This window comes from Leptolyngbya sp. FACHB-671 (genome assembly GCF_014695745.1).
Classification (GTDB): Bacteria; Cyanobacteriota; Cyanobacteriia; order Elainellales; family Elainellaceae; genus JAAUTN01.
This window is the reverse complement of record NZ_JACJOV010000107.1, coordinates 1-40,480: the sequence shown is the minus strand read 5'-3', so window position 1 is coordinate 40,480 and position 40,480 is coordinate 1. Positions and strand designations below refer to the sequence as shown.

The window sequence follows — 40,480 nt, the reverse complement described above, 5'->3', positions numbered from 1 at the left end:
ACTCAAGAGCAGACTGTTATCCCACTATTTGATTGGGCAACTCAAATCACCCACTCTTGCTATGAAATTGGGCTAAGCTGACCACCACATTTAGTACATCTGCGTAAGTCCTGTCACAGTTTAAATTCAAGGTTAAGGAGGTTCTTAAGAGATTCAAAGGAATGGAACTTGATAGTTTGCTGCAGCATCTACACAACATGAAGGATGCATTCAGTATGAGAATTGCGCTTTTATATACTCAGGGTCTAATTCTTAAATTAGTTAGTTTAATTGGGTGCTTGAGCGATCGCCTTTAACGCCGCAACGGGTAGTGTTGCCGCGATAAGAACTGTCAGCGATCGCACCAAATTAGGGGTTGCACAGTCTAAATTGGAAGGATATCGATCCCGTACTACACGAGGGTCATTTTTGCATTTTGAAGCAAGTAGCAGTCACCAAGCTAAATTGGAAACTAGGTAAAACAGGTCATGCGGCGTGAAAGTTTCACTTTTGTTGTTTTGGGCTTAGCACTGGCGGGGTTAGGCTACGGAATTGCTTATGATCTGGCTACTGCACAGCAATCCACCTCAATCTTCCGATCGTCCGAGCGTTCAGAGGCGATCGCCCGCATCGTTGATGTTAACAACGGTCGAGTGGCCCGCAAAAGAGTTAATGCTCAGGATTACCAACTCGTTGATGTCAACACAGACCTCTTTGCAGGCGACCTGATTTTGCCCGAAGGCAATGCTGTTGTTCTGGTTCAGTGCAACGAGTCTGGAACGGTCTGGCGAGTCCCAACAGGCAGCCCCTCCGGAGTAAGCAGCGGTTGTGCATCTCCCGATCGCTTCAACTTCGGTCCCAGATAACCCTAAAATAAATTTTTCTTTAGAATAATTTTTCTCAATAGCTCTCCCTTACTAGCCTTTGATACCCAACTCCTAGCCGCACTTCCTCCTATCTGACCAAATTGGGCGATGAGGAAATCGCTCTAAAGAGTTAGACTCTTGGGTTAGAGGATTCACCTGCCAGAACAGAGCAACACGGGAGATGAGCGATGCAGCAAACGGCTCTGCTTTGCCTGATTTTTGTTAGCCTGATCGTTACTGGATGTAGAGGGACACTACCGCCGATCGCCAGTCCAACCTGCTACGAAACCACCAACCTAGCGGATGAAAGTGGGCTCTATCCCGTTCGCCAAAACAACCAGGTCGGTTTTATCAATCGCAGCGGGTACACCGTCATTGAGCCTCAGTTTGACGAAGCCTGTGGATTTTCTGAAGGATTATCTCTGGCTGCTGCAAATGGCAAATGGGGCTACATTGACCGCACCGGGGAATTTGTCATCCAGCCTCAATACGATTACGCAGAGCATTTTGTTGGCGGCATCGCGTTTGTTGAAAAAGACGGTCAGTTTACCTACATTGACGCATCAGGGCAGCTAGTGGCTGAGGTCGCCGGACAGGTTTCTTACGAGGATGGCAGCCGCAACGCCACCTGGAAAGTACCCAGCACCTTTGTCGATCGCCGTTCTGGTAGAGAAGTTCGCAATCCGCAGCGAGAAGCAGAAGCGCGCGAAAGAGATTTTGTCCCCGCACCGCAGGTTGAGATTGACCAGTATGAGGGGTACAGCTACGCCTCTGAAGGGTTTATGGCAGTGCAGGTGAATGGTAAGTGGGGCTATATCGACCAGAGCGGAAAATTTATCATCGAGCCACAGTTCAGCAACTTTAGACCTTTTTCTGAGGGGCTGGTGGCCGTGCAGGTCGGCGACAAATGGGGATACATGAATCAGCAGGGAGAATTTGTGATTCAGCCTCAGTTTTCCGGTGTCAAAGATTTTTCTGAAGGGTTAGCAGCGGTGAGCTTGGATCCTAAACAGTCTGAGTGGGGATATATCAACCGTTCAGGAGACTTTGCGATCGCCCCCCAGTTTGACGGCTTTGCAGAAAACTTTGATGGCGGGCTAGCCCTAGTAAACCATGACAGCGTCGATTACTATATCGATCCTCATGGGCGCATCGTTTGGCAATCGACCAAAAGCTGGCTCGTGACCGCAATCCATTTTGTTCAAGATTTTTGGGCAATTCGGGCAGGGTAAGCAGGTGAAGGATAGATGGAATTCCAGGAATCTTTGAAAATTAACCTCCATTTCTCACTCCCAACCCTCAATTTCCACTCTCCAAACCTTAATCTCTAATCCTCAATTCCTAATACACCATTAAGATTGGAGTATGTGTGATTTAAATGTGAATTATGACTGCCAACGTTGAAATTTACACTTGGGCTTCTTGTCCTTTCTGCATTCGAGCTAAAGCACTGCTGAATAAGAAGGGAATTGAGTTTACCGAATACCCCATTGATGGTGATGAACAGGCGCGAGCAGTAATGGCTGAACGGGCTCACGGTAGACGTTCCTTGCCCCAAATCTTTATCAACGATCAGCACATTGGCGGCTGCGATGACCTGTATGCACTCAACTCTCGTGGCAAGCTAGATGATCTGCTAGCCGCATAAGAACTTGGACATAGCTGCTTTGGACATAGCTGCTTTGCGGTTTAATGTAGAGTTGCCCAAGTGCATCGCTGGAGAGTGGCTGCGTGAAATTTGCGTTTATTATTGACCCGATTCAAAAGCTTGATCCTGGTCACGACACCAGCGTGGCGCTCATGGAGGCAGCACAAACGCTGGGTCATGAGGTTTGGGTGACGGAGGCAAGATTGCTCAGCGTGACGGGTGGCAAGGCCTGGGCTGAGCTACAGCAAGTGCAGATCACTCCGGCGCAGTTGGTCGATGGACACTGGGTAGTGGAGTCAAACTGGTATCAGCTTGGCGATCGCACCCTCCTCTGCCTAGAGGAAATGGACGCCGTGTTCATGCGAACTGACCCGCCCGTGAATGTGCCCTACCTCTACGCCACCTACATTCTGGACTATGTGAATCCGGCAAAAACGCTGGTGGTTAATTCGCCTGCTGGACTGCGCCTGGCGAATGAAAAAATGTATGCGCTTCAGTTTGCTGATGTGATCCCTAAGACGATCGTGAGTCAAGATAAGCGGGTGATCCGGCAGTTTATTGAGCAACAGGGTGCGGCGGTAATTAAACCGCTGGGTGGTAAAGGCGGCGAGGGAATTTTGCTGATCGAACCAGGCGATCGCAACTTCAATTCTCTGGTCGAAATCAGCACCCAAAACCAGTACCCGATCATGGTGCAAACGTTTTTGCCAGAAGCCAAAGACGGTGACAAACGGGTGATTCTGCTAAACGGTGAGCCCATTGGTGCCGTGAATCGGATTCCGACGGGCAGTGAGTTTCGCGGCAACATGGCAGTGGGCGGACGGGTGGCTGCGGCAGAGGTTACTGAGCGCGATCGCCAAATTTGTAGCCTCTTAGCCCCTACGTTGCGGCGAGATGGCTTAATCTTTGTGGGAATTGATGTGATTGGGGGCTACCTAACTGAAGTAAATGTCACTAGCCCAACCGGAATCCGCGAAGTCGATCGGCTCAACAATGTGCGACTGGGTGAACAGGTGATTCGTTGGGTGGAACAGCAACCTGCAATCCGTTCAGTCTGAGAAGCGTTTGGGCGATCGCCCGTATCTGAAAGACCCGTATCTAAAAATACAGTTTCCCTCTGGTCTGTTTGTTTTAGTAGCTTCAGAGCGAGGGATCTCATTTCCAACTCAAAGGAGACTTGCATGAGCCGACTGCGCTATCCAAAGCCTGGAATTTATGGGATCAACCGGGGGATCAACCGGCGTAAATTTATTCAATATGGAGCAATGGCAGTGGGGGCAGGCGTGGTTGCTTCCTGTACTGGCAATCAGCCCGCCGCTGAAGAGGAGGAAGCAGCAGAATCTTCCGCCGCTGCCAGCCCTTCTCCTAGCGGTGAATTGACGTCCGTCACCTACGGCACCAACTGGTATGCTCAGGCAGAGCACGGCGGCTTCTATCAGGCGGTTGCTGCGGGCATTTATGAGGAGCATGGTCTGGATGTGACCATTCAAATGGGCGGTCCCCAAGTCAACGGCACGCAGCTATTGATGGGCGGTGCAGTCGATTTCTTCATGGGCTATACGGCAGATGCGATCAAGGCGATCGAGGAAGACATCCCCAAGGTCACGGTAGCGGCGATGTTCCAAAAAGACCCGCAAATCCTGATTGCTCACCCCGCCACGGGAGCCGAATCGCTAGAAGATTTAAAGGGCAGACCTGTCTTTGTTTCGGCAGCAGCAAACACCACCTACTGGCCGTTCCTGGTTGCACGCTACGGCTTCACCGAAGACCAAAAGCGTCCCTATAACTTCAACCCCGGTCCATTCTTAGCAGACAAGCAAGCGGCTCAGCAGGGTTACCTCAGTTCTGAACCGCTGGCGATCTCAAAGGAGGGCGGCTTTGAGCCAGTCGTATTCCTACTAGCAGATTACGGCTACGATCCTTATTCCACCACGATCGAAACGCGGCGAGAATTGGTTGAATCTGACCCAGATCTAGTGCAGCGATTTGTTGATGCGTCGATCAAGGGCTGGTATAGCTACTTTGAAGATCCGGCTCCGGGAAATGAGCTAATCAAGCAAGCTAACCCTGAAATGACCGACGAACAAATTGCCTACGGCATCGAAAAAATGCAGGAATACGGCATTGCCATTTCTGGTGAGGCAGAAACGCAAGGCATTGGCGCAATGACCGATGGGCGCTGGAAGTCTTTCTTTGACACGATGGCAGAGGCAGGCGTGTTTGACCCTAATACGGATTACAAGCAGGCTTACACACTGGACTTTGTCAACAAAGGCGCAGAAGCTTATCAGGCTTAAGGCTATTTGGGTTGGTACACGCACACTGCACTTTATTTGCATAAACGCTAATGACTCATCCTGCCATTACGCTCAGCGACATCACCAAGGTCTATTCCAATGGCACGGTGGCGCTACAGCACCTCAATTTGGCGATTGAGGAAGGACAGTTTATCAGCCTGGTTGGACCGTCTGGCTGCGGTAAAAGTACTGTACTGCGAATGATTGCAGGTTTAGGCAAGATGAGTTCGGGACAGATCGAATGGAGTAGTGGTCATTCCCAGCGCCAGCTTGCGTTTGTGTTTCAGGAAGCTGCTCTAATGCCCTGGGCAACGGTGCAAGACAATGTGCGATTGCCCTTGAAACTGGCGGGGGTTTCCTATTCTGCATCTAGGACGGCTGTAGCTGAAGCGCTGGAATTGGTTGACCTAACTGGCTTTGAGAAGTGTTACCCGCGTGAACTGTCAGGTGGGATGAAGATGCGGGTATCGATCGCCCGTGCCCTGGTGACAAAGCCAGAAGTATTGCTGATGGATGAGCCGTTTGGGGCGCTGGATGAGATGACTCGCAGCAGGCTCAACAGTGACTTGCTCGCTCTGTGGAGCCAAAAGCAATGGACGGTGATATTTGTCACCCACAACATTTATGAGGCAGTTTACCTGTCGAATCGGGTAATCGTGATGGCAGCACGTCCAGGGCGAGTTGTGGCAGATGTGCCGATCGCCGCTCCCTATCCCCGCACCGAAGAGTTTCGCCTCTCCCCCCTCTACGGTGAATACTGCCGCCAGATTTCTTCTGCCCTTTCCCAGGCTGCGAGTGGGCAAGATGTGGCGATCGCCAACCCTGACCGACGAGCTGCAGAATATGTCTAGTGGTAGATAGTAGACCGCAAGCAGGAAGACTGTCTTAACCCCTTACCTGCTAACTATCCTTCATCCTTCTTCCGTCCCCCTTTCTCCTTCCTCCATGCTGCTGCGCCAACTGACTGCCCTAATTCTGGAACTGCAAAATTTGTTGATGGGCCGCATCAACTTCACGGCAGGGAGCGATCGCCCCAATGGATCGATCCCTGCCCTTGCGGCTAAACCGATTGGCAAACTGGGAACTGCGGGGTTGTCAGGGATGCGGCAATTGCTTTCGCCCGATTTGCTGGCTCCGGTAGGGGTGGGCTTTTTGGTGCTGGCATTCTGGGAAATTGCGGTGCGAATGAGTGGCGTTCAGCCTTACCTGCTCCCAGGCCCACTGCTGGTGCTGCAAACGCTAATTAGCGAATGGGGAACGCTGTTTCCGTCGTTAGTGATCACGTTTCAAATTACCTTGGCTGCTTTCGTTGTAGCGGTGATTTCTGGACTGTTGGTGTCAGTTCTGTTTACCCAGAGCAAGTGGATTGAGCGCAGCTTCTTTCCCTACGCGGTGATTTTGCAAACGACCCCGGTGGTGGCGATCGCCCCACTGATCATTATTTGGGTCAGGCAGGTTGTACCGGGAGACAACAGCACCTTTGTGGCACTGGTAATTTGCGCTTGGATTGTGGCGCTGTTCCCCATCATCGCCAATACGACCCTGGGGTTGAATAGCGCTGACCACAACCTGATCAACCTGTTCCAGCTTTACAAAGCTTCCCGCTGGCAGACGTTGCTGCATCTGCGCTTGCCCAGCGCTATGCCCTACTTTTTGGGTGGATTGCGAATCAGCGGCGGGCTGGCTCTGATCGGCGCAGTGGTGGCAGAATTCGTTGCCGGAACGGGCGGTACCAAATCGGGGATCGCCTACCAAATCCTGATTTCCAGCTACAATCTACAGATTCCCCGGATGTTTGCTGCCCTACTGATGACTACTGGGTTGGGCGTGCTCATCTTTGTGCTGCTGACGCTGCTTTCTGACTTTTTGCTTGGCAAGTGGCACGAAAGCGCTGTTCGACGAGAAAATTGAGCATCTACCTGCGATGAAGATTCCTGGAGCGTCCCATTACTGGCTGAAGAATGCCCATGTTCCATCTACCCTGATTCAGCTAGCCGATGGGGAAACGCTTGGCGAATCGGAATTACTGAATCCAATTGAGCCGCTGCTGCTGCTAGATATTGAGATTCGGGACGGAATAATTCATTCGTTACAACAATCTGCAACCGTTCCAGATGAAATTCCCTCAGTCGATTTGCAGCGAGGAATGGTCTGGCCCTGCTTTGTGGATTTGCACACGCATTTGGATAAAGGCCATACCTGGGGGCGATCGCCCAACCTGGCAGGCACGTTTGATAGCGCCTTAGCTCTAGTAAGTAGCGATCGCGAGAAACACTGGGATGCCGAGGATGTCTATCGCCGTATGGAGTTTGGGCTAAAGTGCAGCTATGCTCACGGCACTCGTGCCCTGCGGACTCACATCGACTCTGCTAATGGACAGGCGAAAATCAGTCTGGAGGTCTTCAAAGCACTAAAAGCGGAATGGCAAGGTCGGCTAGAACTTCAGGCTGTTTCCCTGGTGCCGTTGGACTATTTCATGGGCGCAGAGGGAGAAGTATTGGCTGACCAGATCGCTGAAGCGGGAGGCTGTTTGGGCGGTTTGCCGCTGATGAACGAAGATTTAGAGCGGCAGATCGATCGGGTTTTTGAGTTAGCGGGCGATCGCCAGCTCAACCTCGACTTTCACACCGATGAAAGCGGCAACCCCGCCGACATTACCCTGCGCCACATTGCAGCGGCAACCCTGCGCCACGAATTCACCGGGCAGGTAGTTTGTGGTCACTGTTGTAGCCTCTCGGTGCAACCTGCCAAGGAAGTTCAGAAAACGATTGATCTAGTCAAGCAGGCGCGAATCGGAATCGTTAGCTTGCCGATGTGTAACCTTTACCTGCAAGACCGCAACCAGCAAACTTCTCAGCATTTCCTGTATGCCCCGCTAGAGCAGCAGCTTGCATTTAACTCCAAGTTTCCCAGTCGTACTCCACGCTGGCGAGGGGTAACGCTACTGCATGAGCTAAAGCACTCTGGCGTACCCACAGCGGTTGCCAGTGATAACTGCCGCGACCCATTTCACGCTTTTGGGGATCACGATGTGCTGGAGGTGTTTACCCAGTCTGCCAAGATTGCTCATTTTAATGCAGCCTATGGAGACTGGTGTACAGCGGTAACGACCACACCCGCAGACCTAATGGGTTTTCCAACCATTGGGCGGATCGGAACTGGGTTGCCCGCCGATTTGATTTTCTTTAGAGGGCGTTACTTTAGTGAATTGCTGTCGCGATCGCAGCATGATCGAGTCGTGTTACGACAGGGAAAGGCGATCGATACCGCTCTTCCTGACTACGCCGAACTGGATGACTTGCTGGTGAAATGACGGGACACTTAATTTAACTTGACTTTGTATACAGGAGGCTAGCGAGATGACTGCAACGGCTGCAACAGGGCGATCGCTTGATTGGGATGCATTAACCAGTGCCCTCAGCGGCATTGAAATAATTCGAGAACCGACTCAAGTAGCCAAACTCTCGCAAGACTACTACAGCTTTAGCCCAGTGTTGCAGGCGCAGTTGACGGGTAAAGTTGCCGACCTAGTGGTTCGCCCTGTTAACGAAGCCGAAGTGCTGCGCGTGGCGGAGGTTTGCGTGAAATTCAAACTACCGTTGACGGTTCGTGGAGCAGGCACCGGAAACTATGGGCAGTGCGTCCCCTTAGAAGGCGGCGTAATTCTTGATCTGAGCCGAATGCAGGCGGTTCGCTGGCTAAAACCTGGACTCGCCTGCGTTGAACCTGGCGTAAAACTAGCCGCACTTGACAAACAGGCACGGGAAACCGGCTGGGAAATTCGTATGACCCCTTCCACTTATCGGACTGCGACAATTGGGGGCTTTATTGGGGGTGGTAGTGGTGGCATCGGCTCGATCACCTATGGGCAACTGCGCGATCGCGGCAACCTGCACGCCGTTCGGGTCGTAACAATGGAAGACCAGCCTCGTGTGATCGAGCTACGCGGCGACGATGTACAGAAAGTGAACCATGCCTATGGTACCAACGGCATTATTACCGAGCTAGAAATTCCCCTTGGTCCGGCTTATCCCTGGGCAGAATACATCGTCAGCTTCTCCGATTTTATGAGCGCGGCCCGATTCGGTCAGGCGCTAGGCGACTCAGACGGCATCATTAAAAAATTAATCTGCATTTGTGCTGCCCCAATTCCTAACTACTTTGCTGCGCTGCGGAGCCATATTCCCGAAAATAGCCACTGTGCCCTGCTAGTCGTCTCAGAATCCTGCCGGGAACCCCTGACTGGACTAGTGCGGGAGTATGGTGGTGCATTCTGTTATGAGAAAGCCGCCAAGGATGCCAGCAAAGGGGTGACGCTGGTGGAATATTCCTGGAATCACACCACCCTCCACGCTCGTAGCGTTGACCCGTCTCTCACCTATTTGCAAACGCTGTTTCCGCCAGATAAGCAGCTCAAACTGGTAGAGCAGATGTATCACCACTTTGGCGACGAAGCAATGATGCATCTAGAATTCATCCGGGTGAATGGCTCCGTGCTTCCGGCGGCACTGCAAATTATTCGCTATTCCACTGCTGAACGGCTTCAAGAAATTATTCAATATCACGAGGAGCAGGGTGCGTTTATTGCCAATCCGCATACCTACGTTTTGGAGGATGGTGGCAGGAAAACCATTGATCCAGTGCAGCTTAAGTTTAAGGAAATGGTCGATCCCTACGGTTTGCTGAATCCGGGCAAAATGCGGGCATGGTTAGAGCGGTAGGGGTTGCTGGTAATGGGCTTCAATCAAAGGCAGATTGAATGTACTGCTGGAGGATAAGTCGATAGCCTGATACAACCAGGGGTTGTCCCAATTTGACAGGTCTGGAGATGATTGGACTGGTCTGCTGTGGAATTGTAATGGTTGAATCTTCAGCAGCAGTCGAGTTAGCTTGCTTGAAAATGGGAATGGGCGATCGCCCATAGCTCACCAGTGCCACATCAAATCGACAGGGCAACTCTGCCAACTCAGGTTGTTCTGCCAGAAATAGCTGGGCAGCCTGCCATAGTTTTGCCTGCTTTTTGGGCGTAATTGCTAACAACCCATTCGCATCCCAATTTCCCCGACCGCGAGCCTTAACTTCAACGAAGGCAAGCACCGGCTGAGATTGGAGAGGAGCGTTCTTAGATGTGGTTTTAGGAATTGGGGCGATCGCCCCTCTCGCCACTAGGTCTAACTCACCCCAGCGGCAGTGCCAGCGACGCTGCAAAATTTCCCAGCCTTGTCCAATCAGCCATTGCGCCACCAAGTCTTCTGCCAAAAAACCAATGGTTTGTGTAACTTTGCCGGGTTTGGCAGGTTGGGAAGCAGGATTGAGTGAAGAATTCACAAGGCAATTCAAAGAATGTAACGGTGACTGAAGTTTGCCCACTTCTACAACCCTGATCTGCAAATGGCACGACACATTCGGGTAGGATTGGGTTGAAATAAATCGACTTGAATTTTTATTCACGTTACCTTCAATTCGCATGATCAGGCTTTGTGATTTCTCCTGGACGCGATGCTGCCGATTTGCAGCGCGATGGTTTCCCAGTTTAGTAGGGTGGTGGGTACTGGTGGGGGCGATCGCCACCCTAAACCTTATATTTATTCCTCAAGCCCTAGCAGACAACTACAACAAAGAAAGCCTCATCGACGTTGACTTTTCTGGACGAGTCCTGACCGATTCCAGTTTTACCAAAGCCAACCTCCGCAGCAGCAACCTGAGCCACGCCGACCTGCGCGGCGTGAGCTTCTTTGGTGCAAATCTAGAAGACGTGAATCTGGAAGGAGCCAACCTGAGCTTTGCCACCCTCGACTCCGCCCGCCTAGTCGGCGCAAATTTAACAAACGCCATCTTAGAAGGCGCATTTGCCTTCAACGCCAAATTTGAGGGCGCAACCCTGGATGGAGCCGACTTTACCGACGTACTTTTGCGTCAAGACACCCAAGATAAACTCTGTGAAATGGCCACAGGCACTAACCCTGTAACCGGGCGAAATACCCGCGAGACACTGGATTGTTTCTAGGGGACAGGGGCTAGGGGCTGAGGCACAGGCAAGGAGTGCAACAACCCCTTGCTACCCACCGATGCGAAGCGCGTTATACCACTCATTCCCAATTCCTTGCAGAGGGGGTCTGGGGGACGTGCTTCGTCCCCCAGTAGGGGTTTGGGGGCAAAGCCCCTAAGAAGGTCTTGGCTAAAAACCGAAGACCTCGTGCATTGAAAGACATGGTTATAACAAAGGAATTTGGGAGAATCCGAGCCTTGGGGGTTTCCCCCAAACCCCCATTGGGGGACGCCCGCTTCCCCCAAACCCCCTCCGATTAGATTGGGATAGGGGGGCATAACGCGCTTCGCATCGGTAGGTAGCAAAGGGTTTGTTTGCTTGTAGTACAAAATTTAATTTGTGGCAGATTCCAGGGATTGGTAGAACTCTCCGACCCAGGGCACCTGGGCTAGATCTGCAAAGGTGGTTTGGCGTTCTTGCTGGTCAAGTTCTTCGATGCGCTGCTTTTCGGCGTAGATTTGCTGCTGGTAATACTGGCTGAGTTCACTTGCAACGGCACAGTCAGTTTTTTCCCATAGGCTGAGAAAATGGCGGCAGCGCTTTTCACAGATAACCCGCTCCATGCAGGCGGTTGCGGCTCGAACGACTAAAGGCGCACGTACAATGTCTCGCTGAGTTTTTTCATCCAAATGAAACAGCGGGTTGACCTGAGCTAAGCGATCGGGAAATTCGGTGAGGCGATCGCGCAATTGCCTAATCAAATCATCTGTAATGTCAGACTGCAGTTCCAAAATTTGCTGCCACAGAAACCGATGATGGGAAATGCTGAAATCAATATCGCGTTCTTCCAGGGCATCAATGATTAGAGCCCGGTAGTCGGGCAGATTCAGGTATAGCCGCAATAACTGCGCTTCTGATTCTTCTAGGAGAGTGCGATCGCCTGGAGTTTGCCACTTTTGCGATCGCCCATGCCACCGCTGCCCCCGCACCTGTGTTCGCAAATCTTCCTCTAGCCGCAGAGTGAGTCGCGCTTCCCCCCGACTCAGTAGTTCCGCACAGCGATGAATGTAATGGGTCCGCAGGGTTGCATTCGGCAAATTTCCTAGCAGCTTTACGATCGCCTGAGTGCTTTGCTGAAACTGATCTGCCTTACTTAAATCAGCATCCGCCAAGAGCTGCTGAATCTGCCAATCTAGCCATAGGGGTGACTCTGCCAACAGTGCTCGATAGTCATCGGCAGAATGGCTCTGAAGAAATTCGTCTGGATCTTTACCCTGAGGGATGTTCAATACCCGCAGTTGCACTTCCCCCTTATAGGCTAGGTCTGCAACTTCCCCGATCGCCCGCTCAGCCGCCTTCGCCCCCGCTGCATCTGCATCAAAGTTCAGCACCACCTGCTTTGACTCGGTGTAGCGCAACAGTAGCCGCACCTGCACCAAACTTAGAGCTGTTCCCAGAGAGGCCACCACATTGTTGATCCCTGCTGCGTGGAGGGCAATCACATCGAAATAGCCCTCCACCACCACAGCACAATCCTGCTTGGCGATCGTCCCTCGTGCCTTATCCAGCCCAAATAGCGTTTTGCCTTTGTCAAATAGCTCCGTTTCAGGAGAATTCAAGTATTTGGGCTGCTCATCGCTCAGCGTCCTGCCGCCAAACCCAATCACCCGTCCCTGAAGATCGTGAATCGGAATCATCAGGCGATCGCGAAACCGATCATAATATCCGCCCCCACCCTGCCGGGGAACGATCAGCCCCGCCTGCTCCACCAACTCCACCGGATAGTGCTTCTGCTCCACCAAATAGCCGTATAGCGTCTGCCAACCCGCCGGAGCATAGCCAAGCTGAAACTGTTGAATTGTTTCCTCGCTCAGCCGTCGTGCCTCCCGCAAATAGGTCAAGGCTGCTTCACCCTGAGCCTGATGCAGTGCATGTTCATAAAATCGGGCTGTCAGTGCCAAAATCTCGTAAAGCTGATCTCGCAGTGAAAGCTGCCGCTGTAGCTCCTGTCGTTGAGCAGGCTCCAGCGTTTGCACTGATACCTGATAGCGCCGCGCCAGATCCAGCACCACATCACTAAACGAGCGCTTCCCAAACTCCATCAAAAACTTAATCGCATTTCCCCCCGCCCCACAGCTAAAGCAGTAATAAAACTGTTTGCCAGGGCTGACGCTAAAGCTGGGTGACTTATCATCATGAAACGGACATAGTCCCGTAAAGTCCTTCCCCCGCTTTCGTAGCACCACATGCTCTGAGACAACATCGACAATGTCAACTCGTTGCTTGACCTGCTCAACCGTGTCGGGATGTAAACGGGGAACGTCCATTAGCACCAGAGCAAAAATGACTCCCTACATTGTCAGACCTAAAAGCCAAAGGGTAAAGAGCAAAATCAAACTCCTCACCCAACCCTCAATCCCCAGCTCCTAATCCCCAATCCCCAGTTTTAACTGGTATCTTGAGCCATTAAGCGCTTAAATAGGCACAGTCAAAGGACACTACTTAGCACATGGGACGAATTTTCATTTCAGCCGCTCACGGTGGGCTAGAAAATGGCTCGACCGACCCCGGCACCGTTGCAGGTGGCACCACAGAAGCCAGAGAAATGATCTTGACTCGCGACCTGATTGCCACTGAGTTGCGATCGCGCAATTTTGAAGTGTTGACCGTTCCTGACAACCTCAGTGCCACAGAAACAATCGCCTGGATCAATGCGCGAGGGCGAAGAGACGATGTCGCCTTAGAAATTGGCATGGACGGTTCTCCAAATCCCTCCTTGCGTGGAGCCAGTGCCTATCACATCGCCAACAACGACCAGCGCAAAGCCCATGCCGAACTGCTGCTGTTAGCGCTATTGCGGCGTGTCCCTCAATTGCCTAGTCGAGGAGCCCGACCCGACACCGCTACAGGATTGGGCAATCTACCCTTCTGTCGCCAGCTTGTTCCGCCTTCGCTGCTGCTAGAAGTCGGCTTCCTCACCAATCCAGACGATCGCCTGCTATTGCAAAACCGCCGTCGTGACTTCGCCATCGGCATTGCAGACGGTCTTGCCGCCTGGAGTCGTGCAGTGGCAGGTACCTCTCCATCCCCGTCTCCCTCCCCAACCTACACCTCCACCGATATCAACATCAATGGAGGCATCTATGATGAGCAAGGAGTCATCGTCAGCGGCAATGCCTACATCCCCATTGATCTAGTCGATCGGTTGAATATAGACCTGTCAAACTCACCAGGTATTAACCGTATCAGTTACCGTAATGTCGTCTACATTAAGGCAATTGATCTCCGCGAATTTAATATCTCTGTAAGTTGGGATAGTGCCTCTCGCACGGTCATCCTGCGGTCGTCAGCATCGGTTTGCCCAGGACTCGTCGATCGCATCATGGGACGTGGTTCCACGTCTGAAGTGCAGCTCATGATGTTTCTTAAGACCAACAACGAGAATGCTTTAACCCAGTTTCCCGACTTACCCAAGCTTTATCGTGAAGAAGCCAGTATTGAAGGCGTTAACTACGATGTAGCCTTCTCACAGATGTGTATTGAAACAGGGTTTTTACAGTTTGGTGGCGCTCTAAAACCGTCCCAAAACAACTTCGGTGGCTTAGGCAGTGCAATCGTGGAAGAGGAAACAGCCTCCTTTCCTAGCGCCAGAATTGGAGTTAGGGCCCACATTCAGCACCTCAAAGCCTATGCCAGCACAGAACCACTCGTGCAAGAACTAGTTGACCCAAGGTTCCGTTTTGTTAGGCGCGGCATTGCGCCCCTCGTCAATCAACTCAGCGGGCGCTGGTCAGCAGATGCTCAATATGGGGAGAAGATTGTGTCGATCGTCCGACGGCTATACGAGTCAGCAGGTCTACTCTAAAGGCGTCTAGTCTAATTCAGCATCGACAAGGCTATCTTGCATGGGAAGGGGTGCGGAGCAAGTCCACACCCCTTCCCATGCAAAATAATATTTCAGACAAAGCAAACAATTACATTCCGGGCAAGTTTAAGCCACCCGTTAGCTCTTCCATACGTTCGCGCATGGTTGCCGTAGATTTGTCGTAAGCATCTTTCATAGCCGCTGCTACGAGGTCAGAGAGCAAATCTGCACCTTCTTCTAGAGCTTGGGGTGAGATTTCGACCCGACGAGGCTCTTGGTTTCCGCTCAGCACAACTTTAACCAGCCCATTGCCAGAGGTGCCTTCAATTTCCATCTCTTCAAGTTCTTCTTGCAGCTTTCTTGCGCCTTCTTGAACCTGCTGAGCCTTCTTAAACGCTTCGGTTAGCTCTTTCATCTTGCCTAAACCGAAGCCAAATCCTTGACCTTTAGACATAACTTTCTAAATCTTGCTGTTGATGAACTCAGTGTAACCCTAACACCTAACCTTAACATTGGTGTTTATAGATCAAGCATTCCGATTTAATTTTTAAGCCACTGCAGCCCTAAAACTCACCTAACATCTTCACCTCTGGCTCTAACCAGAGTGACCACTGATCCGCGACCTGCTGCTGAACATAGCGAATCAACCGGAAAACGTCGTTTGCCGTTGCACCACCACAGTTAAGAATGAAATTGGCATGACGTTGAGCGACTTGGGCACCTCCAATTTGATGTCCTTTGAGCCCGGTTTGCTCGATCAGCCAACCAGCAGTGTATGGCCCAGGGTTACGGAAAACACTGCCGCAGTTAGGGAGGTGATAGGGCTGGGTTGTATGTCGTTGCTTCATGTGAGCGGTGGTGTCTGCAAGCACCTGTTTGGGGTCCGCTCCGGGCTGAAGTTGAAAGGTTGTCCGCGTAACCAGACGTGTGTCTCCCTGCAGCGAGGAGGTGCGATAACGATAGTTGAGATCTGGGGGGGTAAGAATGTTAACGCGACCATCTCGCGATAGAACCTGCGTATCCACCAAAATGTCAGCAGTACAGGCGGCATGAGCGCCCGCGTTCATCACGACAGCTCCGCCTACGGTGCCCGGAATGCCAACTGCCCACTCCAGACCTTGCCAGCCTCGCTCAGCAGCTTTCCAGGCAAGACGGGCGATTGGCTCACCTGCTCCGGCAGTGACTTGTCCCGTGTTGGAGTCAAATTCTGTATGGCGCAGGTGGCGAGTGCAGATGACTAAGCCTGGTAAACCGCGATCGCTCACGAGTAAATTGGTCCCTGCTCCTAATAGAGTGACGGGTAGACCTTCTGCTTCTGCCCAAGCAAAGCTAATTTGCAAGTCTTCCAAGGTTTGGGGCGCAATGTAGAGTTCTGCTGGGCCACCCACCCGAAAGGAGGTCAAACTAGACAATGGCACTTGAGGCTTGATCAAACAACTTGTTCCAGGTAAGTGAAGCGCTGTTGTAGAACGCGATTTAGCAAGCGAGGTTGGACTAGCCGCGGCAGTTGAAACAGTTTTAAACTCTTTGTTGAATGTTTCTTCGCTGGCAGGGTAATCGGATTTAGCACTTGCGATCCCTGAAGCGGGTTCACGGGCGCTGGGGGAGTCACAGGAGAGAGTCATAGCTTTTTGGGTTTTGAAGAAGCTTGAGGCTAAAGGGGCGCTCCAAGTTTTGAAAGATGAAGCAAGGTTGGGATGAACTGCAATCGTTGAGGAAACGACAGGTCAACCCGGGATTCGCTTAATGACACTGAGGCTGAACCTTAGGGTCAACCTGCTGATAGTATGCATTGAGCTGAGGAATCACCTGATTTAGGTTCCCTGCTCCCAGAAATAGAACAAGGTCGCCAGGAGCCAGCGTCTCAACCAAATAAGCGTAGACATCTGGCAGGGTTGGCTGATAGACCACCTTAGGATGGTGCATGGCGATCGCCTCTGCCAACTGCTGTCCGCTAACCTGCTCCAACTTTGGTTCACCCGCGCTATAAATTTCCGTGGTGATGACCAAGTCAGCGTTCCCAAAAGAACGGGCAAACTCTGGCAAGAAGGTTAATGTGCGGCTATAGCGATGGGGTTGAAATACGGCTACAACCCGTCGCGGTACAGGGTTAGAGGCTGCTGCCTGGAGCCGAGCAGCCATTAGCGTCGCTTGGATTTCGCTGGGGTGGTGAGCATAGTCATCAACCAGCAAAATATTATTGAACTCACCCCGTAGCTCAAAGCGTCGACGTGCACCCGTAAAAGTTGCCAGGATGGAGGTAATTACCTCAAACTTCAATCCTAGCAAACGCCCAATGGCTACAGCAGCTAAGGCATTACTGAGATTGTGCTGACCTAACAACTTCAAACTCAACGTGCCTAACAGTTCGCCGCGCTCCCAAACCTTTGCCTCTGTAATACTCGGATGGTAAACAATATCAGTCGCTGTATAATCTGCCTCAAGTTCGGGTTGTAGACTATAGCTGACGGCAGGTTTTAACTGATGCCGTACAGTCTCACAATCTAGACTTCCTACTAGGATTTGACAGTTTTGAGCAAACGTTTGGAACGTTTCAATTACCTCATCCAAACTGTTGTAGTGATCAGGATGGTCAAGCTCAATATTCGTAATTACGCCAATGTAGGCAGAAAACTTTACCAAAGAACCATCTGATTCATCGGATTCTGCAACTAAGTAAGGACCTTTCCCCAACCGAGCGTTTCCTTCCCAAGCAGCTACTTCACCACCCACAATAATGGTCGGATCTAAGCCTGCTTGCAGCAGCAAATAGCTAATCATGCTGCTGGTGGTTGTCTTGCCGTGAGTCCCAGCAACGGCAATGCTTTGATAATCACGCATTAACGCTGCTAACAAGTCAGAGCGGTGAAAAATTGGACAGCCTGATTCCAGCGCTGCTCGATATTCAGAATTATTTTTAGGATCAATCGCTGTTGAACAGATTACTTGAGGAAGGACAGCTTGTAAGTCAGTTGAATCCAACGAATTCAACTCTTGTTGCTTTAAGGTGCCATTCGCGCCGTTTCCGTTACCGTTACCATTTCTGCCAGCTTCCTGGGGTAATGATTCTGACGAGATCAACCTTTGGCTGGGTTGAAAAAATCTCAAATTCGCAGCGTCTTGACTCCAAAAAATATGGACGTTTTGCTCCTGCAAACGCTGCGTAATGTGGTTGAGACAAATATCTGACCCTGAAACTGGGAGTCCACGCTTAGCTAAAATATAGGCGAGAGCCGACATTCCAATCCCACCGATGCCGATGAAATGGAATGGTCTCCCGCTGAAATCGACAGAATTCAGCATTCTAGCTCCTCAAACACCACACCACACCAATAACACGCGATATCATAGCAAGAATTGCTTTTTCGCGATATAACCTCCTGAAGGATTAGGCTGTCTGCTCTCAGTTAACTTTTTAATTTTTGGCTAGTGCTTACTCAAGCTTTAAACAATTCGCAGGAGCAATGGCTTCACGATTCGCATTTCTGAATAAGCGTCTTAATTAAAAGCTGTTTTGAGTGCGATCGCGTCCTTTTCAAGAGATTTTGCTCGAAAACTAATGTTTAATCCTACTCGTTGGAGCTGTTGCTAATCCGGAAGTTTCTCAGGGCGATCACCATTCTTTTGCCATGCCAAAGTTAGCCATTCTGGGTGGCAGTTTTAATCCGATTCATCAAGGGCATTTACTAATGGCAGAGATGGCTCTCAAACAGGTAAATCTGGATCAAGTCATTTGGGTGCCTGCTCAATGCCCTCCTCACAAGCAATCAATTGAGCTAGCAGACTTTCAGCACCGAGTTGAGATGGTCAAGCGGGCGATCGCCTCCTATCCTGTCTTTTGCCTATCTACCGTTGACCAAAACCGTACTGGGACTTCTTACGCCATCAATACCTTGCTTGACCTGCAAACTTGCTATCCAAACAGCCAGTGGTATTGGATCGTCGGTTTAGATGCCTTTGCCTCCCTGCCCCGGTGGCATCGTCGCCAAGAATTGGCAGCCAACTGCAGTTGGCTGGTTGCGCCTCGATCGAGACAGCCCGCAGAGGTCATCGGTCATCAGGTTGTGCAACAACTGGCAGCACAGTCAATCAAAATCGATTGGCAAATTTTACAGATGCCTTCAGTCGAAATTTCGTCTAGCCTGGTTCGGCAATATTGTCGCGATCGCCGCTCTCTCCAGGATCTAGTGCCTGAATCGGTAGAAAACTACATTCTTGCTCACAGTTTATACCGATAACGAAGCATAGCTACAAAAAGCACTGGCTTGAGCTGTCTACCAGACCCAAGTGACCAGATCACAATTTTCTAACAACTAGTGCAAAACCCTGCATCGGTGGCTATTGAGAGGGGCACGGCTAACGTGTATGATCTGGTTCATTACTAGCAAGTATTTTAGTAGACAGAGGGCAAGACGCAGTGATTAGAGTAGCGATCAACGGGTTTGGGCGCATCGGGCGCAACTTTATGCGGTGCTGGCTGACTCGACAAGACAGCCAAATGGAAGTCGTTGCCATCAACGACACTTCTGACCCTAGAACCAACGCCCACCTGTTAACATACGACTCAATGTTGGGCAGGTTCAACGCTGACATCAGCGCTGACGACAACACCATCACCGCCAATGGCAAAACCATCAAATGCACCTCTGACCGCAACCCCCTTAACTTGCCCTGGGGAGACTGGGACATTGACCTGATCATCGAATCGACTGGCGTTTTCACCAGCAAAGAAGGAGCTTCCAAGCACCTCAGCGCAGGTGCTAAGAAAGTGCTGATTACAGCTCCTGGCAAAGGCGACGATGGCACTTTTGTCGTAGGGGTAAATGATCAAGACTATGACCATAACCAGCACACCGTCATCAGCAACGCAAGCTGCACCACAAACTGCCTTGCCCCAGTCGCCAAAGTCATTCACGAAAACTTTGGCATCATCAAAGGCACCATGACGACGACCCACAGCTACACAGGCGACCAGCGCTTGCTCGACGCAAGCCACCGGGATTTGCGCCGTGCCCGTGCTGCTGCACTCAACATCGTGCCTACGACCACAGGAGCTGCAAAAGCAGTTGCGCTAGTATTGCCTGAATTGAAGGGCAAGCTAAACGGTATTGCGCTACGAGTTCCTACGCCAAACGTCTCCGTCGTGGATCTAGTTGTTCAGGTTGAGAAGCCTACCATTGCTGAGCAGGTCAACGATGCCCTCAGAGCTGCTGCGGAGGGCCCACTCAAAGGGATTCTGGCTTACAGCGATTTACCGCTGGTCTCCTGCGATTATCGCGGTACTGATGAGTCCTCAATTGTTGACGCCGCACTAACGATGGTCATGGGTGGCGATATGGTTAAAGTCGTCGCTTGGTATGACAACGAATGGGGCTACAGCCAGCGGGTTGTGGATCTGGCTGAGCTAGTCGCTCAGAAGTGGACAAAGTAGGCGATCGCTCCCCATCCTAAATCGGTAGCAATATGAAAGAGAAGCGCACCTCCTGGGAGGTGCGCTTCTCTTTGAGGTGTTTTTCTGTTTAACGGGAAAGTCAGGTGCTTGACCTACTGAGCGACAGCACCCTCCTGACCTACCCCAGGAGCCTCAAACTTATAGCCAACCCCGCGCACCGTTTGAATTAATGCGGGCTGAGTTGTATCAATCTCAATCTTCTTGCGAATCTGCCCAATATGAACATCAACAACCCGCTGGTCGCCTACATACTCATAATCCCAAACTTTTTGGATTAGCTCAGCCCGCCGCCAAACTCGTCCAGGATGGCTTGCCAAAAAGTGCAGCAGGTCAAATTCCAGCGCCGTTAGGGGCACAATGTCATTGTTGAGCGTGACTTCTCGCCGTACCGGATCGATCGCCAATCCATTAAAAGTTAGACACTGTTGCTCAGCCGTTGTCACTGGGCGCTGACGTTTTAGGATTGCCCCCACCCGAACTTCTAACTCCCCTAAACTAAAGGGTTTTGTCAAATAGTCGTCTGCACCCTTCTTGAACCCGGTGATCCGGTCAACCTCGTCTGTGCGACTAGTTAGCATCAGCACAAATACCCCAGTTCGGCTTTGCATCTCTTGGCAAAGCGTATAGCCAGTAGAATCTGGCAGGTTGACATCCAGAATCACCAAGTCTGGATTAAATTGCTCGAAGATAGCCAAAGCAGTCTTGCCGTCTTCGGCAGATTCCATCTGATAATTCTGTTTCGACAGAAATCGATGGATCAAAGTGCGAATGGAGGGGTCGTCATCAACTACGAGAATCTTGGCTGGAGCCATGACCATAACCTTACATTGAGGAGTGGATGAGCATCGGTAAACGTAAGCAGAAGCTGATGCAATGGCAGATGAAACAATAGCCTATGCGAGGGTAGCTGCGTCAATAGATTTCACTAGAGATTTCACTAGACTTCTTTAGAGAATAGGCTGTAGAAATGGATACCTGTTATATTAAGCGCTTAATAAAACAATTATCCGCACTAGAAATCGGCAATGCAAACACCTGCCTGAGCAAATCTAGCTAAATTTGAGCTTATATGCACTACCTGAACTAAACTTTTGCATCCTTAGTTTGCGAAAAGAGGGTAGACAGTTACACTATGGCTAGCAGCAGATGGCTAGCAGTAGACGGTCAGCAGCTTAAGCTGGGCAGAGATGCTAACAGACTGCGGGCTTCCTGATTTTCTTATTGCCAATCATAATCGAATATATTGGGGGTCTTTTGGAGGTTGTAGATGAGTGACCAGAATCACTACTTAAAGCTTGGGGTAGATGAAAACGCTTCGTTTGAAGAAATTCAGGATGCTCGTAATCGTCTCGTGCAGGAACACAGCGGCGATCGCAAGCTGGTAGAGTCCATTGAGGCAGCTTATGACGCGATCCTGATGGATCGGCTACGGCTGCGACAAGAAGGCAAAATTAAAGTGCCCGACCGGATTCGCTTTCCAGAGCGGCTGGTTGAAGTACCCCCTGAATTCACTCCAATCCCAACCAAGCAAACTCCGGATTGGTTACAGCGTTTTATTGATACACCCAGTCGAGCCGACATTCTTTGGCCCGCTGCGCTGTTTGCTGGAACGGCTTTTCTCAGCCTGAGTTCAGCCCCGGTGGGGTTAGCCTTGGGAGTCGGCTTTAGCCTCTACTTCTTAAATCGTAAAGAACACAAATTTGGTCGATCTTTTCTGCTGACTTTGGTAGGACTGATTTTAGGCGTAGTGTTGGGGTTACAGGCAGCTAGCCTGCTGCAACCCCAACTCGCTGACCTAAGAATTGAAGCAGACACTTTTGCAGCCTGGGTGACGTTCCTAGTCCTCTGGTTGATCGACAGCTTTTTGCGATAAAGTCACCGGCGATCAAGCATTCACCCACCTATAATGCTGCCGATCAGCCACTTAGGAGATGGCTGCTCCTACAGCGTTGGCTGGCACAACGTTGGACTCTTTAAAGATCAAATCTACTGCTTCGCCGAAATTGTTCACAATTCGGTCGGGGCGCTGCTGCATCAGTTGGGTGCGATCGCGAATGCCACACAGCACGGCGATCGCTTTGATACCGTGAGTTTTAGCCGATACAATATCAGCCTCCGTATCGCCAACCATCCAAATTTCCTCAGCCGCTGGAAGCTGGGCTAGTGCTTGCTGCATTAGCAGAGGCTTGTCTTTCACATCAGCCGTTTTGACGTAGTCATTGCTGAGGCAAAACCGTCTGTCCAGTGGAAAGAATTGTGCGAGGTCATAGCGATCAAACGCATCATCCAATTCCCGCACCCGTCTCATCGTCATTACAGCTAGATCGACCTTTGCTTGCCGAAGTCGCTTGAGCGTGTCGATCGCCCCTGGCACTGGCGTGTCATAAACCAGATAAGGCATCGAGTGGACGGTGCGTTTCCGCACTTGGTAAAACTTTTCTGCCTGGGTCGCATCTAGCCCCGAGAGCCGTGCAATCTGGCGCTCAGGCATTTGCGATCGCTTCAAAGCCCAAAACTCTTCCTTAGAGAGTGGATTAACTGGCCGGTCAGGATATCGAACTTCTCTCAAACAAAATAGGTAGGCCCGATAGTACCGTTCAGAAACGTTCATGATAGGGCCATCAAAATCAGTAATAATTCTTAGCATCTCAAAGCACCAACCTAAAAACGAGTATTAACTTTTATTAAAACATACTAACTTTCAAGCGCCAAAATTACACTCTGTTGAAAGTCTCAAAGTTTGAAGCAATTTTGTAGTTAAATCTGCGACTAAAGAAACTTAAAAACGACAGAAAACAAGTCCGCGTGAGCAGACTTTTCGTGCAGCCTTGGATGAAGTACTCAGGACAAGCTCCCCTCTAGGAAACACTTACTTCCAGAACAAGAAGCTGCGGAGATTAGCAAGATGATGAATTGCTGTTCAATACTTCTTAAATAAGCAGCGGTTTTAGAGCCTATTAGAAACAGCAATGAAACGGCAATTCATTAGATTTATGCAAAGGAAAACTTTGTAACAGGAAGCGTTCTACCTCGGCCGTTCTAGCCTTCTAATTAGCTTTATCTCTTTAAACAGATTGTCCTGTCACAATGCCCCAAAGGAAGCGTTCAAACGGACCTTCGTTAACATCGACGTGCATCTTTTTTGCCCAGGTGAATACGTCAAAGCTGACATGTCCGCTGTCGTGTTGACCGAAAGTGCCCTTTTGAATTGCAACATTGCCGACTAACGCAATCCAGTGGTTGGGCAGAGCAACAGGCAGGTCATCCTTGCCGGGTGTAGCTTGCCCCAGCAAGCCATCAGCCGTTACCAGCAGGAACGCTACGCCACTCGCCTCAATCACCCGAGCTGCATTTTGCAGGGCTCCGATGTCGCCCAAGAGGTAGGTGTGGTTGTACTTCACTTGCTCGTAGCCCAAAATTTCTCTAACCCAGCCTTTCATTTCCCAGGATTTAGTCATGCCGCTGAGGTTACGCATCATTTCAGGCGCATCGGGATCAACGGGAAACAGTAAATTTTCTGCATCGCGTAGCGTTGCTAGCACCAACCAGTCTGCCTGCCCCATTTGCAGATCGCCTTTGCTTTCCTGACGCAGCCGAGTAGAGGTATTGATCTGCTTTGTCTTCGCTTGGAAATTGCCCTGTTCAAACAAACTCCTACAAATCTGGACGTAACGCAGCGGCTGCTTACGGATTAGCTCAAACAAGATCGAAGCTGGACCACAAAAAGGTTGCTTACCCTGATTGACTTTAAAGGGGTCATTCACCCGCGATCGCATCTCTGCCATAATCTTTTGCTTATCCAGATGCGGCCACAGGCTGGGTGCAGCAGATTGCTCAAAGTCGGCGATCGCTGCCAGTGCTTCCTGCTTGAGAACCGAATTGGATGGCTGAGTATTTGTAGTCACGTCTTCCTCTGGCTGGCGCTAAACCCCGTATCCAGCTTTGTAGATCAACAGCCGTGAATCGTAGAATTACGCAAATCTGATAGAGCGTTTGCTAATCTGACAGAGGTGTAACCGCTCCCCCTCCCTTTAGAAATTCTTCTTCAAACCCAATTTTCCTGTGACTTCAACCCTGCCCACGATTAAATTCCTTCAGCAACCTACCTCAACTCAATGGGTAGAGCAGGCGATCGCCAATCTTGACACTATTTTGCTTGACCATTCTCACTGTGAACGGAAAGCGGCGGGTGTAGCCCTCAATCTAATTTTTCGTTATCCTTCCAGCGCTAAACTAGTGCGAACCTTGACGGCGATCGCCCAGGAAGAGCTAGAGCATTTCGAGCAGGTGAATCAGTGGCTCGATCGGCGTGACATTCCCCTGGCACCACTGTCTGCACCACCTTATGCTGCTGGACTCAAGGCTGAAATTCGCCGTCATGAACCCGACCGAATGCTCGACCTGCTGCTCGTCTCTGGGCTAATCGAAGCCCGTAGCCACGAACGGTTGGGGCTGTTAGCTGCTCATTGCCCTGAAGTAGAACTAGCGCAGTTTTATCGAGGCTTAATGGCATCGGAAGCGCGTCACTATGGCATTTACTGGACACTAGCAACTACTTATTTTGAGCGCGCAGTTGTGATGGAGCGGCTAGAATCGCTTGCGGCTGTGGAGAGCCAGCTTTTGTCAACCCTTTACCCTGAGCCAAGGATTCATAGTTAGTGAATAGCCATTACCGCGAGTTTTGGATTCGAGATTGGCAACCAGGCGATCGCACAGTCGCAGCAGAGTTGATTCGCTCTGTGCTGAGTGAATATGGGCTTGAGTGTGAACCAGACGGTGCCGACCGAGATGTCTTGTCTGTTGAGGAGTCTTACTGGAACAAAGGTGGCGAATTTTGGGTGGTCGAACGACAGCAGCGCCTAGTAGGCACAGCCGCTTACTATCCGGTTGCGAAAGGGACGAATGCAGTAGAAATTCGCAAGATGTACCTTTTGCCCGAAGCGAGAGGGCAAGGATTGGGGCGCTATTTGTTACAAAACTTAGAAGAGGCGATCGCCAAACGGGGCTATCAACAGATTTGGTTAGAAACGGCGAGCGTGCTTTTTGAAGCGGTCAAGCTTTACGAGAGTAGCGGTTATCAACCAGCAACTGGGGTTGAAACCAAGCGATGCGATCGCCTTTACACCAAGCTTTTAGAACGTTCTTCTAACTTAGAGCAGCAGCTTTCAGAGAAAAGCGAAGGCGTTTAATCACACACCTCTTCTTTGTCCGTAACTTAACCGAGCTGTGTCATAAGCTTCATGTCTCTGACACATCAACTCAACATTGGCTTGTCAGGGTGACTCCTAAATCCTGCGGACTCTGCCGAGGATTTAAGCAAAAATCCACTCGGACGTAAAACCAGTTTGCATCCGTCGAAAGCCAAGACGGCAAACACTGGATTGCAGTGGAGTAAACACCTTAAGGTTTAAGGAGAAACTTGAAATGCTGAAGCAAATTTTGGCAGGCAGTACCTTTTTGCTGCTGGTAGTCTTTGGGAGCCTACCCGCTCGATCTCAAACATCAGCTCCTCCTACAGCTGAGCCAACTGAGCCTTCAGCCCAACAGCTAGACCCTGCAGCCCAGCCTGCTCCTCCTACTGAAGCTCAGTCCACGCCCCCTACTCAGGCTCAACCCCAGTCCGCTGCTGAGGTAAGTTCAGAGGACATCGAAAAATTTGCCAGGGCGATCGCGCAACTCCAAACGATTCAGCAGGAAACTCAAACTGAGCTACTTCAAATTGTTGAAGGTCAAGGATTAACCCCAGATCGTTTCAATGAAATTGCTGAAGCCCAGCAAAACCCTCAAGCAGGAGCCGATGTAGAGATTTCTGATGAGGAATTGCAGAGCTTTGAGCAAGCCGCAAACGAGATCACGACCGTCCGTCAGCAGACCCAAGCTAGATTCCAGGAAGCGGTTCAAGCTGAAGGGTTAGAAGTTGAGCAGTTTAACCAGATTCTTGCTGCTGTGCAGCAAGATCCTGCTTTGCAGCAGGAAGTTGAGCAAATTCTTCGAGCTGAACCTGCCTCAGGTCAAGAATTGCCTCAGTAGGGAAACTCGATTTGCCTTCGTGAGCGCGTCTATACCCTTCTGTTAAGGTACCGATTTGTGGCGTTGCGCATGACGAACGACTCCGTAGGGGCACGGCAATGCTGTGCTCCTATAGTGGGCGATCGTCATATTAGAAACTTCCTCCTATTCTCAAGTTGAGCAATGGCTTTTGTGTTTCTAAGCACTACCTAACGTCGCCTGAAATTAGCTCTTAAGTTAGACCGGGATTCAGCAGATCTTCCTACGGGAGGAGGTTTTCGAGAAATCGAATTATTCCTTACGGAGCATAGGCTGGTCTCGCTTTTTCTGACAAATTGAGTGTAGGGACGGATGATAAAAAATCAGGAGATATCGCAATGAAATTAAAGTTTCTCGCTCTACCTTTGTTACTTGGAATGACGCTAGCTGTTGGCGCTTGCGCTCCTGCTGGTACCGATGATGCAGAAACTGCACCCACTGAAGACCCCGCTGTAGCACCTGCTGAAGATCCGGCGGTTGCTCCTACCGAAGAGCCAGCAGAGGCTCCTACCGCTCCTGGAACTGAGGCTCCTCCCCAGTAGACTGCTACGAGCGATCGCTCAATAAACATTCTGATTCCACCTTTAAAACCGCTGTTGAAAGGTTGCACTCTCTAGGTGCAGCCTTTCGATGTTTCTAACGGTAATCAAGATGCGCTAAGGCTGCCCAACTGGCAAATAGCCTTCTATTAAATAATCCGCATCAAGCGATCGCCACTTCACCCGCTCCAGTACTAGCGCCTCTGACATCAACGACAAGCCCAGCTCACCAACTGGGGAAGGAGCCGTTGCCCCACCAATAATTTTGGGGGCAATAAATGCCCAAACTTTTTGAATAGCCCGATCGGCGATCGCCTCAGCTGCCAATCGTCCTCCACATTCCCACAAAACACTCAAGCAGCCCCGTTCATACAAACAGTCCATTGCTTGAGCAGGAGCCAGAGATAACATCTCAGCCACTTCAACTCCCCGCTTCCTCAAAGCAGTTTGAAATTCGGGTCTGCTGCCAGCTTCAGTCAAGACTAGCGTTGGAGCTTCCGCGATGTTCCATAATTTGGCATCGTCGGGTAAATCCAAACTGCGGCTCATCACCACCCTGAGCGGGTTATGCTGGGCAACCTGATGGTTGGTCAGCAGCGGATTGTCACGCCGAACCGTGTTTCCACCTACAACCACTGCATCACAGGTAGCGCGTAACTGGTGAACTGCTGCTCGTGCAGTTTTTCCTGTAACCCAGGCACTATGTCCGGTGCTAGCAGCAATTTTGCCATCTAGGGTCATCGCATATTTCAAAATGCCAAACGGTCGGCGATGAAGCACTCGATGCACAAATGCTTCATTCAATTCCTGACAGGCTGCCTCTTCGATACCAAGGCTGACCCCTATCCCAGCCGCTTGCAGTCTGGCAACGCCACCCCCAGACACGCGCGGATCGGGATCAACCATTCCTGCAACGACCCTGGCAACCCCCGCCTGGATTAGGGCTTCTGTGCAAGGTGGAGTTCTACCGTGGTGATTGCAAGGCTCCAAATTGACATAAACGGTAGCTCCCTGTGCTTGCTCAGCCGCTGCCCTCAATGCAAAAACCTCAGCATGAGGTTGCCCCGCCTTGGGGTGAAATCCTTCGCCAACGATCTGACCGTTTTGCACCACAACGGCTCCCACTAATGGGTTTGGGGCTGTTTGACCTGCTGCCTGACGCGCTAGCTCCAGACAACGTTGCATCATGGTTCGGTCAAAATCAGCGTTCATAAAGAAGAATTGAGTTCATTCAAGGGAGATATGAGCTTGCGATCGCCGCTAGATCTGCTTTGGGGGCGATCGCCCTATAGAAATATTGCAGGACTGTCGAGAATTGCAAGTCATTCAGCAATTTCAGTAGAGTTACGGTGTAGTGTGCCCTTCGAGCCAACTCATTCCTCCCCCTAATCCCCAACCCCCGCTTCCTGCAACCTCTTCTCAAGATTCTCTTGCTCAAGCTGTTCCAGTAGCCAATCAATCTCAAACCGCAAGTTGGCTAGATGCCGTCGCCACGCTGTTGACTCATAGCGATCGGTGCTGCTAGTCATATCTTCCCGCTCTAGATCCTGTAGCCGCAGACGGCAAACCAGCAATCGTTGCTCTAGCAGCTTAATTCGCTCTATGGGAAGAAGGTGGCTAAAGAAGAAATATTTGATGATGAAACGGGACCGACTGTTGACCCAGCTTTCATGCGGATATTCCAGCATTTTGCGTCGCCAGCGATCGCGCCCCGCCTCAGTGATGCAATACACTTTGCGGCTCGAACCCGATTCTCCAGCTTCCTCCTCCAGCGTCACGATATCTCCTCTTGCCTCCAGCCGTTTGAGCAAAGGATAAATCGCCCCATAGTTGACGCTGATGCAGCCACTCATAAATAGCTCTAGCTGCTGCTTTAGACGGTAGCCGTGCAAAGGTTGCTTTTGTAAAAATCCAAGTGTTGCTAATTCCAACATTATTTCAACGTATTTCTATATCAGGTTGATATTCCTACTCCAAATTGATATACCTGTTAAGGATACAGCGTTTACAAAATGCAATAAACTCTGTTGCATTTTTAAGCAAGCGCTTGATCAGCTAAGGCAAGAAATTTTCCAAATAATTGGCAAGAAATTTATGTTGCAGGTCGCTCCTTCCGTGCCCCTGGCTGTTGCGCGTAAACCTGTGTCAATCGCCAGCCGCCTAATTTTGACTCTCAGTTTATTATTTGTGTCAGCCGGATGCGAACTGTTTCCTCGTAGCGAGGCTCAACCTGAGCCTCCTGGTGCAGAGCAAGGCGGTCCACCATCTGTTGATGTGATGGTTGCTGAAACTGCCCCTTTGGAGTCAGCAGAGGAATTCACTGGCACAACCCGACCTTTCCGAGAAGTTTCACTGCGATCGCAAGCTGAAGGGCAACTATTAGATGTAACGGTCGATATGGGCGATCCAGTAGAGCGGGGGCAGGTATTGGCGCGGCTCGATAATAGGTTGCTGACCGCAACTGTGATTGAGGCGCAGGCAGAGGAAGCAGCCCGTCAGTCTGAAGTGGCCAGCCTGCAAGCAGAAGTCAGCGATGCACTGACCCTAGTAGAACAAGCGCGGCTAGAGTTGGCTCAGGCGCAGTCAGATGCCGCACGACAACAGCAATTATTTAACGAGGGGGCGATCGCAGAGCAACAGGTAGAACTTGCCCAAACTACCGTTGGCACAGCAGAGCAAGCACTCAGATCGGCGCAAGAGCAGGTTCGCACCCGTCAGCAGGCGGTGAGAGCAGCCGAACGGCGAGTTGTCGCTCAGCAAGCGTTGGTTGCCCAAGAACAAGAGCGGCAATCTTACAGTACGCTCGTTTCTCCGGTATCTGGCGCAGTCTTGTCACGGGCAGCGGAACCCGGTGATCTCGCCCAGCCAGGAAGTGAAGTACTACGCCTGGGAGACTTCAGCCAAATAAAAGTAGAAGTTCAAATTTCAGAACTCGAACTGGCAGGTATTCAAGTAGGTCAACCCGTCCAGGTTCGCCTGGATGCACTTCCTAACCAAACCTTTTCGGGCGAGGTAACGCTCATTTCTCCTGCGGCTGACCCCACTGCTCGTCTAATCCCAATTGAGGTGACAATACCGAACCCAGATGAACGCATCGGCAGTGGACTGCTAGCACGGGTTAGCTTCTCTCAACAGGCTGCTGAACGAGTGGTTGTTCCGTTGACGGCGATCGAAATCGGAGGAGAGGCAGACGCAGGAAGCTCAGACGCAGAATCACCGCAGGCAGAAGTTTCGGCATCAGAGCAATCAGATGAGCAGTCAGGCGAAACAGCCACGATTTTTGTCTTAGAAGGTTCTCAAGAGGAGCCGACTGTGGTGGCTCGAACGGTAAGGTTGGGCGATCGCGCTGATGCTCAGGTTGAAATTCTCTCTGGCCTGGAGCCAGGGGAGCAGTTTATCGTTCGCAGCAGTGACAGCTTAAAAAATGGTGATGCAGTTCGCCTCAGCTTTATCTCAGAAACGTCCTCCTGAACTTCTCACCTATCAGTGCAATGCAGACCCCAAAATCTTCTGGCTTCAGCCCCAGCGAAATCTCAATTCGCCAGCACATCGGAACGCTGATTCTAACCCTGGCAGTCATTGTCGTTGGCATATTTTATACGTCTAACCTTCAGACTGACCTGCTGCCCTCAATTACCTACCCGCGCATTGGGGTAAGGCTAGATGCACCAGGAATTTCACCTGAGGTAGCGATAGACGAAGTTACCCGTCCCCTCGAAGAAGCGCTTTCTGCAACGGAAGGTGTTGTTCAGGTTTACTCCCAAACTCGGGAAGGGCAAGTCAGCGTAGACCTGTACTTTGAACCGGGTGGAAATATTGATCAAGCGCTCAATGATGCAACTGCTGCTTTCAATCGGGCCCGAGGAAACCTGCCAGACACCATCGAAGAACCTCGGCTGTTCAAAGCTGACCCGTCACAGTTGCCTGTTTATGAATTGGCGTTGACTTCCCCCTCGTTAGAATCTGTTGATTTGAGGGTGTTTGCAGACGAGGAGCTAGCTCGTGAATTAGGAGTAATCCCTGGGGTCGCGGCGGTAGATGTATCAGGCGGCGAAGCTGAAGAAGTTCGCGTCAATGTCGATTTAAGTCGAATGCAGTCCCTGGGGATAGCTCTGTCAGACGTGTTGGATGAGCTGGAGCAAACTAACCAGGATGTTTCTGGCGGTCGTATTCTAGGTGAAAACTCTGAACCGCTAACCCGAACTGTTGGACGGTTTCAGGATGCTGAGGAGATTAACAACCTCTCCTTTATTGTTGACGGTAATGAAGAGACAGAGAGTAGCGACGATTCTACCTCTGCATCAACGGGCTCAACTGCCAGTGCTCCTCGTCGCGTTTATCTGCGCGATTTTGCAGAAGTAATCGACAACACAGAAGAGCAACGGGTCTTTGTCTCCCTAAACGGGCAGCCCGCGGTAAAAGTTAGCATTCAGAAACAGCCAGACGCAAACTCAATTGAAGTTGTAGATGGGGTAAAACGCCGCTTAGAAGAACTCAGGCAAGCGGGTGTCATCGCCAAAGACATGGAGTTCATTCCAACACTGGATGAATCTATCTTTATTCGCAACTCTATTTCCAACGTAACGAGTTCAGGTATAACTGGGGCAGGTTTGGCGGCGATCGCCGTCCTCCTCTTCCTGGGCTCTATCCGCCAGACAATCATCATTGTTCTTGCCATTCCTTTGACGACACTGGCAGCCATGATTTTGATGGGGATGTTTGGCTTATCGCTCAACATATTTAGCTTGGGTGGCCTAGCGCTAGGCGTAGGTAACGTCATTGACAGCTCTATTGTCATGCTCGAAACCATCGCTGAATCAGCGGGTATGACTCCTGGACAGGATGCTCAATCAAACTTGAGTTCTGAAGAGCTAATTGAAAGCTCAATTCAAAGTAGCCAAACTGTAGAGTCTGCCCTGATTGCCTCTACCACCACAAACATGATCGCAGTGGTACCCTTCCTGTTAATCGGAGGGTTTATCGCACTTCTATTTAACGAATTAATCCTGACCATTATCTTCGCTGTTGCGGCCTCTCTCCTCGTTGCGGTCACTGTGATTCCAGTGCTTGCCTCTCGTTTGTTAGGAATTCAGTGGTCAAGCGGAGTTTCAAGGTTTTGGCTGCTGCGAGAATTCACCCGTCGCTTTGACGCCTCGACTCGCAGCTATGCCTCGCTGTTAGATCGGGTGCTAAAACACCGGGTCATAGTTCTTTTAGTCACGTTTCTCATATTGGGTGGGGGCGGTTTGGCTGTAGCAGGTAGAATTCCTCAAGAAATCCTGCCTCGCATCAGTACTGGGCAGGCTAACTTGAATGCCCAATTTCCACCGGGTACGCCTCTAGAAGTCAATCGCAAAGTGATGACCGCGGTGGATGACATTCTACAGGCACAGCCCGAAACAGAATACGTTTTTACAACTTCGGGTGGTTCTCTATTTGGCAGCTCGACCAACGAAAACCCTCTAAGGGGTACTAGTACAATCACCCTTAAACGGGGGACTGATGTTGAAGCCTTTGTCAGTCGCGTTACTCAAGAAGTCAACAAGCTGAATTTGGTGGATACTCGCATTCGCCTGCGACCAGGGGAAGTCCGGGGTTTGGTCTTAAATAACTCTCCAGTGCGAGGGGCAGAAGTTGACATCGTGCTTCAGGGGACAGATACACAAACGCTAAATGAAGCCGGAAACCAGGTTCTGGATGCGTTGGAACAGCAAGCAACGCTGGCAACTTTCCGCGCCGATGCCGACGAAAGCCAGCCCGAAATTCAAATTCGTCCCGACTTAGAGCGAATTTCTGCTTTAGGGCTGAATACCCAAGACATTGGCGATGTCGTGACAACAGCCGTTGAGGGAACGGTTCCAACCCAACTTCAGCGAGGTAATCGTTTAGTCGATGTACGAGTACAGCTTGATCGCGACTCTATACGAGAACCTTCGCAGCTAGAAGCGTTGCCTCTATTTACTGAAGATAATCAACTGATTCGTCTGGGAGATGTCGCGCAATTAGAAGAAGGCACGTCTCCAAGTGAAATTCAACGCATTAACCAACGTCAAGTATTTATCGCAGCGGGTAACTTGAATGAGGGCGCTAGCTTGAGTCAAGCTCTGGCTGAGGTCGATGCAATTATCCAAAATTTAGATTTACCTGAAGGGGTTAGTCGGCTTCCCAGTGCGGCAGCTCAAAGTAATCAAGAAATCCAGTCTGCTCTACCTGTGTTGGGTGGACTGGCAGCCTTCCTGGTATTTGTGGTGATGGCAGTGCAATATAACTCGCTCATCGATCCGCTGGTCATCATGTTTACCGTTCCGCTAGCGCTGGTTGGTGGCATGTTGGGGCTATTTATTACCCAAACGGCAATTGGAGCAACGGTAATTATAGGAGCTGTGCTGCTGGTAGGCATCGTCGTCAACAACGCCATCATTATGGTGGAATTAGCAAATCAGATCCGTGAGCAAGAAAAGGTCGATCGCCGCACTGCCATTCTTAAAGCAGCTCCTCAACGGCTTCGTCCTATCTTGATGACTACTATTACGACAGTATTAGGCATGTTTCCCCTAGCCTTAGGATTGGGTGAAGGGGGAGAGTTTTTGCAACCACTCGGAATTGTTGTTTTCTCCGGGTTGTCTCTGGGTACATTGCTGACTTTGTTCATCATTCCCTGCTTTTACCTGCTGCTCCATAATCCCCGTTGGACAGACGGGATGAAGCGAATGTCCCGTCGTGGGCGGGTCGCTCTAGCGTTAGATAGGGTCGATCGCCAGTCTCGACAACCCTCCAAACGAAAAGTAGTCAGGCGATTTCTGAAGGAATAACGTTCTCCTGGTAGAGGACTGGCTCTCCTGGTTTGATTTACGCTATTGTGGCGATCGCAACTTCTGTCGCGATCGCCACAAATGCTTTAGCCCGTTGATTCTGATCTGATGGCGATCGCCCAGCAAAAATTCCTGGCATTATTTGGAGCATCCTAGATGTCACAGCCTCCTCCCAAGCGGGTCCCATCGGTTGTAAACAGACACACCTCGCTTCAACGTCTGCGCCAACTCAGCCATGTCTTAGACAACGCCATTCCAATTCCTGGTACAGGTTATCGAATTGGACTTGATCCACTTCTGGGGTTACTGCCCGGTGCTGGAGATACGGTTGCAGGAGCGCTATCAGCCTACATTGTCGTTGAAGCAGCACGAATGGGCGTGCCTCGTGAAACCCTGTTGCGAATGGCATCCAACATTGTTTTAGAAGTTGTGCTGGGATCGGTGCCCATGCTAGGCGATGTGTTTGACGCGACCTGGAAGGCAAATGCTCGAAATATTGCCTTGCTTGAAACTCATGTCGATATGCCCCAATCCAACCGAGGGAGCGATCGCAAATTTCTAATTCTGCTCATCCTCGGCTTAGCAGTGGTTATTATAGGTTTTGCTACTTTTTCTGTACTGCTGGTTCGCCTGCTAATTGGCGCTATCAGTGGCGGCTAACTCAATTCTTAGCGCTACATTTGGCGTGATCTCCAAGGGAGGATTATGCAATAATGATGCACTGTCTTCCAGAGTCTTCTCATGGTTCAAGCGCCTCCACTTCCCACTGATTTGAACAACTTTAGTTTTGAGCAAAACCCTGATCTCAGCCTTCAGCTTCCTGATCCAGAGGATGATCTGATTCCCGAAGCAGAATTTTTGAGTCAGGTCGAGACAGCCTGGCAGGTGTGCGATCGCTTTGACCTGCAAACCGAGATTTGGCGCGGACGCATCCTCAGAGCAGTGCGCGATCGCGAAAAGCGGGGCGGTGACGGTCGAGGTGCTGGATTTCTTAACTGGCTCAAAGATCGCGAAATCAGCAAAACTCAGGCTTATTCGCTAATCGAACTGGCAAATAGCGCCGATGCGCTACTGGAAGAGGGTTACCTAGAGCCGGAAGATGTTAACCAGTTCAGCAAACGCGCCTTTGTCGAAACGGCTCAGTCGTCCCCGGAAGTTCAGCAAATGGTCGGTGATGCAGCGCGAAAGGGCGATCGCATCACTCGCCGAGAAGTCCGCCAGCTTTCCGACGAATGGACAGCAATGACTTCAGACCTGATTCCTGAAGTCGTGAAGGAAAAAGCTGCTAACAGCACAATTCCTACCCGCTATTTGGCTCCACTGGTGCGAGAAATGGAAAAGTTGCCAGAAGCGCATCAGGTTTCCCTCCAGGCAGAGGTGGCAGGAAATCCTGACGTGGATACGCTGAAGCAAGTTACTGCCGAAGCTCGCTATTTGGCGAAGTATCTCAATGCTGCAACCAACGTGCAGGCCTTGGATAACGAAGCGCTTGACCTGGAATCTGCTTTAGAAGAAGCGTTGCGGGTCGGTTGCCTTAGTTCTACGGCTGACTTAGTAAATCAGGCTTCGCAGTTAGAGCAAGCGATCGTCAAACTCTACACCACTTGGAAACGGCTCAACACGCTTTCAGAGCGGGTTTATCTGGACAGCGGCGCGAGTACACCTCACTTGCGATCGCTCCTTGCTCACCTTAGTCCCCTTTCAGGTGAAGTGCTGGAAGTCCAACTGGGTGATCCAGATGGAGGTAGTTTCTCTCGCACTATTCGCCTCAAAATTTTGCCTGAAACAGATGCTTAAGAGGCAAGTATGAAACGAGTCTGCGTATTTTGCGGCTCAAATCAGGGAGCAAACCCTGCTTACGGGTTTGCAGCCGAGCAGCTAGGTAAACTGCTGGCACAGCAAAACATCGGGCTAGTGTACGGCGGCGGCAAAGTTGGGCTCATGGGAACCGTCGCCGATGCCGCCCTTGCCGCAGGGGGTGAAGTCATCGGCGTAATCCCCCAAGCGCTAGCCGATCGCGAAATTGCTCACACAGGTCTCTCCAAACTGCATATCGTTGCTTCCATGCACAAACGCAAAGCCCTCATGTCAGACTACGCCGACGCTTTCATCGCGCTCCCCGGCGGCATGGGTACGCTTGAAGAATTTGCTGAAGTTCTCACTTGGGGGCAATTAGGGCTGCACCAAAAGCCCTGTGGTTTGCTTAATATTGAGGGATATTACAACTCTTTGATCGCCTTCTTCAACCAAGCGGTTCAAGCGCAATTTGTCCGTCCCGAACATCGCTCAGCGGTGATCGAAGCGCAAACCTGTGAAGAACTCTTGGAGAAGCTGAACCAATATCAGCCTATCCAAATTCACAAGTGGATCGATCGCGATCAAACCTAATTGACCTGTCCAGGAGTTGATCAAAGCCGTGGCTGAATTACTGCAAATTTCCCAACTGGGTAATCCTGTCTTGCGCCAAACTGCCGAACCCATTACCGAAATTCAAACACAGCCAGTGCAGTCCTTGATCGACGATTTGCTTGCAACCCTCCGGCATTCCAACGGAGTTGGAATTGCAGCGCCTCAAATAGGTGTTTCTCAGCGTTTGCTAATCGTCGCATCTCGTCCCAATCCCAGATATCCTCATGCTCCCGAGATGGAGCCGACTCCAATGATTAATCCTCGGTTGGTGAGCCATTCTGATGAAGTGGTAAAAGATTGGGAAGGTTGCCTGAGCATTCCTGGAATTCGGGGACTGGTGCCTCGATATCAAGCAATTACGATTGAATATTGCGATCGCCACGGCAACCTCAAACACCAAGAACTTACCGATTTCGTCGCTCGCATCTTCCAGCACGAGTTCGATCATCTGGAAGGCTATGTTTTTCTGGATCGATTGGAATCCACGCAAGACATTATTACTGACCAGGAATACCTCAAGCTGATTGCTGAAACTTGCTGACAGGAATAACTAGATCCAACCCTGAACGCCTCGAACAATCATGTAGGCGGCTAGAGCAAACAGCAAAAACTTAAACAGGAAATTGACCGTTCGATCAGGCAATCGAGGCAACAAGCGAGTTCCCGCCTGTGCTCCAACAATTCCACCTAATCCCAGACACAACCCAGGAATCCATAAAACGTTGCCATTCCACGTGTGCTGGGCAAGTCCTGAAACGGCGATCGCCACAATTGCGCCCAAACTCGTCCGCACTGCCGCCTTGATCGATTCTCCCAAAAACAGCATTTGCAGCGGCACCATCACCACCCCACCACCCACGCCAAACAAACCAGATAGCCCACCTGCTAACAGACCGATTCCAGCAATTGAAGTCAGCGGTGCCTCTTTCTCTGCTTCTGGCACTTCTTCCCCAGATGTTAATTCTGGTTCCATCGTTTTCTCAGTTTTTCGCTTGAGTCTTTGACGTAGATCCATCAAATACGTCGTAGCTAGCAACAGAACTGCAAATCCTAGAGCCAAAGCTGGGTCAGGGAGGCGATCGCCCAACCAGGCACCCCCTTGCGCCGTAACAACCCCAAAAGCCGCTAGCATTAACGAAACCCGCCAGTTCAATTCACCGGCTCCCAGATTCCGCAAGCTACCAGAAACCGCGCTCAAAAACACCCCAATCAAACTCGTCGCAGTAGCCTGGATTAATGGCACTCCCAGAAATGTCAGGGCTGGAACCATCAGCAGCCCCCCCCCAATTCCCAGCAATCCAGCTGCAACTCCGGTAACTGACCCTACCAAAACCAGCAGTACCCATTCCAGGGGCGTATCAAGCATTCACACCAACTCCTGTAATAGACGCATTGGTAGGTTGGGTGGAGCATAGCGAAACCCAACACTTACATAAGCTTTGCGTTAAGGTTTCATACTTCAACCCAACTTACATTCTTCAAAGGTTATCAGAAGTTTTATCGTCAACCAGAAGTTTCCCTAACTGCTACATCCGCTCCAACACGGGAATTCCCAGCAAAGATAGTCCTAATTTGATCGTTCTCGCAGTCAAATCACATAACACTAACCGCGACGTTCTGATAGGTTCTTCCGCATCCAGTACCGTGCAACGATCGTAGAACTGATTAAACTTTTGGCTCAGTTCAAATAGATATTGGCAAAGCTGATTTGGCAGCAGATCTGCATCAATTATGCTGAGAATTTCATCTAGTCGAAGTAAGTGTTTTGCTAATACAAACTCTTCATCTTCTTTCAACACAACCGGGCAGTCGGAACCTAATTTTTCAAAATCAATGTTTCCTTTCCGACTGATCCCACGCGTCCTTACGTAGGCATAAAGCATATATACAGCCGTATTGCCTTGCCGCGCCAGCATTTTGTCATAGCTGAAAACATAGTTACTCGTTCTGTTTTGGCTCAGGTCAGCATACTTTACCGCACTGATCCCGATTACTTGAGCGCTATGTTTGATAAATTCTTCTGTTTCCTCACGCCCCTCTTCTTTAAGACGATTTTCTAGGTCAGTACGAGCATGGGCGATCGCCTCATTCAACATATCCTCCAGCCGAATTGCCTCTCCAGAACGGCTCTTTAACTTTTTCCCATCCTCCCCTAATACAGACCCAAGCGGCGTGTGAACAAACTCTACATCGTCCGTAATCCAGCCCGCTCGTTTCCCAACCTGAAAAATTTGAGCAAAGTGATTTGTTTGTTCTGCCCCAACTGGATAAACCACTCGGTCTACCTTGTCCACATTCACCCGATAGCGAATGGCAGCCAAATCAGTGGTGGCATAGTTATATCCACCATCCGACTTCTGCACGATCAGAGGCAAAGGGTCCCCTTCCTTATTCGTAAAGCCTTTCAGAAAAACGCATTTTGCCCCACTATCTTCAACTAACAAAGCAAGCCGATCCAACTCTTCAATCACATCCGGCAAAAACGGATTATAAAAAGACTCACCTCGAATAATTAGAGGAGACAAACCCATCAGATCAAAAATTCTTTGATTGGTTCGATTTGACAGATCGCAAACAATTTTCCAAGCACGCAGCGTTTCCTCCTCTCCCGCCTGAAGCTGCACCACAGACAGTCTCGCTGCATCCTGAAAGGCCGCATCCTGATCAAATCGCTTTTTGGCATGACGATAAAACGATGCCAAATCTTCCAGATCTAAATTCTCATCAGACTTCAGCGCCTCTGGATACGCTTCCCGCAAATATGCAATCAGCATCCCAAAAGGCGTTCCCCAATCCCCCACATGGCTGAGTCGCAACACCTCATAACCCAAAAATTCTAGAATTCGGGCAATGCAATCTCCAATCACTGAGGGACGCAAATGTCCAACGTGCATTTCCTTCGCAATGTTGGGACTGGGATAGTCTACGATCGCCCGTTTAGGCGGCTCAATTGGAGCTACTCCCAGTCGGGGATCAGCCTGCACACACCGAAGCTGCTCCTCTAGGTAACTCGTCTTGAACGTCAAATTAATAAAACCCGCACCTGCTACGGTAGGTGGTTCACAAAACTCGCTCACATCAAGGTGCTGAATAACTTGCTCAGCGATCGCCCTCGGTGCTTTCCCCAATCGCTTCGCCAGCGACATCGCTACATTAGACTGATGATCCCCAAACTTAGGATTACTAGCAGGTACCAAAATCGGATCTGTTCCTTCCAAGTCAGACCCAAACGCAGCCACCAACGCCTGCTCAAACTGCTCTCGAATTTTCTGGATTGTAGAATTCATAAATCAAAAACTATTTAACTCTTAACTGGCAACGACCATCCTCATACTGATGTCTAGCCAAGAAGAGCGAGTAATCGGCGCACTGCTAGAAATATAGTCCACACCCGTCTCCGCCACCGCCCGGATCGTCTCCAGCGTAATATTACCTGAAGCCTCAATCCTAATATGCGGACTACGTTGACGAATAACCTGCACTGCGTGTCTCATCATCTCCAGTGGCATATTATCCAACATAATGATGTCCGCTTTGTGAACCAGGGCTTCTTCAACCTGTTCAATTGACTCCGTTTCCACCTCAATAGTCAGCGGATAAGGAATATGAGGACGAATTCGGGCGATCGCCTCCCCAATTCCCCCTGCTGCCGCAATGTGATTATCCTTGATCATTACGCCATCATCCAATCCCATGCGGTGGTTCACAGCACCGCCCACTTGAGTTGCATACTTTTCCAAAAGTCGCAGTCCCGGCGTAGTTTTGCGCGTATCGACAAACTGAGTTGGCAAATCTGCAATCTGCTCCACATACTTATTGGTCAGCGTTGCAATCCCACTCAGCCGCATTACTACATTTAACGCAACCCTCTCCCCCGTCAAGAGCGCATCAATCGATCCACTCAACCGAGCAATGGGGTGTCCGTGAGCGCACCACTGTCCTTCCTCAACAAGTGCCGTAAAAGTGGACTGTTCGCTGAGTAGATGAAAAACCCGCGCAGCAATCGGCAATCCCGCAACGACCCCTGCTTCTTTCACAATCCACTGAGCCTGTCCACTAACAGCGTCAGATGCAAAAAGGCCTTGAGTTGTGCGATCACCCCGCCCAATATCCTCCAAAAGCCAACTTCTCAGCAGTTGATCCAGCACCAAAACAGGCGGTAACACAGGAGCCATTACTTATAATTTTCCAGCTTCACTAAGTCCAACAATAGTAATTAGCTAGGACTCATTGATGCAACCTGCAACTTTTCTAAGCCTCTGGATGAGTATCTCGCTCGTCCCAACTAAGCAGACAGCCGTCTTAATCCAATAGCAATCAAGACTTTCAGGATTTTGCAGCTACCACTCCGCTCGGAACTCATCCTATCGCGTTAGAGATTCATCTCAAGAAATCATAGACCTTAAAAGCGATTTCTCGAAGATTCCCAGCGCCCAAAAAGCTGAAACTCTGCAGATTCGATGCTTTCAGCGTTTCCCAAAAAACTTTCCAGAAATGCTTGACAGTTTCTTGGATGTCTCGTTATATTGGTTAAGCGGTCGAGAGAGAGCCGAACGGAAACGGAAGGCACTGGCTT

The 40,480-nt window shown here is 50.5% G+C and carries 38 protein-coding genes; 24 read left to right on the top strand and 14 right to left on the bottom strand.

Annotated elements, in window-relative coordinates; all coding sequences use genetic code 11:
• The first annotated feature begins 467 nt into the window (after window positions 1-467).
• From H6F93_RS14620 to H6F93_RS14580, 9 genes are all read left to right on the top strand, one after another.
• Window positions 468-845, top strand: coding sequence for a hypothetical protein (locus H6F93_RS14620; protein ID WP_190681912.1), 378 nt, complete (start codon window positions 468-470; stop codon window positions 843-845).
• 188 nt (window positions 846-1,033) lie between these two features.
• On the top strand, window positions 1,034-2,077 hold the full coding sequence (locus H6F93_RS14615; RefSeq protein WP_190641481.1) for a WG repeat-containing protein: 1,044 nt from the start codon (window positions 1,034-1,036) through the stop codon (window positions 2,075-2,077).
• A 155-nt stretch (window positions 2,078-2,232) separates the two neighbouring features.
• Window positions 2,233-2,493, top strand: coding sequence for a glutaredoxin 3 (gene grxC / locus H6F93_RS14610; protein WP_190681909.1), 261 nt, complete (start codon window positions 2,233-2,235; stop codon window positions 2,491-2,493).
• A gap of 83 nt (window positions 2,494-2,576) precedes the next feature.
• On the top strand, window positions 2,577-3,551 hold the full coding sequence (gshB, locus tag H6F93_RS14605; protein ID WP_190681906.1) for a glutathione synthase: 975 nt from the start codon (window positions 2,577-2,579) through the stop codon (window positions 3,549-3,551).
• A gap of 123 nt (window positions 3,552-3,674) precedes the next feature.
• Window positions 3,675-4,790 (top strand): ABC transporter substrate-binding protein, encoded by a 1,116-nt coding sequence (locus H6F93_RS14600; RefSeq protein WP_190681903.1) that lies wholly within the window; start codon window positions 3,675-3,677, stop codon window positions 4,788-4,790.
• A gap of 50 nt (window positions 4,791-4,840) precedes the next feature.
• The gene (locus tag H6F93_RS14595; RefSeq protein ID WP_190641477.1) at window positions 4,841-5,641 is read left to right on the top strand and encodes an ABC transporter ATP-binding protein; all 801 of its coding nucleotides are present in this window, start codon (window positions 4,841-4,843) and stop codon (window positions 5,639-5,641) included.
• A gap of 94 nt (window positions 5,642-5,735) precedes the next feature.
• On the top strand, window positions 5,736-6,701 hold the full coding sequence (locus tag H6F93_RS14590) for an ABC transporter permease (protein ID WP_242042457.1): 966 nt from the start codon (window positions 5,736-5,738) through the stop codon (window positions 6,699-6,701).
• Between the two features lie 13 nt (window positions 6,702-6,714).
• On the top strand, window positions 6,715-8,103 hold the full coding sequence (locus H6F93_RS14585) for a cytosine deaminase (RefSeq protein ID WP_190681918.1): 1,389 nt from the start codon (window positions 6,715-6,717) through the stop codon (window positions 8,101-8,103).
• A gap of 46 nt (window positions 8,104-8,149) precedes the next feature.
• A complete protein-coding gene (locus H6F93_RS14580) occupies window positions 8,150-9,511 on the top strand; it encodes an FAD-binding oxidoreductase (RefSeq protein WP_190681901.1) in 1,362 nt (453 codons plus the stop codon).
• Window positions 9,512-9,530: 19 nt separating this feature from the next.
• Here the strand turns inward: H6F93_RS14580 and H6F93_RS14575 are convergent, their stop codons facing one another.
• On the bottom strand, window positions 9,531-10,118 hold the full coding sequence (locus tag H6F93_RS14575) for a YraN family protein (protein ID WP_347277296.1): 588 nt from the start codon (window positions 10,116-10,118) through the stop codon (window positions 9,531-9,533).
• A 139-nt stretch (window positions 10,119-10,257) separates the two neighbouring features.
• Here H6F93_RS14575 and H6F93_RS14570 point away from each other — a divergent pair, with 139 nt between their 5' ends.
• Window positions 10,258-10,797, top strand: a complete 540-nt coding sequence (locus H6F93_RS14570; protein WP_190681895.1) for a pentapeptide repeat-containing protein — start codon at window positions 10,258-10,260, stop codon at window positions 10,795-10,797.
• A 374-nt stretch (window positions 10,798-11,171) separates the two neighbouring features.
• Here the strand turns inward: H6F93_RS14570 and dnaG are convergent, their stop codons facing one another.
• Complete coding sequence (gene dnaG / locus H6F93_RS14565) at window positions 11,172-13,106, bottom strand: DNA primase (RefSeq protein WP_190681892.1); 1,935 nt, start codon at window positions 13,104-13,106, stop codon at window positions 11,172-11,174.
• A 182-nt stretch (window positions 13,107-13,288) separates the two neighbouring features.
• Between dnaG and tftA the strand changes: the two genes are divergently transcribed.
• The gene (tftA, locus tag H6F93_RS14560; protein ID WP_190681889.1) at window positions 13,289-14,644 is read left to right on the top strand and encodes a hormogonium tapered terminus morphoprotein TftA; all 1,356 of its coding nucleotides are present in this window, start codon (window positions 13,289-13,291) and stop codon (window positions 14,642-14,644) included.
• 109 nt (window positions 14,645-14,753) lie between these two features.
• On the opposite strand, the gene H6F93_RS14555 is transcribed toward tftA, so the two are convergent.
• The 3 genes from H6F93_RS14555 to murC all read right to left on the bottom strand — a co-directional run bounded on the left by H6F93_RS14555 (window position 14,754) and on the right by murC (window position 17,947).
• A complete protein-coding gene (locus tag H6F93_RS14555) occupies window positions 14,754-15,098 on the bottom strand; it encodes a YbaB/EbfC family nucleoid-associated protein (RefSeq protein ID WP_190641470.1) in 345 nt (114 codons plus the stop codon).
• A 109-nt stretch (window positions 15,099-15,207) separates the two neighbouring features.
• A complete protein-coding gene (murB, locus tag H6F93_RS14550) occupies window positions 15,208-16,269 on the bottom strand; it encodes a UDP-N-acetylmuramate dehydrogenase (RefSeq protein ID WP_190641469.1) in 1,062 nt (353 codons plus the stop codon).
• Between the two features lie 118 nt (window positions 16,270-16,387).
• Complete coding sequence (murC, locus tag H6F93_RS14545) at window positions 16,388-17,947, bottom strand: UDP-N-acetylmuramate--L-alanine ligase (RefSeq protein ID WP_190681885.1); 1,560 nt, start codon at window positions 17,945-17,947, stop codon at window positions 16,388-16,390.
• A 326-nt stretch (window positions 17,948-18,273) separates the two neighbouring features.
• Here murC and nadD point away from each other — a divergent pair, with 326 nt between their 5' ends.
• Together nadD and H6F93_RS14535 are read left to right on the top strand one after the other, a co-directional pair.
• The gene (gene nadD, locus H6F93_RS14540; protein WP_190681881.1) at window positions 18,274-18,882 is read left to right on the top strand and encodes a nicotinate (nicotinamide) nucleotide adenylyltransferase; all 609 of its coding nucleotides are present in this window, start codon (window positions 18,274-18,276) and stop codon (window positions 18,880-18,882) included.
• Between the two features lie 179 nt (window positions 18,883-19,061).
• The gene (locus H6F93_RS14535; protein ID WP_190641466.1) at window positions 19,062-20,075 is read left to right on the top strand and encodes a type I glyceraldehyde-3-phosphate dehydrogenase; all 1,014 of its coding nucleotides are present in this window, start codon (window positions 19,062-19,064) and stop codon (window positions 20,073-20,075) included.
• Between the two features lie 113 nt (window positions 20,076-20,188).
• On the opposite strand, the gene H6F93_RS14530 is transcribed toward H6F93_RS14535, so the two are convergent.
• Window positions 20,189-20,908, bottom strand: coding sequence for a response regulator transcription factor (locus H6F93_RS14530; protein WP_190641465.1), 720 nt, complete (start codon window positions 20,906-20,908; stop codon window positions 20,189-20,191).
• A 455-nt stretch (window positions 20,909-21,363) separates the two neighbouring features.
• On the opposite strand from H6F93_RS14530, the gene H6F93_RS14525 reads away from it, so the two are divergent.
• Window positions 21,364-21,969, top strand: a complete 606-nt coding sequence (locus H6F93_RS14525; RefSeq protein ID WP_190681878.1) for a CPP1-like family protein — start codon at window positions 21,364-21,366, stop codon at window positions 21,967-21,969.
• Between the two features lie 51 nt (window positions 21,970-22,020).
• On the opposite strand, the gene H6F93_RS14520 is transcribed toward H6F93_RS14525, so the two are convergent.
• Together H6F93_RS14520 and H6F93_RS14515 are read right to left on the bottom strand one after the other, a co-directional pair.
• Window positions 22,021-22,743 (bottom strand): HAD family hydrolase, encoded by a 723-nt coding sequence (locus tag H6F93_RS14520; protein ID WP_190681874.1) that lies wholly within the window; start codon window positions 22,741-22,743, stop codon window positions 22,021-22,023.
• 418 nt (window positions 22,744-23,161) lie between these two features.
• Window positions 23,162-24,001 (bottom strand): hypothetical protein, encoded by an 840-nt coding sequence (locus tag H6F93_RS14515; protein WP_347277295.1) that lies wholly within the window; start codon window positions 23,999-24,001, stop codon window positions 23,162-23,164.
• A gap of 157 nt (window positions 24,002-24,158) precedes the next feature.
• Between H6F93_RS14515 and miaE the strand changes: the two genes are divergently transcribed.
• From miaE to H6F93_RS14495, 4 genes are all read left to right on the top strand, one after another.
• Window positions 24,159-24,755, top strand: a complete 597-nt coding sequence (miaE, locus tag H6F93_RS14510; protein WP_190641462.1) for a tRNA isopentenyl-2-thiomethyl-A-37 hydroxylase MiaE — start codon at window positions 24,159-24,161, stop codon at window positions 24,753-24,755.
• Window positions 24,755-25,285, top strand: coding sequence for a GNAT family N-acetyltransferase (locus H6F93_RS14505; protein WP_190641461.1), 531 nt, complete (start codon window positions 24,755-24,757; stop codon window positions 25,283-25,285). The genes miaE and H6F93_RS14505 overlap by 1 nt, the downstream gene beginning before the upstream one ends.
• Before the next feature lie 235 nt (window positions 25,286-25,520).
• Window positions 25,521-26,126 (top strand): DUF4168 domain-containing protein, encoded by a 606-nt coding sequence (locus H6F93_RS14500; protein WP_190681870.1) that lies wholly within the window; start codon window positions 25,521-25,523, stop codon window positions 26,124-26,126.
• A 356-nt stretch (window positions 26,127-26,482) separates the two neighbouring features.
• The gene (locus tag H6F93_RS14495; RefSeq protein ID WP_190641459.1) at window positions 26,483-26,686 is read left to right on the top strand and encodes a hypothetical protein; all 204 of its coding nucleotides are present in this window, start codon (window positions 26,483-26,485) and stop codon (window positions 26,684-26,686) included.
• 114 nt (window positions 26,687-26,800) lie between these two features.
• Here the strand turns inward: H6F93_RS14495 and ribD are convergent, their stop codons facing one another.
• Genes ribD through H6F93_RS14480 form a run of 3 tightly spaced genes read right to left on the bottom strand, consistent with a single transcriptional unit; the run spans window position 26,801 to window position 28,617 of the window.
• A complete protein-coding gene (gene ribD, locus H6F93_RS14490; RefSeq protein ID WP_190681867.1) occupies window positions 26,801-27,895 on the bottom strand; it encodes a bifunctional diaminohydroxyphosphoribosylaminopyrimidine deaminase/5-amino-6-(5-phosphoribosylamino)uracil reductase RibD in 1,095 nt (364 codons plus the stop codon).
• Window positions 27,896-27,914: 19 nt separating this feature from the next.
• The gene (locus H6F93_RS14485) at window positions 27,915-28,055 is read right to left on the bottom strand and encodes a hypothetical protein (protein WP_190681864.1); all 141 of its coding nucleotides are present in this window, start codon (window positions 28,053-28,055) and stop codon (window positions 27,915-27,917) included.
• A gap of 13 nt (window positions 28,056-28,068) precedes the next feature.
• Complete coding sequence (locus H6F93_RS14480; protein ID WP_190681861.1) at window positions 28,069-28,617, bottom strand: PadR family transcriptional regulator; 549 nt, start codon at window positions 28,615-28,617, stop codon at window positions 28,069-28,071.
• Window positions 28,618-28,777: 160 nt separating this feature from the next.
• Here H6F93_RS14480 and H6F93_RS14475 point away from each other — a divergent pair, with 160 nt between their 5' ends.
• From H6F93_RS14475 to def, 6 genes are all read left to right on the top strand, one after another.
• Window positions 28,778-30,154 (top strand): efflux RND transporter periplasmic adaptor subunit, encoded by a 1,377-nt coding sequence (locus tag H6F93_RS14475; protein WP_190681859.1) that lies wholly within the window; start codon window positions 28,778-28,780, stop codon window positions 30,152-30,154.
• A 20-nt stretch (window positions 30,155-30,174) separates the two neighbouring features.
• Window positions 30,175-33,495, top strand: coding sequence for an efflux RND transporter permease subunit (locus H6F93_RS14470; RefSeq protein ID WP_190681856.1), 3,321 nt, complete (start codon window positions 30,175-30,177; stop codon window positions 33,493-33,495).
• Between the two features lie 156 nt (window positions 33,496-33,651).
• On the top strand, window positions 33,652-34,155 hold the full coding sequence (locus tag H6F93_RS14465; RefSeq protein ID WP_190681853.1) for a DUF4112 domain-containing protein: 504 nt from the start codon (window positions 33,652-33,654) through the stop codon (window positions 34,153-34,155).
• Window positions 34,156-34,236: 81 nt separating this feature from the next.
• Window positions 34,237-35,292, top strand: coding sequence for a hypothetical protein (locus H6F93_RS14460; RefSeq protein ID WP_190681850.1), 1,056 nt, complete (start codon window positions 34,237-34,239; stop codon window positions 35,290-35,292).
• A gap of 9 nt (window positions 35,293-35,301) precedes the next feature.
• A complete protein-coding gene (locus H6F93_RS14455; protein WP_190681847.1) occupies window positions 35,302-35,883 on the top strand; it encodes an LOG family protein in 582 nt (193 codons plus the stop codon).
• Between the two features lie 28 nt (window positions 35,884-35,911).
• A complete protein-coding gene (def, locus tag H6F93_RS14450; RefSeq protein WP_190681844.1) occupies window positions 35,912-36,445 on the top strand; it encodes a peptide deformylase in 534 nt (177 codons plus the stop codon).
• A gap of 9 nt (window positions 36,446-36,454) precedes the next feature.
• Here the strand turns inward: def and H6F93_RS14445 are convergent, their stop codons facing one another.
• From H6F93_RS14445 to nadC, 3 genes are all read right to left on the bottom strand, one after another.
• Window positions 36,455-37,270, bottom strand: a complete 816-nt coding sequence (locus H6F93_RS14445; RefSeq protein WP_190641450.1) for a sulfite exporter TauE/SafE family protein — start codon at window positions 37,268-37,270, stop codon at window positions 36,455-36,457.
• 160 nt (window positions 37,271-37,430) lie between these two features.
• Window positions 37,431-39,191 carry an arginine--tRNA ligase gene (argS, locus tag H6F93_RS14440; protein WP_190641449.1) on the bottom strand — a complete coding sequence of 587 codons (1,761 nt, stop codon included), beginning with the start codon at window positions 39,189-39,191 and terminating at the stop codon, window positions 37,431-37,433.
• A 21-nt stretch (window positions 39,192-39,212) separates the two neighbouring features.
• The gene (gene nadC / locus H6F93_RS14435) at window positions 39,213-40,079 is read right to left on the bottom strand and encodes a carboxylating nicotinate-nucleotide diphosphorylase (RefSeq protein WP_190641448.1); all 867 of its coding nucleotides are present in this window, start codon (window positions 40,077-40,079) and stop codon (window positions 39,213-39,215) included.
• Window positions 40,080-40,480: the final 401 nt, after the last annotated feature.

What these genes read in the sequence shown, in the direction of transcription:
- H6F93_RS14595 (WP_190641477.1), top strand. Translation starts at nt 4,841, where the DNA reads ATGACTCATCCTGCCATTACGCTCAGCGACATCACCAAGGTCTATTCC.
- nadC (WP_190641448.1), bottom strand. Translation starts at nt 40,079, where the DNA reads ATGGCTCCTGTGTTACCGCCTGTTTTGGTGCTGGATCAACTGCTGAGA.
- ribD (WP_190681867.1), bottom strand. Translation starts at nt 27,895, where the DNA reads ATGAACGCTGATTTTGACCGAACCATGATGCAACGTTGTCTGGAGCTA.
- H6F93_RS14585 (WP_190681918.1), top strand. Translation starts at nt 6,715, where the DNA reads ATGAAGATTCCTGGAGCGTCCCATTACTGGCTGAAGAATGCCCATGTT.
- H6F93_RS14555 (WP_190641470.1), bottom strand. Translation starts at nt 15,098, where the DNA reads ATGTCTAAAGGTCAAGGATTTGGCTTCGGTTTAGGCAAGATGAAAGAG.
- H6F93_RS14620 (WP_190681912.1), top strand. Translation starts at nt 468, where the DNA reads ATGCGGCGTGAAAGTTTCACTTTTGTTGTTTTGGGCTTAGCACTGGCG.
- H6F93_RS14495 (WP_190641459.1), top strand. Translation starts at nt 26,483, where the DNA reads ATGAAATTAAAGTTTCTCGCTCTACCTTTGTTACTTGGAATGACGCTA.
- H6F93_RS14530 (WP_190641465.1), bottom strand. Translation starts at nt 20,908, where the DNA reads ATGGCTCCAGCCAAGATTCTCGTAGTTGATGACGACCCCTCCATTCGC.
- H6F93_RS14580 (WP_190681901.1), top strand. Translation starts at nt 8,150, where the DNA reads ATGACTGCAACGGCTGCAACAGGGCGATCGCTTGATTGGGATGCATTA.
- H6F93_RS14525 (WP_190681878.1), top strand. Translation starts at nt 21,364, where the DNA reads ATGAGTGACCAGAATCACTACTTAAAGCTTGGGGTAGATGAAAACGCT.
- H6F93_RS14475 (WP_190681859.1), top strand. Translation starts at nt 28,778, where the DNA reads ATGTTGCAGGTCGCTCCTTCCGTGCCCCTGGCTGTTGCGCGTAAACCT.
- H6F93_RS14520 (WP_190681874.1), bottom strand. Translation starts at nt 22,743, where the DNA reads ATGCTAAGAATTATTACTGATTTTGATGGCCCTATCATGAACGTTTCT.
- H6F93_RS14615 (WP_190641481.1), top strand. Translation starts at nt 1,034, where the DNA reads ATGCAGCAAACGGCTCTGCTTTGCCTGATTTTTGTTAGCCTGATCGTT.
- H6F93_RS14460 (WP_190681850.1), top strand. Translation starts at nt 34,237, where the DNA reads ATGGTTCAAGCGCCTCCACTTCCCACTGATTTGAACAACTTTAGTTTT.
- murB (WP_190641469.1), bottom strand. Translation starts at nt 16,269, where the DNA reads ATGACTCTCTCCTGTGACTCCCCCAGCGCCCGTGAACCCGCTTCAGGG.
- nadD (WP_190681881.1), top strand. Translation starts at nt 18,274, where the DNA reads ATGCCAAAGTTAGCCATTCTGGGTGGCAGTTTTAATCCGATTCATCAA.
- H6F93_RS14500 (WP_190681870.1), top strand. Translation starts at nt 25,521, where the DNA reads ATGCTGAAGCAAATTTTGGCAGGCAGTACCTTTTTGCTGCTGGTAGTC.
- dnaG (WP_190681892.1), bottom strand. Translation starts at nt 13,106, where the DNA reads ATGGACGTTCCCCGTTTACATCCCGACACGGTTGAGCAGGTCAAGCAA.
- grxC (WP_190681909.1), top strand. Translation starts at nt 2,233, where the DNA reads ATGACTGCCAACGTTGAAATTTACACTTGGGCTTCTTGTCCTTTCTGC.
- tftA (WP_190681889.1), top strand. Translation starts at nt 13,289, where the DNA reads ATGGGACGAATTTTCATTTCAGCCGCTCACGGTGGGCTAGAAAATGGC.
- H6F93_RS14600 (WP_190681903.1), top strand. Translation starts at nt 3,675, where the DNA reads ATGAGCCGACTGCGCTATCCAAAGCCTGGAATTTATGGGATCAACCGG.
- H6F93_RS14570 (WP_190681895.1), top strand. Translation starts at nt 10,258, where the DNA reads ATGATCAGGCTTTGTGATTTCTCCTGGACGCGATGCTGCCGATTTGCA.
- H6F93_RS14590 (WP_242042457.1), top strand. Translation starts at nt 5,736, where the DNA reads ATGCTGCTGCGCCAACTGACTGCCCTAATTCTGGAACTGCAAAATTTG.
- H6F93_RS14465 (WP_190681853.1), top strand. Translation starts at nt 33,652, where the DNA reads ATGTCACAGCCTCCTCCCAAGCGGGTCCCATCGGTTGTAAACAGACAC.
- murC (WP_190681885.1), bottom strand. Translation starts at nt 17,947, where the DNA reads ATGCTGAATTCTGTCGATTTCAGCGGGAGACCATTCCATTTCATCGGC.
- H6F93_RS14480 (WP_190681861.1), bottom strand. Translation starts at nt 28,617, where the DNA reads ATGTTGGAATTAGCAACACTTGGATTTTTACAAAAGCAACCTTTGCAC.
- argS (WP_190641449.1), bottom strand. Translation starts at nt 39,191, where the DNA reads ATGAATTCTACAATCCAGAAAATTCGAGAGCAGTTTGAGCAGGCGTTG.
- H6F93_RS14445 (WP_190641450.1), bottom strand. Translation starts at nt 37,270, where the DNA reads ATGCTTGATACGCCCCTGGAATGGGTACTGCTGGTTTTGGTAGGGTCA.
- H6F93_RS14470 (WP_190681856.1), top strand. Translation starts at nt 30,175, where the DNA reads ATGCAGACCCCAAAATCTTCTGGCTTCAGCCCCAGCGAAATCTCAATT.
- H6F93_RS14455 (WP_190681847.1), top strand. Translation starts at nt 35,302, where the DNA reads ATGAAACGAGTCTGCGTATTTTGCGGCTCAAATCAGGGAGCAAACCCT.